This window comes from Flavobacterium orientale, assembly GCF_014638005.1.
Taxonomy (GTDB): Bacteria; Bacteroidota; Bacteroidia; order Flavobacteriales; family Flavobacteriaceae; genus Flavobacterium; species Flavobacterium orientale.
Map to the genome: position 1 here is coordinate 56934 of NZ_BMFG01000009.1, position 57671 is coordinate 114604.

General features: G+C 32.5%; 51 protein-coding genes and 1 tRNA gene (2 of these 52 cut by a window edge). 34 read left to right on the forward strand and 18 right to left on the reverse strand.

The features are described from left to right. Positions 1-5509 carry the 3' portion of an alpha-2-macroglobulin family protein gene (locus IEV15_RS11625; RefSeq protein WP_188362698.1) on the forward strand. It extends 1031 nt beyond the left edge of the window, so the window shows 5509 of its 6540 coding nt (coding positions 1032-6540); its start codon lies beyond the left edge, outside the window; the stop codon is at positions 5507-5509. 74 nt (positions 5510-5583) lie between these two features. Here IEV15_RS11625 and IEV15_RS11630 read toward each other — a convergent pair whose 3' ends face one another. The 4 genes from IEV15_RS11630 to hpt all read right to left on the reverse strand — a co-directional run bounded on the left by IEV15_RS11630 (position 5584) and on the right by hpt (position 10225). Then, on the reverse strand, positions 5584-7731 hold the full coding sequence (locus tag IEV15_RS11630) for a S46 family peptidase (protein WP_188362699.1): 2148 nt from the start codon (positions 7729-7731) through the stop codon (positions 5584-5586). 167 nt (positions 7732-7898) lie between these two features. After that, positions 7899-8903 (reverse strand): GTPase ObgE, encoded by a 1005-nt coding sequence (gene obgE, locus IEV15_RS11635; RefSeq protein WP_188362700.1) that lies wholly within the window; start codon positions 8901-8903, stop codon positions 7899-7901. Between the two features lie 174 nt (positions 8904-9077). Beyond that, complete coding sequence (locus IEV15_RS11640) at positions 9078-9650, reverse strand: adenylate kinase (RefSeq protein WP_188362701.1); 573 nt, start codon at positions 9648-9650, stop codon at positions 9078-9080. A 44-nt stretch (positions 9651-9694) separates the two neighbouring features. Then, entirely contained in the window at positions 9695-10225 is a 531-nt protein-coding gene (hpt, locus tag IEV15_RS11645; RefSeq protein ID WP_188362702.1) for a hypoxanthine phosphoribosyltransferase, read from the reverse strand. Positions 10226-10318: 93 nt separating this feature from the next. Here hpt and IEV15_RS11650 point away from each other — a divergent pair, with 93 nt between their 5' ends. The 3 genes from IEV15_RS11650 (at position 10319) to purE (ending at position 12652) form a co-directional block, all read left to right on the forward strand. Continuing rightward, positions 10319-10864 carry a HEAT-like fold family protein gene (locus IEV15_RS11650; protein WP_188362703.1) on the forward strand — a complete coding sequence of 182 codons (546 nt, stop codon included), beginning with the start codon at positions 10319-10321 and terminating at the stop codon, positions 10862-10864. 48 nt (positions 10865-10912) lie between these two features. Further along, positions 10913-12076, forward strand: a complete 1164-nt coding sequence (locus IEV15_RS11655) for a 5-(carboxyamino)imidazole ribonucleotide synthase (RefSeq protein WP_188362704.1) — start codon at positions 10913-10915, stop codon at positions 12074-12076. Positions 12077-12166: 90 nt separating this feature from the next. Continuing rightward, on the forward strand, positions 12167-12652 hold the full coding sequence (gene purE, locus IEV15_RS11660) for a 5-(carboxyamino)imidazole ribonucleotide mutase (RefSeq protein WP_188362705.1): 486 nt from the start codon (positions 12167-12169) through the stop codon (positions 12650-12652). Positions 12653-12880: 228 nt separating this feature from the next. On the opposite strand, the gene IEV15_RS11665 is transcribed toward purE, so the two are convergent. Then, positions 12881-13558 (reverse strand): hypothetical protein, encoded by a 678-nt coding sequence (locus IEV15_RS11665; protein ID WP_188362706.1) that lies wholly within the window; start codon positions 13556-13558, stop codon positions 12881-12883. A gap of 132 nt (positions 13559-13690) precedes the next feature. On the opposite strand from IEV15_RS11665, the gene IEV15_RS11670 reads away from it, so the two are divergent. From IEV15_RS11670 to IEV15_RS11705, 8 genes are all read left to right on the forward strand, one after another. Further along, on the forward strand, positions 13691-15712 hold the full coding sequence (locus IEV15_RS11670) for a M3 family metallopeptidase (RefSeq protein WP_188362707.1): 2022 nt from the start codon (positions 13691-13693) through the stop codon (positions 15710-15712). Between the two features lie 80 nt (positions 15713-15792). Then, positions 15793-16857 carry a T9SS type A sorting domain-containing protein gene (locus IEV15_RS11675; RefSeq protein WP_188362708.1) on the forward strand — a complete coding sequence of 355 codons (1065 nt, stop codon included), beginning with the start codon at positions 15793-15795 and terminating at the stop codon, positions 16855-16857. 208 nt (positions 16858-17065) lie between these two features. Next, positions 17066-17569, forward strand: coding sequence for a GbsR/MarR family transcriptional regulator (locus IEV15_RS11680; protein WP_188362709.1), 504 nt, complete (start codon positions 17066-17068; stop codon positions 17567-17569). A gap of 54 nt (positions 17570-17623) precedes the next feature. Next, positions 17624-17902, forward strand: coding sequence for a hypothetical protein (locus tag IEV15_RS11685; RefSeq protein WP_188362710.1), 279 nt, complete (start codon positions 17624-17626; stop codon positions 17900-17902). A gap of 4 nt (positions 17903-17906) precedes the next feature. Further along, the gene (locus IEV15_RS11690; RefSeq protein ID WP_188362711.1) at positions 17907-18347 is read left to right on the forward strand and encodes a hypothetical protein; all 441 of its coding nucleotides are present in this window, start codon (positions 17907-17909) and stop codon (positions 18345-18347) included. 4 nt (positions 18348-18351) lie between these two features. Continuing rightward, positions 18352-18726 carry a hypothetical protein gene (locus IEV15_RS11695; RefSeq protein ID WP_188362712.1) on the forward strand — a complete coding sequence of 125 codons (375 nt, stop codon included), beginning with the start codon at positions 18352-18354 and terminating at the stop codon, positions 18724-18726. Positions 18727-18732: 6 nt separating this feature from the next. Continuing rightward, on the forward strand, positions 18733-19080 hold the full coding sequence (locus IEV15_RS11700; protein WP_188362713.1) for a hypothetical protein: 348 nt from the start codon (positions 18733-18735) through the stop codon (positions 19078-19080). 10 nt (positions 19081-19090) lie between these two features. Continuing rightward, positions 19091-19477 carry a hypothetical protein gene (locus tag IEV15_RS11705; protein ID WP_188362714.1) on the forward strand — a complete coding sequence of 129 codons (387 nt, stop codon included), beginning with the start codon at positions 19091-19093 and terminating at the stop codon, positions 19475-19477. Between the two features lie 30 nt (positions 19478-19507). On the opposite strand, the gene IEV15_RS11710 is transcribed toward IEV15_RS11705, so the two are convergent. Then, positions 19508-20278: a hypothetical protein gene (locus IEV15_RS11710; RefSeq protein ID WP_188362715.1), complete on the reverse strand. Its 771-nt coding sequence runs from the start codon at positions 20276-20278 to the stop codon at positions 19508-19510. 144 nt (positions 20279-20422) lie between these two features. Here IEV15_RS11710 and gcvP point away from each other — a divergent pair, with 144 nt between their 5' ends. From gcvP to IEV15_RS11745, 7 genes are all read left to right on the forward strand, one after another. Further along, positions 20423-23266: an aminomethyl-transferring glycine dehydrogenase gene (gcvP, locus tag IEV15_RS11715; protein ID WP_188362716.1), complete on the forward strand. Its 2844-nt coding sequence runs from the start codon at positions 20423-20425 to the stop codon at positions 23264-23266. A 117-nt stretch (positions 23267-23383) separates the two neighbouring features. Next, complete coding sequence (locus tag IEV15_RS11720) at positions 23384-23761, forward strand: group III truncated hemoglobin (RefSeq protein WP_188362717.1); 378 nt, start codon at positions 23384-23386, stop codon at positions 23759-23761. 128 nt (positions 23762-23889) lie between these two features. Then, on the forward strand, positions 23890-24948 hold the full coding sequence (locus tag IEV15_RS11725; RefSeq protein ID WP_188362718.1) for a 3-oxoacyl-ACP synthase III family protein: 1059 nt from the start codon (positions 23890-23892) through the stop codon (positions 24946-24948). A gap of 65 nt (positions 24949-25013) precedes the next feature. After that, on the forward strand, positions 25014-25535 hold the full coding sequence (locus IEV15_RS11730; protein ID WP_188362719.1) for a methyltransferase domain-containing protein: 522 nt from the start codon (positions 25014-25016) through the stop codon (positions 25533-25535). A gap of 47 nt (positions 25536-25582) precedes the next feature. After that, positions 25583-26431 (forward strand): glycosyltransferase family 2 protein, encoded by an 849-nt coding sequence (locus IEV15_RS11735; RefSeq protein WP_188362720.1) that lies wholly within the window; start codon positions 25583-25585, stop codon positions 26429-26431. Between the two features lie 85 nt (positions 26432-26516). Further along, complete coding sequence (locus tag IEV15_RS11740) at positions 26517-27260, forward strand: MlaE family ABC transporter permease (protein ID WP_188362721.1); 744 nt, start codon at positions 26517-26519, stop codon at positions 27258-27260. Beyond that, complete coding sequence (locus IEV15_RS11745) at positions 27257-28030, forward strand: ABC transporter ATP-binding protein (protein WP_188362722.1); 774 nt, start codon at positions 27257-27259, stop codon at positions 28028-28030. Before IEV15_RS11740 ends, IEV15_RS11745 begins: the two co-directional genes overlap by 4 nt. A gap of 1 nt (position 28031) precedes the next feature. Here the strand turns inward: IEV15_RS11745 and IEV15_RS11750 are convergent, their stop codons facing one another. The 10 genes from IEV15_RS11750 to IEV15_RS11795 all read right to left on the reverse strand — a co-directional run bounded on the left by IEV15_RS11750 (position 28032) and on the right by IEV15_RS11795 (position 41523). Next, positions 28032-31790 carry a T9SS type B sorting domain-containing protein gene (locus IEV15_RS11750; protein WP_188362723.1) on the reverse strand — a complete coding sequence of 1253 codons (3759 nt, stop codon included), beginning with the start codon at positions 31788-31790 and terminating at the stop codon, positions 28032-28034. 45 nt (positions 31791-31835) lie between these two features. Then, positions 31836-34205 carry a cation:proton antiporter gene (locus IEV15_RS11755; RefSeq protein WP_188362724.1) on the reverse strand — a complete coding sequence of 790 codons (2370 nt, stop codon included), beginning with the start codon at positions 34203-34205 and terminating at the stop codon, positions 31836-31838. Between the two features lie 5 nt (positions 34206-34210). After that, the gene (locus IEV15_RS11760; protein WP_188362725.1) at positions 34211-35605 is read right to left on the reverse strand and encodes a DUF389 domain-containing protein; all 1395 of its coding nucleotides are present in this window, start codon (positions 35603-35605) and stop codon (positions 34211-34213) included. A gap of 17 nt (positions 35606-35622) precedes the next feature. After that, on the reverse strand, positions 35623-36678 hold the full coding sequence (locus IEV15_RS11765; RefSeq protein WP_188362726.1) for a mannose-1-phosphate guanylyltransferase: 1056 nt from the start codon (positions 36676-36678) through the stop codon (positions 35623-35625). A gap of 75 nt (positions 36679-36753) precedes the next feature. Beyond that, the gene (locus IEV15_RS11770; protein WP_188362727.1) at positions 36754-37209 is read right to left on the reverse strand and encodes a hypothetical protein; all 456 of its coding nucleotides are present in this window, start codon (positions 37207-37209) and stop codon (positions 36754-36756) included. Positions 37210-37226: 17 nt separating this feature from the next. Beyond that, positions 37227-37829, reverse strand: a complete 603-nt coding sequence (locus IEV15_RS11775) for a SprT-like domain-containing protein (protein ID WP_188362728.1) — start codon at positions 37827-37829, stop codon at positions 37227-37229. A gap of 16 nt (positions 37830-37845) precedes the next feature. Continuing rightward, positions 37846-38523: an SDR family NAD(P)-dependent oxidoreductase gene (locus IEV15_RS11780; RefSeq protein ID WP_188362729.1), complete on the reverse strand. Its 678-nt coding sequence runs from the start codon at positions 38521-38523 to the stop codon at positions 37846-37848. A 5-nt stretch (positions 38524-38528) separates the two neighbouring features. Next, the gene (locus IEV15_RS11785) at positions 38529-39503 is read right to left on the reverse strand and encodes a M20/M25/M40 family metallo-hydrolase (RefSeq protein WP_188362730.1); all 975 of its coding nucleotides are present in this window, start codon (positions 39501-39503) and stop codon (positions 38529-38531) included. A gap of 164 nt (positions 39504-39667) precedes the next feature. Further along, entirely contained in the window at positions 39668-40354 is a 687-nt protein-coding gene (locus IEV15_RS11790; RefSeq protein ID WP_188362731.1) for a hypothetical protein, read from the reverse strand. A 32-nt stretch (positions 40355-40386) separates the two neighbouring features. Further along, on the reverse strand, positions 40387-41523 hold the full coding sequence (locus IEV15_RS11795; RefSeq protein ID WP_188362732.1) for an acyl-CoA dehydrogenase family protein: 1137 nt from the start codon (positions 41521-41523) through the stop codon (positions 40387-40389). Positions 41524-41616: 93 nt separating this feature from the next. On the opposite strand from IEV15_RS11795, the gene IEV15_RS11800 reads away from it, so the two are divergent. The 14 genes from IEV15_RS11800 to IEV15_RS11865 all read left to right on the forward strand — a co-directional run bounded on the left by IEV15_RS11800 (position 41617) and on the right by IEV15_RS11865 (position 53572). Continuing rightward, positions 41617-42681 carry an anhydro-N-acetylmuramic acid kinase gene (locus tag IEV15_RS11800; protein WP_188362733.1) on the forward strand — a complete coding sequence of 355 codons (1065 nt, stop codon included), beginning with the start codon at positions 41617-41619 and terminating at the stop codon, positions 42679-42681. 75 nt (positions 42682-42756) lie between these two features. Further along, entirely contained in the window at positions 42757-43452 is a 696-nt protein-coding gene (locus tag IEV15_RS11805; protein WP_188362734.1) for a response regulator transcription factor, read from the forward strand. 2 nt (positions 43453-43454) lie between these two features. After that, positions 43455-44828, forward strand: coding sequence for a sensor histidine kinase (locus tag IEV15_RS11810; RefSeq protein WP_188362735.1), 1374 nt, complete (start codon positions 43455-43457; stop codon positions 44826-44828). Positions 44829-44971: 143 nt separating this feature from the next. Beyond that, the gene (locus tag IEV15_RS11815; RefSeq protein ID WP_188362736.1) at positions 44972-45475 is read left to right on the forward strand and encodes a hypothetical protein; all 504 of its coding nucleotides are present in this window, start codon (positions 44972-44974) and stop codon (positions 45473-45475) included. 20 nt (positions 45476-45495) lie between these two features. After that, entirely contained in the window at positions 45496-45948 is a 453-nt protein-coding gene (locus IEV15_RS11820; RefSeq protein WP_188362737.1) for a hypothetical protein, read from the forward strand. A gap of 3 nt (positions 45949-45951) precedes the next feature. After that, positions 45952-46782 carry a YoaK family protein gene (locus IEV15_RS11825; RefSeq protein ID WP_188362738.1) on the forward strand — a complete coding sequence of 277 codons (831 nt, stop codon included), beginning with the start codon at positions 45952-45954 and terminating at the stop codon, positions 46780-46782. A 119-nt stretch (positions 46783-46901) separates the two neighbouring features. After that, complete coding sequence (locus tag IEV15_RS11830; protein ID WP_188362739.1) at positions 46902-48128, forward strand: Glu/Leu/Phe/Val dehydrogenase dimerization domain-containing protein; 1227 nt, start codon at positions 46902-46904, stop codon at positions 48126-48128. A 7-nt stretch (positions 48129-48135) separates the two neighbouring features. Next, positions 48136-49512 carry a sodium:proton antiporter NhaD gene (gene nhaD, locus IEV15_RS11835; protein WP_188362740.1) on the forward strand — a complete coding sequence of 459 codons (1377 nt, stop codon included), beginning with the start codon at positions 48136-48138 and terminating at the stop codon, positions 49510-49512. A gap of 54 nt (positions 49513-49566) precedes the next feature. Beyond that, positions 49567-50259 (forward strand): MotA/TolQ/ExbB proton channel family protein, encoded by a 693-nt coding sequence (locus tag IEV15_RS11840; RefSeq protein WP_188362741.1) that lies wholly within the window; start codon positions 49567-49569, stop codon positions 50257-50259. A 4-nt stretch (positions 50260-50263) separates the two neighbouring features. Then, positions 50264-50656, forward strand: coding sequence for an ExbD/TolR family protein (locus IEV15_RS11845; RefSeq protein WP_188362742.1), 393 nt, complete (start codon positions 50264-50266; stop codon positions 50654-50656). A 9-nt stretch (positions 50657-50665) separates the two neighbouring features. Continuing rightward, positions 50666-51469, forward strand: coding sequence for an energy transducer TonB (locus tag IEV15_RS11850; RefSeq protein ID WP_188362743.1), 804 nt, complete (start codon positions 50666-50668; stop codon positions 51467-51469). A 58-nt stretch (positions 51470-51527) separates the two neighbouring features. Next, entirely contained in the window at positions 51528-52748 is a 1221-nt protein-coding gene (locus IEV15_RS11855; protein WP_188362744.1) for a bifunctional folylpolyglutamate synthase/dihydrofolate synthase, read from the forward strand. 69 nt (positions 52749-52817) lie between these two features. After that, positions 52818-52895 (forward strand) — tRNA-Val (locus IEV15_RS11860). A gap of 89 nt (positions 52896-52984) precedes the next feature. After that, complete coding sequence (locus IEV15_RS11865; RefSeq protein ID WP_188362745.1) at positions 52985-53572, forward strand: LURP-one-related family protein; 588 nt, start codon at positions 52985-52987, stop codon at positions 53570-53572. Positions 53573-53632: 60 nt separating this feature from the next. On the opposite strand, the gene IEV15_RS11870 is transcribed toward IEV15_RS11865, so the two are convergent. After that, a complete protein-coding gene (locus IEV15_RS11870; RefSeq protein ID WP_188362746.1) occupies positions 53633-54922 on the reverse strand; it encodes a UDP-N-acetylmuramoyl-tripeptide--D-alanyl-D-alanine ligase in 1290 nt (429 codons plus the stop codon). 60 nt (positions 54923-54982) lie between these two features. Then, positions 54983-56662 (reverse strand): gliding motility lipoprotein GldJ, encoded by a 1680-nt coding sequence (gene gldJ, locus IEV15_RS11875; protein WP_188362747.1) that lies wholly within the window; start codon positions 56660-56662, stop codon positions 54983-54985. 204 nt (positions 56663-56866) lie between these two features. On the opposite strand from gldJ, the gene porU reads away from it, so the two are divergent. After that, positions 56867-57671, forward strand: the start of a protein-coding gene (porU, locus tag IEV15_RS11880; protein ID WP_188362748.1) for a type IX secretion system sortase PorU. Its footprint extends 3041 nt past the window's final position; only the first 805 of its 3846 coding nucleotides appear in the window; its start codon is at positions 56867-56869; the stop codon falls past the right edge of the window.

Here is a 57671-nt window from a genome sequence, read left to right on the forward strand (position 1 = left end):
GGAAGCAGAAGCATATCAAAATCAAATTCTTGGTAAATCATTATCTATAAATCTTCAGAAAACTATTTATCCTAATCAAAATAACCGTGCCTTTGCAAACTTTAAAAATGTTGATTCGGTTAAAATTAGTTATTACCGCTTTCCTGTAAAAAATAATTATTTATTAGATAATTCTCTTTTTTATGATCGTAAAAAAAATGATCTGGCAAAAAGAGATTCTTTGGTTTTAAATTTTAAATTTCAAAACAAACCAATAAAAAGCCATACGGTAAAATTACCTTCTAAAGGTGATTATTCTAATTATTCCACTGAAATTCTTTTAGAAAAAATGGATGTTGGAAATTATTTGGTTTTTATGGAAACACTAAATGATACAATTGAAAAGAAAATCGCTTTTGCTTATGAAAACTTACAAGTAACTAACTTTTCTATTATAGAAGACAATAATGAAAAACTCGATTTCATTACTGTTTTAGATCGAAAAACTGGTAAACCAATAGAAAATGTGAGTATTAAAAACGAAGATCATACAGTGAATACAAATAAAGAAGGGAAGGCACAATTTAAAAAGAAAAAATATATTTCACATAATTTTTACGACAGCGATATTCTAATAATTAAGAATAATGATACTTTACTCAAAAAACACAACCAAACCTTTATTTATGATGATGATGATGATGATGATGATGACTATGAAAATTTTTACGCTAAAGTCATGGTTTATTTTGACCGTGCCATTTATCGTCCAGGGCAAAAAGTCTTCTATAAAGGGGTTTTGATTCAAAACAAAGACAATATAAAAAGTGTCGTACCCTATGTGAGTGTTAACGTTAAAATTAGTGATGTAAATGATACAGTTTTAAAAGAATTTGATACTCAAACCAATGAATTTGGTTCATTTTCAGGAGAATTTGATATTCCAAGAAACACATTAACTGGTCGGTTTTACATTACTATAGATGAACCTAATCAGGCGGAAGTTGATACAAAATATTATGACAAAAAAGAAGAAGAACACAAATTTTGGGATAACGTAGATTATAATGAAGAAGATTTTTATTTTACAGTAGAAGAGTATAAGCGACCCACATTTGAAGTAAAATTTGATGAAATCAAAGAGAATTACACTATTGGTGATGTCATTAAAATTAGAGGAAACGCAAAAGCTTTAGCTGGAAACAATTTAACAAATGCAAAAGTTACTTATACAGTTTCTAAAAATACAACCTCTCATGAAAACTTTTATTCAAATGATGATGATTATATAATTGCAGAAACAATTACAGATAATAATGGAAATTTCAATATTCATTTTCCTGCTATTGAAGAGGGTATTTCTAATGATAGCATACAATTAATCAGATACACAATAAAAGCTGATATTACGGACATTCAGGGCGAAACCAGAACAGCAACTAAATATCTAAAAGTTGGTAAAGAAATGCTTGAATTAAAAATGCTACTAGATCGTAATTTGTTTAAAGAAGACAAAAATGAAGTATTCATAAAAACCACAACTTTAAACAATAATCCTATTGATGTAAAAGGAGAAATTAAAATTTATGAATTTCAAAAAAAGAGTTATTTAAAGAATCGTCTTTTCGGGTTTCCGGAAATTCAAACACTTAGTCGAAATGAGTTTGAGCAACTTTTTCCACACGAACCTTTTGAACAATCAGATAATGAAGTAACAGAAGTTTTTGTAAAATCATTTTTATTTGACACAAAAAACAATAAAGAAATTTCATTAGATTTTTTAAAAACTTTTAAAAACGGAAATTATAAAATAACAGGAGAAGCTTATGATCAAAAAAACAATCTCATTAAAACTGAAAATTATTTCCAATTAGATTCTAAAGTGAACCCTTACTCAAAAGACGAACTTTTTGTACTAAAAGATATCTCAAAAAAAAATGAACCTTTTTTTGAGATAGAGATTCATTCCGTTATACCGGATTTATGGATAACTTCTAGATTTTATGACGAAAACAAAGTGTTGGAAAATGAACAAGTGATTCAATTAAAAAATGGAAAAGCAACTTTTAAGTTCAACAAAAAAGCAAAATACGATGCGGACATACATTTTCATTTTTCAACGGTATGGGAAAACACCACAGATGTAAAAACACATTCAGTAAAAAAAGAAATAATTGAAACCAAATTAAATTTTGAAATTCTGAGTCTGAGGAATAAAATTGAACCCGGTAGTCTTGAAAATTGGTCTTTTAAAATTATTGATCAAAAATTAGAGTCTGAAGTTTTGGCAAGTATGTATGATAGTTCTTTGGATCAATTTGCAACACAAAACTGGTCAAACATTAGTTTTTATAAATATTTTGACCAACCAACTTATCCAAATTTGAATTTTGAAAATATTATTTACAAAACTTTTGAAAATTTTAAGAGAGACAATAAATTTCATTATTATTACATTCAGAGCCCTCAAATTAATTGGTTTGGTTTTAACTTCAATGACCCAAAAAACACTCATGTTCTTAAAAAGTACATGGATAAAATCAGACCTTTATCAGAAATTCCTAAAAATGCAACATATGTAGATGGGGTTGTTATAGATGATAAAGGACTACCGCTTCCAGGTGCATCTATTGTTATAAAAGGGACAAAACGTGGGACTTCCTCCGATTTTGATGGCAAATTTAGCATTGAGGCGGTTAAAGGCGAAGTTTTAGCAGTTTATTATGTAGGAATGAAGTCTGAAGTTGTTAAAGTCGAAAAGAACAATGGTTATGAAATTATTTTAGAAGAAGAAGATAATACTTTAGAAGAAGTGGTAGTGGCTGGATATCGAACAATGTCCAAAGCGACTCTTACATCTTCAATTTCTACTATCACTGCTGAATCAATTGAGAGTTTACCAAATTATCATGTTCTTTCAACTTTGCAAGGTCAAATAGCAGGAGTAAACATAGCAACTTTTTCAGGTCAACCAGGTTCAAACAACCTAATAGTAACAATTCGTGGTGTAGGTTCGATAGACAATTCATCTGCTCCGCTCTACGTTATTGATGGCGTGCCTTTAAACCAAGAATCCTTTAGAAATATAAATGCTAATGATATCGAATCAGTTTCTGTTTTAAAAGATGCCGCTGCCACTGCAATTTATGGCAATCGCGGAACAAATGGAGTTATTATTATTAACACTAAAAGTGCTTTAAAAGAACTTGTTCAAGTAAAAACCCGCACAAATTTTAATGAAACAGCCTTCTTTTATCCGCATCTAAAAACAGATAGCGATGGAAAATTTAGTTTCAATTTTACGAATCCTGAATCATTAACAAGTTGGAAATTGCGTTTGTATGGTCATAATAAAAAAGCAGAAGCAGGCTATTTTGAATCCACTATTATTTCGCAAAAAGATGTGATGGTTCAAACTAATATGCCACGATTTGTAAGAGAAAAAGATACAATTTCTATTTCGGCTAAAGTAGTGAATATGACTAATGAAACTAAATCCGGAATTGCTATGCTAATGCTATTCGATGCATCAAATATGAAAGCAGTAGATAGCATCACATTAAACACCTCTAACCTACGAAATTTCGATTGCAAACCAAAAGAAAGTGTTCCGGTTACTTGGAAAATTACAATTCCGGAAGGCTTGCAAGGTTTACAATATAAAATTGTAGCAAAATCAGGTAATTTTTCAGATGGTGAAGAAAATATTCTTCCTGTTTTAAGTAACAAAATTCTAATAACTGAAAGCATTCCAATTTGGGTAAAAGGAAATTCTAAAAAAGAATATGTTTTTGAAAACTTGAAAAACAATTCTTCTGAAACTCTAAAAAACCATCAATTTACGTTGGAATATACTTCTAATCCAACTTGGTTGGCGTTACAGTCGCTTCCCTATTTGATGGAATTTCAACATGAATGTGCTGAGCAGACTTTTTCAAGATATTATGGAAATTTTATAGCTACAGAAATCATCAACAGCAACCCAAAAATTGCTACTTTATTTGAATCTTGGAAAAACAATCCAACATCGGTTTCTAAAATAAATCAAAATGAAGAACTAAAATCCATTGTATTAAATGAAACTCCTTGGCTTTTGGATGCTGTAAGTGAGGAACTGAAAAACAAACGATTGGCTTTGCTTATGGATTTGAATACAATGAAAGAATTACAAGAAAGCACATTTAAAAAGTTGGAAGAAAAACAATTGTCTTCCGGAGCATTTTCTTGGTTTGATGGTGGTGAAGAAAATACTTTTATAACTCAACATATTGTTGCCGGGTTAGGACATTTAGGAAAGTTATTCCCTGAAAGTAATTCAAAATTTGAAAAGATAACTTCAAAAGCGATTCCACATCTTGATGCTAATTTCATTAAAAACAGCAGTTTAAAAAATGACCGCTTAAATTATTATACCTATTCTAATTTACATTATTTATATACTCGAAGTTTTTATCTTGAAAAAATGCCTGTTTCTAAGAAAATTGACTCCATTATTACTATCCAAAAAATTGAATTTAAAGCGAATTGGTTGCAGTATTCGCTATACAAAAAAGCTCTTTTGGCTTTAACGATGAATCGTTTTGGAGACAAAAAATTTGCTGAAAAAATCATCACTAACTTAAAAGAAACGGTCGCAAGAAATGATGATTTTGGAATGTATTGGGTTGAAAATAAAAACGGATATTATTGGTACCAATCTGCAATAGAAACACAAGCATTACTAATTGAAGCTTTTGCAGAAATTGAAAAAGACAAAAAATATGTTGATGAAATGAAAGTTTGGTTGCTCAAACAGAAACAATTGCAAAATTGGCCAACTACAAAAGCTACAACAGAAGCTGTTTATGCTTTATTGTTACAAGGAAGCGATTGGGCAAATAGCATAGACAACACAAAATTCAAAATTGGTGACGAAAAAATATTGACCAAAAAATTATCCGAAAAAGATAAAGAAGCTGAAACCGGTTACATCAAAATGAATTGGAATTCAGATGAGATTACAAAAGAAATGGGATCTGTTTCCGTTGAAAATAATTCGTCTGTAGCGGGTTTTGGAGGTTTATATTGGCAATATTTTGAGAGTTTGGAAAACATCAAATCAGACAGTACCGCAGTTTTATCCATTACTAAAAATTTATATAAAAAAATAAAATCTTCTGATGGAGATAAATTAGTTGAATTAAACAAAGAAACATTGAAACCAGGTGATTTAATTACGATTAGATTAATTTTAAAAACTGAAAACGATCTGGAATTTGTTCACTTAAAAGATTTGAGAGCGTCGAGTTTTGAACCTGTTGATGTTATTTCAAAATATGAAAGAAAAGATGGTTTACGTTTTTACAGAAGTACAAAAGATGTTGCAACACATTTTTTCTTTGACACAATTAAGAAAGGAACTTATGTTTTAGAATATGATGTTCGCATCAATCATTCCGGTAGTTTTGTTGATGGAATTTCAACGTTGCAAAGTATGTATGCTCCCGAATTTTCAGCTCATTCCATCAGTACAAAAGTAAAAATAGAATAATCTTAAAATTCAATATTAAAAAAAAATCTGCTCCATCGCTGAAGCAGATTTTTTAATTGAATTAATAATAAACCTTATTTAACGATAGTTAACTCGTCAATAATATGTTTGGCTCCCGCATATTTATCGATGATAAATAATACGAAACGAATATCTACATTGATTGTTCTTTGTAACTTGTCATCAAAAATAACGTCTCCGGCCATCGCTTCGATGTTTCCGTCAAACGCTAATCCAATCAATTCTCCTTTTCCATTCAACACTGGAGAACCTGAATTTCCACCGGTAATATCATTATCTGTCAAAAAGTTAACCGGCATATAACCCGCTTTATCTGCATATTGACCAAAATCTTTTTTGTTATACAAATCAATTAAAGGTTGTGACAAATCAAATTCAGGATCACCTGCTTTATGCTTTTTCACCATTCCGGCTAAAGTTGTATAATTATTGATTTTCGCATCGTTTCTTTTATCTGCAGGTAATGCACGAACTTTTCCATAGGTTAAACGCAACGTTGAATTGGCATCCGGATATAAAATCGGACTTAATTTTGACTCTTGTAAACCTGCTACTAATTTTCTGAAACCTGATTGATATTTATCTTCTGCAGCTTTTAACTCGTCTGATTTTTTATTAAAATGATCAATCAAATCTGAAGACAATTTGTATAATGGATCATTTGAAACTAACTCTGCATTAGGTAACTCTAAAAATGCCAAAAGTCTTTCTTTTGAAGTAAACAAACTCAAATCAATTACGTTTGATGCATAACTGTTAAAATCAGTTTTGCTATCCACCATAGCCTGAATACTTGGTGCTAAAGCATAACCTTTAGCTTTTTCTGCATACAAAGCTAATTGACCCGCTAATACATCTTTTTCAAGTGGTAAATAGATAGTTTCAAAAGTTCCTTCAATCATTTCAATAAAACGAGGTTTCATTTGAGCTTTTTGATTGGCATCTGCTTTAGAATAATTTACCAATTGATTTCCTAAACGAGCCGGCAACGTTCCAAATGAAGTTCCTCTTAATAAAGTATTCAAATAGTTATCATGTTTTGCCTTTTCATTTGTTAAAGCATAATAAGCGTTGATATCTTTAATAACTGTTCCGTATTGAGCTTTATTATTTTTGTTGTTTGCCCATTTGTCAAATTTCTTTTCAACTTTTCTTTTAGAATCTGCTGTTTTAAATTGAGAAAGAGCATCAATCATCCCCTGTCTGTTTTTCCAATAATTGGCAATAGAAGCATATTTTGAAGCATAATTCAAACGAACTGCATCATCTTTATCCATGTGCACTTTCATTTTGTCCATTGACATTTTTGAACCTTCAACCCAAGCAGGATAAGCAAACTTTACGTTTTGCTCTATTCCTTCAGCCGGCATCCAACGGTTTGTACGACCCGGATATCCTAAAATCATAGCAAAATCATTTTCTTGAACACCTTTCAAGCTAATTGGCAAATGGTGTTTTGGTTTTAACGGAACATTGTTTTCTGAATACTCAGCCGGATTTCCGTTAGCATCAGCATAAACTCTGAACAAAGCGAAATCTCCTGTGTGACGAGGCCATTCCCAGTTGTCAGTATCACCACCAAATTTTCCGATACTTTCAGTTGGAGTTCCAACTAAACGAACATCGGTGTAATCTTGATAAACAAAATAATAATATTCATTTCCTTGGAAAAACGGACGCACAGAAACAGTATATTTTCCGCCACCATCATTTTCCTTTTGAATTTTTGCTGTTTCCTGATTGATTGCCGCTTCACGTTCAGCTTCAGACATTTTATCATTTACAACACCTAAAATTCGTTTGGTTACATCATCCATACGAACGAAGAAACGCACAAATAAACTTTTAGGTTTTAATTCCGCTTTGCGGTTTTGAGCCCAAAAACCATCTCTTAAATAGTTGCTTTCCGGAGTTGAAAGTTCTGCAATTTTATCATATCCACAGTGATGATTGGTCAATACCAACCCATCTTTGGAAATCATTTCGGCAGTACAACCACCATTAAATTGCACAATGGCATCTTTTACACTGGAATTGTTAATGCTGTATATTTCTTCAGCCGTTAACTGCAATCCCATTTTTTGCATATCGCGTTGATTTAGTCGCTGAATATGCATTAAAAACCACATTCCTTCGTTAGCAAAAACGGTTGCCGGAGCAAACGCAATTAATGCTACAAGACTTAAAATAATTTTTTTCATTTTTTGATTAATTTTTACTGTTTGCGAATATACTTTTTTTTGCCTTTTGAAATTATTTTTTTAATTGAAAAACCTCTACACCTACATATTTTTAACTTAATTTTTAGAATTCCATAAAAAAAGCATCCGATTAGGGATGCTTTTGTAAGAAATATATAATTTAAAAATTATTCTTCATTCAACATTTTCCATAACATATCCTTCAATTCTTGCAAACCTTGTTGTGCAACTGAAGATATAAAATGGTATTTAACGCCTTTGAACTCTTTTTTCATTTGTTTTTCGAGTTCGCCTCTTAATTCATCATCCAACATATCACATTTGGAAATCACTAAAATTCGGTCTTTATCCAACATTTCAGGATTGTATCGGCGAAGTTCATCCAACAAAATTTCGTATTCTTTTTTGATGTCTGCCGCATCAGCAGGCACTAAAAACAGTAAAATTGAATTTCGTTCAATGTGGCGTAAAAAGTAATGTCCGAGTCCTTTTCCTTCGGCAGCCCCTTCGATAATTCCGGGAATATCAGCCATTACAAACGATTGAAAATCTCTGTACGACACAATTCCTAAATTAGGTTTCAAAGTCGTAAACGGATAATCGGCAATTTTAGGTTTAGCTGATGTCATCACCGAAAGTAAAGTTGATTTTCCGGCATTTGGAAAACCTACCAAACCAACATCGGCTAAAACTTTCAATTCTAAAGTCACATCCACTTCTTCCACCGGCATTCCGGGTTGAGCATAACGTGGTGTTTGATTGGTTGACGATCGGAAATGCCAGTTTCCAAGTCCGCCTTTTCCACCTTTTGCAATGATTTTTACTTCATCGTGTTCGGTGATTTCAAACAGAATTTCTCCTGTTTCCTGATCACGAACAACGGTTCCCAACGGAACTTCCACAAATTTATCTTCACCATCATGACCTGTACTTCTTGAACTTCCACCATCACCACCATGGCCGGCACGAATGTGTTTAACGAATTTCAAATGAAATAATGTCCAAAGACTTTTGTTTCCTTTTAAATAAACGTGACCACCTCGACCACCATCACCACCATCGGGACCACCTTTTTCAATAAATTTTTCACGGTGAAGATGCGAAGATCCCTTCCCTCCCTTTCCGGATGAAACATATATTTTTACGTAGTCTACAAAATTTCCTTCTGTCATTTTTTCTGTTTTCTGTTGTCTGTTTAGCCCGGATTGTAGCGGAAAGCCCGAAGCTAAAAAACTAATTTTTCTTGACAAAAAAGAGCAACCAATGGAAGCTCCTTTTTTGTTTTAATAATTATTTCTAACGATTCTGATAAAAATAGGAATCAAGCTAAAAGCCGGATTAGCTTCTTATAATGAATCAAATACGTGATTCAATCTCTCGTTTACTTCTGTAATTGTACCTATTCCATTTACAGCATGAAACTTCCCTTGAGCTTCATAGTATGCCATCAACGGTGCTGTTTTTTCATTGTATTCTTGATATCTATTTCTAATTTTTTCTTCGTCCTGATCATCAGCTCTTCCTGAAGTTACTCCCCTTTTTAATAAGCGTTGAACCAAGATTTCATCATCGGCTTCTAAAGCAACTGTTGCAGTAATATTTTGATTTTTAGAAGCTAAAAAAGCATCTAAAGCTTCTGCTTGAGCAATTGTTCTTGGGAAACCATCAAATAAAAATCCGGCAGAATCAGGGTTGTTATCCACTTCACTTTGCAACATTTGAATGGTCACTTCATCTGGAACCAAATCACCCTTATCCATAAAAGTTTTCGCTAATTTTCCTAACTCGGTGTCATTTTTTATATTGAATCGGAAAATATCGCCGGTTGATAAATGCGTTAAATTGTATTTTTCTTTTAAAAATTCAGCTTGTGTGCCTTTTCCTGCACCCGGTTTTCCGAAAAGAACGATGTTAATCATTTTAATATGGATTGTTGGATTGTTAGATTATTTAATTTTAGGATTTATTCTGCAAGTTGATAAACGTCTGGTAAATTTCGTCCCAAACCATCATAATCAAGACCGTAGCCTACGATAAATTTGTTTGGAATTCGAATTCCTACATAATCAATTTTGATGTCTTTTTTGTAGGCATCCGGTTTTAAAAACAAAGTGGCAATTTTGAGATGTTTTACATTTTTTTCTTTAAAAATTGCTTTCAATTCTTCGATGGTATTTCCGGTATCGATGATATCTTCAACTATAACAACGGTTCTCCCTTCTAAATTTTGGTTTAAACCGATTAATTGCTTTACTTCATTTGTGGTTTGAGTACCTTCATAGGAAGACAATTTCACAAAACTCACTTCACACATCCCACGATATTCTTTCATTAAATCGGACAAAACCATAAAAGCTCCGTTTAAAACACCCACAAAAACGGGCACTTCATCAAAAAAATCATCGTCCATTTGTTTAGCTAAATTTTTAATAGCAAAATTCAATTCTTCCGAAGAAATAAACGGTACAAATGTTTTGTCGTGAAGGTGTATCATGTTCTGATTTTTAATAAAGTGCAAATTTACGGAAGTCTTGACTATTACGAAGTAAGAATTCCGACTTTTTTGTAAAATTGGTATATTTACCGAATGAATTCAATGATATATCAAAAAATAGAAGGAAGCACAGCTCATGTGAAAAGCCGAGTTATGGTGAGTAATTTTGCCATGAAAAGTGAAGAAAATTTGAAAGAATTGATTTCGATTGCTTTTGATATTTCGCATGAATTACACGTCAAAGCCTTTTGGAGTTTGGATTTGGTAGGTGAAAAAAAGTTGAAATTGCTAGTTCCTTATATTGATGAATTTTGCGAAGTGTTACCTAAAATCAAAAATGATTCTTCGTTGCGACCTGCCACTCGAATTGCAATGTTTTTAACTAAAAGCAATCATCGAAAAAACGGAATTAATTTAACCAAAGAGCAAGAACATATTTTAATTGAAGCATTGATTGATCGATTAATTCAAGACGAAAAAGTAGCTTCAAAAGCATACGCAATGAAAGCATTATTTGTTTTAGGGAAAAAATACGATTGGATTTATGAGGAATTAAAACCAATTTTAAGTCAGGATTATTCGAATCATTCTGCAGGTTATAAAGCGGCAGCAAGAAATATTTTGAAACGACTGAAATAACTTTTCATTCAATAAATTGTTACTTATCTTTGCCCAAACAACAACACAATGAACTACTTTTCATCCGATTTTAAATTAGGTATTTTGGGAGGAGGTCAGTTAGGCAAAATGCTTTTGGCTGAAACCCGAAAATTTGACATACAAACTTTTGTTTTAGATCCAAGCCCGGAAGCTCCTGCACAATTTGGTTGCAACCAATTTTTTGAAGGAAGTTTGATGCATTTTGAAACCGTTTATCGTTTCGGAAAAATGGTTGATTTACTAACTATCGAAATCGAAAATGTAAATTTGGAAGCTCTTCTTAAATTGGAAGAAGAAGGCTTGCCGATTTATCCTTCTCCAAAAACATTACACCAAATTCAAAATAAAGGAAGACAAAAGGATTTTTATGCGGATAATGACATTCCAACTTCTAATTTCAAACGATTTGTGAGTTTAAAATCATTACAAGAAGCGATAAAAAATGATGAATTAGATTTTCCTTTTGTATGGAAATGTGCTCAATTTGGTTACGACGGAACTGGTGTTAAAATTTGTCGTTCTGCTTTAGATCTTGTCAAACTTCCTGATGTGGAATGCATTGCCGAAGATAGGATTCCGTTTAAAAATGAGTTAGCTGTCATTGTGGCTCGTTCTGTTTCCGGTGAAGTAAAAACCTATCCTGTGGTGGAGATGGAATTTCACCCGGAAGCCAATCAAGTAGAATATGTGATTTGCCCGGCTCGAATTGACGAGAAAGTGGCTCAAAAAGCTCAAGAAATTGCGTTGAAAGTTTCAGAATCATTCAATCATGTTGGTTTATTAGCGGTAGAAATGTTTCAAACCGAAAACGATGAAATTTTAGTCAATGAAGTAGCTCCACGACCCCATAATTCAGGTCATTACAGCATCGAGGCCAGTTATACTTCGCAATTTGAAAATCATCTGCGAGCTATTTTAGACTTACCTTTAGGCAATACAGCTAGCAAAGTTGCCGGAATTATGGTAAATTTGGTGGGTGAAGAAGGTTTTTCCGGTCAAGTTATTTATGAAAACATTGAAAAAATCATGGCGATTGATGGTGTAACTCCTCATATTTATGGTAAAAGAGAAACACGTCCTTTCCGCAAAATGGGTCATGTAACGATTGTGAATGAAGATATGATGGAAGCGAGAAGAATTGCGGAGGAAGTGAAGAATAGTATTAGAGTAATCAGTGGTCAGTCGCAGTAATCAGTCGCAGTTCGCAGCATAAAACTAATTAACTTGAAACATTAAACTTGAAACATTAAACTTGAAACATTAAACTTGAAACAAAAAATAATGAGCAAAGTAGCCATCATAATGGGTTCCATCTCCGACATGCCGGTCATGCAAGAAGCCATCGACATCTTAAAAGGATTTGATATAGAAACCGAAGTTGATATTGTTTCGGCACACCGAACACCGGAAAAATTGTTTGATTTTAGTAAAAATGCTCACACTCGTGGCATTTCGGTCATTATTGCAGGAGCTGGTGGTGCAGCCCATTTACCCGGAATGGTTGCTTCGATGTCGCCATTGCCAGTAATTGGTGTTCCGGTGAAATCAAGTAATTCCATTGACGGTTGGGATTCAGTTTTGTCGATTTTGCAAATGCCGGGCGGTGTTCCTGTAGCAACAGTAGCATTGAACGGAGCCAAAAATGCCGGAATTTTAGCGGCACAAATTATCGGAAGTCACGATAAATGTGTGTTGGATAAAATTGTTTTCTACAAAGAAGGTTTGAAAGAAGCGGTTTTGAAAGCTTCGGAAGGATTGAATAAATAAACCTCATAGCAATCCTTGATAATTCATAGTTATAGCGTAATTATAGCATATATATAGCGTATATATAGCGTAGTAAATATATGGATACTCCATAGATACTTCGTAGATACTCCATAGTTGTGGTACCCTTATCAAATAGAAATAATCTAATTTTTACTTAAAAATACAACGGACAAGTGAGTACTTGTCCGTTGCGAAATCAGTATTATTCCATTTTTTTGTTAAAGTTTATGCCTCGGTGATTCCTTCTTCAAAAACAATATCCGCTTGATATTCTCCTTGTACAAAATCAGATTTAGAAAGCCAATATTCCGAGGTGATTAATTTGTATTGGCTAGAACCTAATGATTCTAATTCCCATACAATATCATTGGCTTCAGGAAACGGCTTTATTCCTACAAGTTGTTCAGGAAACAAACGTTTCAACAACGCACTCTCGCCTAAACCTTGAGCAAGAATTTTCAGTATTTGTTCGTTTCCTAACTCGCTTTTATCTTCTACATCATCGGCAATTATCACACATTTCAAAATCGTAGCGGCTGCATTCGGAAACTTTCCGTTATAAGCAAGATACAATAATTGGTTGATGTGAAACAATGGAGCATGCAAATCAATTTCGGGATATTCTTCGCAAACTTTGTCCAAAAGCATATCGTTTGAAATTTGCTGAATCTGACCTTCGTTTAATTTCTCGCTTAATTTATAAGTCAATAAAATGGCTGCTGCTTTATTTGGTTCTTCATCAGTTATGGCCATTTTTAAATAGTCCAAAAGGGTTTCTTTTGCAATCGTTTCAGGGTCTGGAAAATTAAATAGTTCTAATAATTTTAAATAATCTTGTTCATTCCAGTATTCCGGAATCTCATTTACATTCAAAATGCTATTAATCGTGACGTTGTATTTCATGTTTTAAATTCAATTAATTCATAAGATAATGAATTTTAATGTGAAAAGCTAATTATTCTAAAATAAACCCTAATTCATCGATTGATAAAACGTATCGAAATCCGTACTTTTGAAAAATAAAAAATTGAATTTATGTTGACCGAAGTATTTCAAACCAAACACAACACCGCACCTTTTTCACAAATAAAATTAGAAAATTACAAACCGGCTTTTGAAGAAACGATTGCAAAAGCAAAGGCAGAAGTTGACGAAATCATCAACAATTCTGAAACGCCAACTTTTGAAAATACGATTGAAAGATTAGATTTTTCAGGTGAAGCGTTAGATCGATTATCGTCGATATTTTTTAATTTAAATTCGGCTGAAACGTGTGATGAAATGCAAAAAATTGCTCAAGACGTTTCGCCTTTATTAACCGCTTTTAGCAATGATATTTCGTTGAATGAAGATTTGTTCAAACGTGTAAAAGCTGTTTATGATCAAAAAGACAGATTGACTTTAACGACTGAACAAGCAACTTTGTTAGATAAAAAATTCAAAGGTTTTTCACGAAATGGAGCATTACTTTCGGAAGAAGATAAACTGAAATTACGTGAAATTGACACTGAATTAGCCAAATTAAAATTGACGTATGGCGAAAATGTTTTAGCCGAAACCAACAATTATCAATTGCACATTACCAACGAAGCTGATTTAAAAGGTTTGCCTGATGGTACAAAAGAAATGGCAGCCAGTTTAGCCAAATCAAAAGGATTGGAAGGTTGGATTTTCACATTGGATTTTCCGAGTTATTTGCCGTTTGTAACGTATGTTGAAAATCGTGAATTGCGAAAAGAAATCGCCATTGCTGCCGGAAAAAAAGCCTTTCAAAATAATGAATTTGATAACAAAGAAAATGTAAAACGAATTGTAGAATTGCGTCATAAAAGAGCTAATTTATTGGGATATGAATCGCATTCGCATTTTGTTTTGGAAGAACGAATGGCTCAAAATCCGGAAAAAGTGAAATCATTTTTGAATGATTTGTTGGAAAAAGCCAAACCTGCCGCTCAAAAAGAATTTGCCGAATTAACCGCTTTTGCGAAAGAGTTAGATGGAATCGATCAGTTAGAAAAATGGGATGGAGCGTATTATTCTGAAAAATTAAAACAGAAATTATTTAGTTTGGATGATGAATTGTTGAAACCCTATTTCAAATTGGAAAATGTATTGAACGGAGCTTTTACCATTGCCGATAAATTGTTCGGAATCAGATTTAAAGAAGTTTTTGACATTGATAAATACCACAACGATGTGCAAACTTTTGAAGTGTTAGACTTCGAAGGAGAACTGGTTGCCGTTTTCTACGCTGATTTTTTCCCAAGAAAAGGAAAACGAAATGGTGCTTGGATGACTTCTTTCAAACCACAATATATCAAAAACGGCGTGAACGAAAGACCGCACGTTTCGATTGTGTGTAATTTTACACCACCAACGGAAACTAAACCTTCCCTCCTAACCTTTAACGAAGTGACGACATTGTTTCACGAATTCGGTCACGCCTTGCACGGTATGTTGGCGAACACAACCTATCCGAGTTTGTCAGGAACATCAGTCTATTGGGATTTTGTGGAATTGCCAAGTCAAGTGATGGAAAACTGGTGTTATGAACCTGAAGCGTTGGCTTTGTTTGCAAAACATTACTTAACCGGCGAAGTGATTCCGCAACAGTATGTGGAAAAAATCAAGGAAAGTGCGAGTTTTTTGGAAGGAATGGCGACGATGCGTCAGTTGAGTTTTGGTTTGTTGGATATTGCTTATCACGCCAAAGTGCAAACTATTGAAGATGTAAAAGCATTTGAAAAAGCTGCTTTTGAAGGTACTTCATTATATCCTGATGTGGAAGAAAATTGTATGAGTACGTCGTTTTCGCATATTTTTCAGGGTGGTTATTCGTCGGGTTATTACAGTTATAAATGGGCGGAGGTTTTGGATGCCGATGCGTTTGCTTATTTTCAAGAAAAAGGAATTTTTAATCAAGAAGTAGCGACCAAATTTAAAGACAACGTTCTATCAAAAGGTGGAACAGAATTACCGATGGAATTGTATAAAAAATTTAGAGGTCAGGAACCGAAAGTGGAGGCGTTGTTGAAGAGGGCGGGGTTATTAGGATAAAAAAACAATACTGTTTTTTTCTTTATGAAGATTCCAAAAAATTCATTATTTTTATAGAAGTTATTTTAAATCAATGGATTATGAAAAAAATACTACTTTTATTTATCCTTTTTTTTGGTTTCGGAAGCTCGGCTCAGATTACAACTATCTTTGAAGCATGTAATAACACAAATGCTATAGTTATTCACAATCAAACGCTTTACATTGGTTGTAGTTTTACAGGAAACATCTATCGAATGCCAGTAAATCAACCTAATCCAACGTTGGAGATATTCAAAACCGGAATACCTGCTCTTCAAGATTTTTGTGTGGTGGGAGATTATTTATTTGTAGCTCAACGGGCCATTCCAATGGAGTTGAGAAGAGTTATAAAATTAAATCTTAATGTAACCGATCCTACGATAGAAATCGTTCATCTTTTTTCAAATCCATATGGCTTAACAAAAGACAGCAATTACTTGTATATAAATGACACGCAAGATATTTACAGATACAATTTCAATTTAGAAAATGCTATTCCAGAAGTAATTATAAGTAATACTGGCCATAATATTGGTGGAAATGGTATGGTGGTTGTAAACAATCATTTGTATGTCACGGCCACGAACCAATTGAAAAAATACAACTTAGACACCATGGCACAATCTATTGTATTTTCAAACTCTCTCAATTTAAAAGGAATATGCATCGGGGAAAGTGAACAAATTATTTACAATGTAAATTTTACTGATGATTATGTTTACAAGCATGATTTACTGAATAACACAAATACGCAATTCATCTACACGCAACTTTTTAGTCCGGGAGAAGTTATTTTTGATAACAACTATTTATATGTTTCCAATTTGGAAGGTGGCCAGGTAAATCGGATTACGATGCCTTCTCTAGAAGTATCTAACCCATTACTTGAAAATTCTATCATTTATCCAAACCCATCAAGCGGCAATTTCACTATACAAGTTCAAGATGTTTCGCTTCAAGGTGGTCAAATGGTAATTTTTAATGAATTAGGAGAAATTATCCATAAAGAAATAATTAACTCTAAGGAAATCGATTTACGTTTACAAGGAGTAGCATCCGGAATATACCTACTTCGTCTTACAAATAAAGATAAAGAGTTTGTGAAAAAAATTGTAATTCAATAATGAAAGTATAAATTTCTTTCAAAACTTCTCCATCCTTTAACTTCCTCACGTTAAGGATTGAAAGAAAACCCAAAAAAATTAAATAAATAAAACCTACAAGGTCAAAAAAGATCTTGCATGTTTCTTTAAAATCTTTAGTTATAAAAATTGTACAAACAAACTTTCATTTTTTTTTGAAAGTTTAAAAACTTTTATATATCTTTGTCTCATGGAATTCAAAGAAGCAAAAAATAAATTTGTACAAACCTGGGGAGCTTTAGGTTCGCAATGGGGAATTAACAAAACCATGGCACAGATTCATGCGTTGTTGATGGTTTCGCACGAACCGATTTCGATGGAAGACATTATGGAGGAATTGCAAATTTCTCGTGGAAATGCTTCTATGAATTTGCGAGCCTTGATGGATTGGGGCATTGTCTATAAAGAATACAAAGCCGGCGAACGCAAAGAGTTTTTTACAGCCGAAAAAGATTTGGATGAATTAGCCGTAAAAATTTCTAGAGAACGCAGCAAACGCGAAATTAAGCCTGCTTTGAAAGTCTTGAAAGAAGTTTCAGCCATCGAATCAGATGGAACCGCTGCTGAAAAACATTTTGTAGATCAAACTTCTAAATTGTATGATTTTGTCTTGAAAGCAGATAATGTTTTGGATAAAATCACTGAATACAAAGACAATTGGTTGGCTAAATTGGTTGTGAAAATAATGAAATAATTTTTTTTAATAATAACTTTCATTTTTTTCTGAAAGTTTAAAATAATAGATAAGATGAAAATAGCCTTTAAAATAGTAAAAATCATAAACATTATTGCACTATTATTTCTTTTACTCGGTGGATATGGACTTGCGGTTACCGGAGCTTTGCAAGTATTTGCAGCCACAATATACTTACTTATATTTCCAAAAAACAAACTGATTTATATCTATTTTGGATTAGTTGGATTGTTCTTTTTGCTTTGGGATGGAAATGATTTCGATTACCTTTTAGCGATACCAATATTTCTAATTTTCTTTTTGAGTTTTATTATTCATTTTCAAAAAAAATAAAATCATGACTATAAACATCCCAAACTGGCTAATTATTCTAAGCGGAATCGGTCAAATTTTCACAGCTCTAATTTATCCTTACATCCGTCATCAAGTTTTTGATTGGTATAATGATGTAAAACAACTTAAACCTTTGAATCAGGAAATTGCCAAAACGTATGGAAGATACATTCAAGGCTTGAACTTTTCATTTGGATTGATTGCTATTCTATTTACAAATGAATTAAAAGAGCAATCTGCTTTGGCAGTTGCTTTAACAGGATTAATTGCTGCCTATTGGGTAGGAAAAGTAGCAACACAAATTGCTTATTATCCGATGTATGAAATTCCGAAACGAAAATTATTCAAATTCGGAAGCTACGGAATGAATTTCTTGTTTGTGCTTTTTGCTATTGTGAATACGGCTTTGTTTGTTCATAATTTAATTGGTCATTATAAATTGTAATTATATGAACTGGAGTTATTTATTTAAACATTGGTTTTTCACACTATTACTTGGTCCAGTAGTGTCACAAATAGTAATGTATGTTATTGACGTCAGTCCAGGGAAAATTGTAGGTCTTTTGGAAGTATATCCACTATCATTGCTTTTTGGACTTTTCTTTTCAACACCTACATACATTTTATATGGTTTAGTATATTACTTTCTAGCCAGAAACAACATTAATTTAAACCTTTCAAAAGTAATTTTAATCTCATTAGCAGTTGTAGGTGTAATTACAACAACTTCAATAATTAAAGGAAGTATGATGTTGGATATAACCATATCATATTCAATAGCCTCAGTTATTACAGGATTATTTTTTAAATTAAAATTTAATTAAATAACCATGAACCTCAACATCCTCTCCTACTCCATTTACCTAACCATAACCGCAATCATCATTTTTGTGGTAGGTCAAATTTTATATAGAAATGGAAATGTATTTGTTTCACAATTGGTTCCCAATCACGAAGACTTATGCAAAAAAGTGAATAAAAATTTATTGTTAGGTTATTATTTACTGAATCTCGGTTATTGTGCGATTACGATTTTGAGTTGGGAGAAAATCGAAACAGTAAATCAATTGATTGGAATTATCGCTTATAAAACATCAATCATCCTTTTTATCATTGGAATTCTCCATTACCTCAACATTTTTGTGATTACAAACTACATTAAAAAATTAATCAATTAATATTTAAATTATGGAAACTACAAAAACACTTCTCGCCTACGGAATCTATCTTCCTGTGACGATTGCCTTAACTATTTATGTCTCAAAAACGTTGTTTAAAAACAGTTTAATTTATATGACCGACATATTTAAAGGTCGCGAAGAAATCGCCAAAGCCACAAACAAACTATTTGAAACTGGTTTTTATTTACTCAACATCGGATTTGCTTTGAAAATTATGGAAATGAGTTTATACAACAACTCCTATCAAGTTATGATTGAAGAATTGAGCAGCAAAATTGGTGGTTTTTCAATTTATTTGGGAATTATGCTTTTCATCAATTTGTATTTATTTTTTAGAGGAAAAAGAAAAGCAAGTCAGCCACAAGTTGAAGAACGAATTGTTTTTAGAGGATAGACTAGTAAACCTGACAGGTTTTGAAACCTGTCAGGTATAAATCAATACAAAACACCACAAAATTGGAACACTTTCCACCCAAAAAGAGGTGTAATAATTATCTCTTTTCAAAGTAGTAAATCCGATGAAAACTGCAGTTACTAAGGCAATTATAAAACTTGATATTTCAATTTTTTCTTTAAATAACTCCAATAAAACAAACGGAAATAAAAGAACAATTCCGAACACTTTAGTTTTAAAAATTCCAAAACGTTGAGGTAGCGTTTTCATTAAATTATCATCCGTTTGACTGTCTAAAATTTCAAACGGAATCATCAAACTGATGACAATCAAAAAACGTTGCATGATAACAATTTTAATGTCATCAGAAATTGAAACATGAGAAATTATAGGAACATAAGCTGTAATTGCAGTAACACAAAAACTTACTAAAAACAATTTCCAAAAACCAAATTTTCGTAAAAATGGATAAATTGCTACTATTAATCCTATTTTTATGAAGTAAATCTGAGTAGCATTATTCAATTGTAAAAAATAGAAAATAGAAGCAATTAAAGAAAGAAAAGTCAACCCAACTAAATAGCGATTTTTATTTATATCAAAATTCCCTTGTTGAAACGATTCAAAGTATTTAAGAAAATTATAGCCTACGATAGTCCCGAAAAAAACAACATTTGCAATAGGAAATTCTGGTGTCAATTGCAATGATAATTCAGTGATACGAACCAATGAATAGATTGCTAAAGCTACATGAAGTGAAGCCTGAATGTAAAAATCAACAATTGCTTTTAAAATTCTCACGCAACAAAAATACCACTTCTGTTAATAAAACCCCTTTTTGGTTAAAAAATTCTAAAAATATTAGTCCTTGTTTAACGAAAAATTACAATACTAATAATTACTTTTGTGCCTTAAAACAACACACCTTTTACCTTAAGAAAATACATGAAAACAGATGCATTTGCTTTACGCCATTTAGGTCCACGTGAGAGCGACTTAAATCATATGTTCAAAACCGTTGGCGTTGAAAATTTTGAACAACTTATCTACGAAACTATTCCGGACGACATTCGCTTAAAAAAAGACTTGGATTTAGAACCGGCTATGACTGAATATGAATATCTAAATCACATTCAGGAATTAGGTAAAAAAAATAAAGTATTCAAAACCTACATTGGTTTAGGCTATCATCCTACCATTATTCCTGCGGTTATTCAACGAAATATTTTTGAAAACCCGGGATGGTATACAGCCTATACGCCTTATCAAGCAGAAATTGCTCAAGGTCGTTTAGAAGCTATTCTGAATTTTCAAACCACAGTTATCGAATTGTCAGGAATGGAAATTGCAAATGCTTCATTGTTAGATGAAGGAACTGCAGCTGCAGAAGCGATGGCTCTTTTGTTTGACGTTCGTTCACGTGATCAAAAGAAAAACAACGTGAACAAATTCTTCGTTTCTGAAGAAATTTTACCACAAACCTTATCGGTACTTCAAACTCGTTCTACGCCAATTGGCGTTGAATTAGTAATTGGAAATCATGAAAATTTTGATTTTTCATCAGATTTTTTTGGAGCTATTCTACAATATCCGGGAAAATTTGGTCAAGTTCATGATTATGCAGGATTTATTGCAAAAGCAAAAGCATCAGAAATAAAAGTAGCCGTTGCTGCCGATATTTTATCGTTAGTAAAATTAACTTCCCCGGGAGAAATGGGTGCCGATGTAGTAGTTGGAACCACACAACGTTTCGGAATCCCGATGGGTTACGGCGGTCCTCACGCTGCATTTTTTGCCACTAAAGAAGAATACAAACGTTCCATGCCGGGAAGAATTATCGGGGTGACTATTGACACCAACGGAAATCGTGCTTTACGTATGGCGTTGCAAACTCGTGAACAACATATCAAACGTGAAAAAGCGACTTCAAACATTTGTACGGCTCAAGTTTTATTAGCTGTTATGGCAGGAATGTATGCTGTTTATCACGGACCAAAAGGACTACAATATATCGCCGATAAAGTACACGCTTCTGCTGTCACTTTAGCGGAAGCTTTGAATAAATTAGGTGTTTATCAAACTAACACTGCTTTCTTTGATACGATTTCTGTTAAAGCAGATGCTACTAAAGTGAAAGCGGTTGCTGAAAAACACGAAGTGAATTTCTTTTATGTAGACGCCGAAACGATTTCTATCTCTTTAAACGAAACTACTTCGATTAAAGACATCAATCAAATTATTTCGATTTTTGCGGAAGCAGTTGGAAAGGATAATGTTGCTATTAATCAATTAGCCAATGAGTCGATGGTTCCGGAAAACTTACAAAGAAAATCAACTTTCTTACAACACGAAGTTTTCAACAACCATCATTCGGAATCACAGTTGATGCGTTATATCAAAAAATTAGAACGCAAAGATTTATCGTTAAATCACTCAATGATTTCGTTAGGTTCATGTACGATGAAATTAAATGCTGCTGCTGAAATGTTGCCATTATCCATGGCAAATTGGAACAGCATTCACCCTTTTGCTCCAATTGAACAAGCAGAAGGTTATCAAATCATGTTGAAAAAATTAGAGCATCAGTTGAATGTGGTTACCGGATTTCAAGGAACTACGTTACAACCAAATTCAGGTGCACAAGGCGAATATGCCGGTTTAATGACCATTCGTGCTTACCACATTTCAAGAGGCGACGACCACAGAAATGTGTGTTTAATTCCAGCTTCGGCTCACGGAACCAATCCGGCTTCGGCAGCAATGGCAGGCATGGAAATTATCGTAACCAAAACCATGGAAAACGGTAATATCGATGTGGAAGATTTAAGAGCAAAAGCCATTCAACATGCTGCTAATTTATCTTGTTTGATGGTAACTTATCCATCAACCCATGGTGTTTTTGAAAGTGCCATTTGCGAAATCACAAAAATTATTCATGACAATGGTGGTTTAGTTTATATGGATGGTGCTAACATGAATGCACAAGTAGGGTTAACCAATCCTGCAACTATTGGTGCAGATGTTTGCCACTTGAATTTACATAAAACGTTTGCCATCCCTCACGGTGGTGGCGGACCGGGTGTTGGCCCAATTTGTGTCAACGAAAAATTAGTTCCGTTTTTACCAACTAATCCAATTATTCCAACAGGGGGAAATCAGGCGATTACTGCTATTTCAGCGGCTCCTTATGGTTCGGCTTTGGTGTGTTTAATTTCTTATGGCTACATCACCATGTTGGGTGCTGAAGGTTTGAAAAATGCAACACAATATGCCATTTTGAACGCCAACTATATGAAAGCTCATTTAGAACAACATTATCCAATTTTATATTCAGGAGAAATGGGAAGAGCAGCTCATGAAATGATTTTAGATTGTAGAGGATTTGAAGAAAAAGGCATTAAAGTTACCGATATTGCAAAACGTTTAATGGATTATGGATTTCATGCACCAACGGTTTCTTTCCCTGTTGCAGGAACGTTGATGGTTGAACCAACCGAATCGGAAGATTTAGCGGAATTAGATCGTTTTTGTAAAGCAATGATAGCCATTCGTAAAGAAATTGAATTGGCTTCAAAAGAAGATGCAAACAATGTGTTGAAAAATGCTCCACATACATTGGCGATGGTTACAAGTGACAATTGGATTTTCCCTTATACTAGAGAACAAGCTGCTTTTCCATTGGATTATATTGCAGAAAATAAATTCTGGCCCACTGTTCGTCGTGTAGATGAAGCATACGGCGATAGAAATTTAGTATGTAGTTGTGCTCCAATTGAAGCATACATGTAAACGTTTAAAATAGTTTAAATGTAAAAGTTGAGAAAAAGTTTAAAGTTGTTTCATTACTTCTTTAAACTTTTTTACTTTTACCAAAGACCAATTACCTATTACCTATTACCAAAAAAAATGCCCGACATCCAAACCCAAGAAGATTTATATTTGTTAGTAGATGAATTTTACAAAAAACTACTCGCTGATGATTCTATTAGTTACATTTTTACAGATGTTGTAAAAATAAAACTAGAGGAACATTTACCAATATTAGTCACATTTTGGTCACAAGGGGTTTTAGGAACCGGTGGTTATTCCAAAAACCTGACTCAAATACATTTGGATGTGAATGAAAAAGAATATTTGTCGCCAGAATTATTTAAAATTTGGTTGAATCATTTTAACAATGCTGTTGATGAAAACTTTAAAGGACAAAAAGCAGAACAAATTAAAACCCAAGCTTTAAGTATTGCAACCGTTATGCAGATAAAAATTGCTCAAAAAAAAGGCTAAAAAATACGAGTTTATTACTATTTAAACCTTAAATTTAAATATTTCACAATTCTATTTTATTTATTGCTTATAATTAAATTTACATAGATAATAATTGATAATTTCGTTAAGAATTTGATTTAAAATTTATGAATATCAAAATAACAGGATCTGGAAGTTATATTCCTTCCGAAGTTGTAACCAACTCAGACTTTGCAAAACATGTTTTTCTTAATGATGACGGAACTCCTTTTCCGCAACCGAATGATATTATTGCCGAAAAATTCAGAGACATCACCGGAATTGAAGAAAGACGTTATGTTACTGACGATTTAAACACGTCTGACATTGCTACTATTGCAGCACAAAAAGCGATTGAAGATGCTAAGATTGACCCTGAAACATTGGATTATATCATTTTTGCTCATAATTTTGGTGATGTAAAAAAAGGAGCTCTCCAAGCCGATTTGTTGCCAAGTTTAGCTACTCGAGTTAAATTCAATTTACGCATCAAAAATCCAAAATGTGTAGCCTACGATATGTTGTTTGGTTGCCCGGGTTGGGTTGAAGGTGTTATACAAGCACAAGCTTTCATTAAAGCCGGAATGGCAAAAAAATGTTTGGTTATTGGAGCCGAAACCTTATCTCGCGTTGTAGATATGCACGACAGAGATTCTATGATTTATTCTGATGGTGCCGGTGCAACAATCATAGAAGCTACTGATGAAGCAGGCGGAATTCTAGCCCATGAAACGGCCACTTATGCTTATGATGAAGCCTATTATTTATTTTTTGGAAAATCGTTCAACGACCAGCACCATCCGGATGTTCGTTATATTAAAATGCACGGTCGAAAAATTTACGAATTTGCCTTGAGTCAAGTGCCTTTAGCAATGAAAGAATGCTTAGAAAACAGTGGAATTCCTATTTCACAAGTCAAAAAAATATTAATTCATCAAGCCAATGAAAAAATGGATGAAGCCATAATTCAAAGGTTTTACCGCCATTTTAAACTTACACCTCCTGAGGGAATTATGCCTATGAGCATTCATAAACTAGGAAATTCAAGTGTGGCGACGGTTCCTACTTTATATGATTCAATAATGAAAGGTCAAATTGAAAATCAAAAACTCAACAAAGGCGATGTAATTATTTTTGCCTCAGTTGGAGCCGGAATGAATATTAATGCGATTGTATATCAAGTTTAAAAAAGTGGAAGATGGAAGTTAGAAGTTGAAAGAAAGAAGTAAATTTGTGAATCAATTACTTTTTCATGTACGAAAAAACATTTCCTAACAAACGATTCAAAATTACACTTGAATTTCTTGAAAAACACCTTTCAAAATCAGAAACCATTCTTGATTTAGGAGTAGAAAATCCATTTTCTAAAATTATGATTAAAAATGGTTATTCGGTCAAAAATACTGGTGGAGAAGATTTAGACAATGACCAATCAACACTCCAAAAAGAACACTATACTGTTGTAACCGCTTTCGAAATTTTCGAACATTTGCTCAATCCTTATACCGTTTTACAAAACGTAAAAAGCGACAAATTATTCATTTCTATCCCGCTACGACTTTGGTTTTCTTCTGCATATCGAAGCAAAACAGACAAATGGGACAGACATTACCATGAATTTGAAGATTGGCAACTGGATTGGCTTTTAGAAAAAACCGGATTTAAAATTGTGGATAGTGTAAAATTTACACATCCTACTAACAAAATTGGTTTCCGTCCTATATTAAGGTATTTTACAGATAGGTATTATTTGGTTTATGCAGTTCGACAATAACAATATCAATTTAAAAATTCAATTTCAAAAATTGTAGTTTTCAGAAAATGAAGTATTATATAATCATCCCAACCTACAACGAAGAAAAATTTATTTCCCTCACTTTACAGTCGCTAGTGGAACAAAGTTTTTTGCCTTCCAAAGTGGTGGTGGTTAATGATGGTTCGACAGATAAAACGGAAGAAATTACACAATCATTTACAGAAAAATATTCGTTTATTTCTTTAGTCAATGCAACTTCTGAGGCTATTCATCTTCCCGGAAGTAAAGTCATTCAAGCATTTCAAAAAGGATTAGAAACAGTTGATGACAATTACGATTTTATTGTTAAAGCTGATGCTGATTTAATTTTTCCTCCGAATTATTTTGAAACAATCAGCAAACATTTTCAATCGGATGAACAAATTGGGATGGTAGGCGGTTTTGCTTACATCCAAAAAAATAACGAATGGATTTTGGAAAATCTCACTGATAAAGACCATATTAGAGGAGCTTTTAAAGCCTACCGAAAAGCCTGTTTTGAACAAATTGGCGGTTTAAAACCGGCCATGGGTTGGGATACTGTTGATGAATTGTTATGTAAATTTTATAATTGGAAAGTGGTAACGGATGAAACATTAAAAGTAAAACACCTCAAACCAACCGGAGCCAATTACAACCAAGCCTCAAGATTTAAGCAAGGCGAAGCTTTTTATTCGTTAGGTTATGGATTTTGGATTACTACTATTGCTTCGTTGAAATTAGCTCTACTTAAGAAAAAACCGTTCTTGTTTTTTGATTATCTTCAAGGCTTTTGGAAAGCTAAAATTGCTAAAAAACCACTTTTAGTAACACCAAAACAAGCCAAATTTATTCGGAAATATCGTTGGAAGAAAATGAAATCTAAAGTTTTCTAATCACACCATTTCTATTTAGTTAACTAGTTTCATAAAACAAAAAAAACTAAAACTCAAAACCGAATCTTTTTCCTATTTTTGCTTTATGCTAAAAATGCTTACTCACATAGGAAAATATTTCCTGATGCTAAAAGAAGTCTTCAACAAACCACTCAAATGGAGTGCGATGAAGAACTTAATATTTAAAGAAGTTGACGATTTAATCATTGGTTCTTTGGGTATTGTAGCTTTTATTTCCTTTTTTGTGGGTGGTGTTGTTTCCATTCAAACTGCATTAAACTTAACCAATCCACTTATCCCCAGAAACCTTATTGGTTTTGCAACGAGACAATCGGTTATTTTAGAATTTGCTCCAACATTTATATCCATTATTATGGCCGGAAAAGTTGGTTCATTTATCACATCTAGCATTGGAACCATGCGAGTTACAGAACAAATTGACGCATTGGAAGTAATGGGTGTGAACTCATTAAATTATCTAGTTTTCCCAAAAATAATTGCCCTTTTATTATATCCTTTTGTTATCGGAATTAGCATGTTTTTAGGAATTTTAGGAGGTTGGATGGCTGGCGTTTATGGCGGATTTACCAGTAGTGACGAGTTTATTCAAGGATTACAAATGGATTTTATACCCTTTCATATTGCTTATGCCTTTATAAAAACTATGATTTTTGCTTTACTCTTAGCCACAATCCCTTCTTATCACGGCTATTTCATGAAAGGTGGTGCTCTTGAGGTTGGTAAAGCAAGTACCGTTTCTTTTGTTTGGACATCCGTTTCAATCATTTTAGCCAATTATATTTTAACCCAATTATTGTTAAGCAAATGATAGAAATTAAAAACATAGAGAAATCATTTGGCGATACAAAAGTTTTAAAAGGTATTTCTACCGTTTTTGAAACCGGAAAAACCAATTTAATAATTGGACAGAGTGGTTCGGGAAAAACGGTATTGCTAAAAACTTTATTGGGAATACATTATCCGGATACCGGAACAATTTCTTTTGATGGCAGAATTTATTCTGATTTAACGGCTGATGAAAAAAGAGAATTACGCACAGAAATTGGAATGGTTTTTCAAGGAAGTGCGTTATTTGACAGCATGACTGTGGAAGAAAATGTAGGTTTCCCACTGAAAATGTTTACCAAACAAACTCCAAAAGAAATTCAGGAACGTGTTGATTTTGTTTTGAAAAGAGTGAATTTAGTAGATGCTCATAAAAAGAAACCTTCTGAAATTTCAGGGGGAATGCAAAAAAGAGTGGCCATTGCAAGAGCGATTGTAAACAAACCAAAATATTTGTTTTGTGATGAACCCAATTCGGGATTAGATCCAAAAACAGCTATTGTTATTGATAATTTGATTAAAGAAATTACAGAAGAATATGATATCACCACTGTAATTAATTCTCACGACATGAATTCTGTTATGGAAATTGGTGAAAAAATCATCTTTCTCAAAGAAGGAATTCTTGCTTGGGAAGGAACAAAAAAAGACATCTTTAAAACGGATAATGAAGCTATTGTTGACTTTGTCTATTCTTCTAATTTATTCAAAAAAATCAGAAAAGCACAAAACAAAGAACACGGTAATGACTAATTTAATTTTCTCGAATTAAATAAACCCAGCCGGTTTTGTGACTGCCGTCTACAAAATGAATTAAATAATAATAGGTTGCTGTTGGCAATAAATTCCCATTATAATCCTGACCGTGCCACTGATTCACATAGTTATTCATTTCATACATCAACATTCCATATCTATTAAAGATTTTTACTTTTAAGACATCAAAATCGGAAAGATCAAAGGTATCATTCGCACCATCACCATTTGGAGAAACACCTTTTGGGATTTTGCAATTGGTAGAATCAATTTCAAAACTTGAATTAGAGCTACATCCTAGATTATCAGTAACTGTTATTTCATAATTTCCAGGACTCAATCCGGTAATATCTAAAATAGCTTCTTGTGAGGTAAATCCATCAGGACCTGTCCAACTTATTGTATAATCCGTTAAATCAGCTGCGTTGAGTAGTGTAATTGTTTTGCGATTATTAATACAAACTATTTCAACATTAATGGGAATATCAATAATTCGTTCTTCTACTGTAAACGTTTCCGAAACTACACAATCACCTAAGTTTGCTTCTACTGAGTAGATTCCCGGTTCAAAAATTTCTAAAGTTCCGGTTGATTCTGAAGAAATAAAGACACCATTTAAATACCAATTATAATCGGATTCTTCAATCGTAAAATTTATTGGATTAATGGTTAATAGTGAACTCTGATTGTTACATAATAAATTGTCTCCAGAAATATCGAAAACAGGCGTAGGATTTATTTCTATAACTATTGAAGCTATTTCAGAATCACAGCCATTTACAGAAACATATAAAAAATAATTCCCTTCATCTAATAAAGTTGAATTAGTAATTATTGGATTTTGTAGGTTAGATTCATATCCATTTGGACCAAACCAATGATAAGTTGCGTTGTTGATGGTTGGAGTTGTTAATTGGATTTGATCTCCTTCACATATTGGTGTCGTTGATGTAATAACAGGTAAAGAAGGAATCGCATTAATTTGAATTGTAATTATAGATTGACTTGATTGATTACAAAAACCAAAAACCGTATATTGAAATTGATAAATTCCAGGTGTTAGTAGAGATGTGTCCACATTTGAACCGCTTAAAGCTCCTGAATCTGACAAATCTGTCCATACACCATTTGAATCATAATTGGAAGAAAACAATGAAAACAGATTGATGTTTTGATTGCTTTGACAAAAAGAAACATTTGCATTCTGTCCTGCATTTGGTGCCCCGGAATTTGGATCTAAAGTAATCGTCAATAATTGATTACTACATGAATTTTGATTTTGTGACGAAATACTGACCACATAGTCTCCGGAATGTATGGCTGAATCAAAAGGCGTAAAAAATAATTGATTGGAAGAACTCAAAATTTGTGTTGGAGTCGACGTTTTATACCACTGATATGTAAAGAAAGGATAATTTGGAACAGACATTAATCCATTCTGACCATCACATAATTCAGTTACTGAAATTACAAGAGGAGACAAAGGGGTTATTTCATATAAGCTATTTACAATATTTCCGCAATTGTCTTGAACTTGAAAATTATAAATTGCAGGCTCTAAATTTAAAAACAAATTTGAAGTGTTGTTATTAATTACAAATGGTACACCGTTTTTTTCAGTTATCCTGTATGTTAAAGGTGGCACACCTTCTGCAATGACAAAAGTGTCTAGGTTTCCATTTGAACATAAAAAACTCTTTACATCTATAATCCTTGGACCATCAATAAACTCAAATTCATGCAAAACAGCAATACATTCTTGTGTGGCCCCACTTAAATTAAAAGTTTGAAAGCGTTTCAAGATTCTAAAATTCCCAGTAGCTGCTATATTGAGATTTAACGAATTTACATTTAAAAAGATAGAATTTGATGAAGTTGGCACTGTATTTTGTGGATAAGCAACCCCAGTTATTGGATGTCCCCATTGACCGGTTGTTGTATTTTGTTTTTGCAACCAAAAAGCTTGAAGTAAATTTCCATTACTAACATGTTGAAATTGCAAATCAAAAGAGCCACAATTTTCAAATAGTGACATTTCATTTGTAGTTATTTGATAGCCTTCAATTGTAATTATTTCGGTGCTAAATAAATGAACATCATTACACAAATACTCAAATACAAAAGTATAATCTCCTGCCGGAACTGTACCAAAATTAAAAATATTTGCTGCATTTACATTTGATGACAAGTTTAAGGGGAGCGTCCCTTGAAATGTAGCCGGTGCATTAGCTAAAATGACTCCAATAACTTCATTTTCAGCTAACAAACGAATTCCTCCAAATCCAATTTCGCAACCGGGTCTTTGAGCAAATTCATATTCAAAAACGTTTTCAAGTTGCACATCACTCGATAAAAAATGTGTAACGCCACAACTGTCTAACACTTCAAAAACATATAACCCTAGAAATACATTTTCATCTAATTTAAAAATACCATCAACAATATAAGCAGATAAATTTTCCGGAACCGTGTTTGGATAAGAGGAAGGTGCTACAAGCAAAGTGACATCTACAATAGTTGTAGGAGGAATTGCTGCTATTTGAATGAAACTTTGATCTGTTATTTCACATTCAACATTAGTAATTATATTTGGCGGTAAAGATTCTGAAAAAACTTCAACAATAACAGTTTTTGTAGTACCACAAAAATCAGTAATTAAAACTTCATAAAGACCGTAAGGAATTGGATTAGAGCCACTACCATAATATACAAAATCATCGCTAAAAGGACCAGGGTGTGACAAATTTGCCTGAGTTGGATTAAACCCACTGGGAGCTTGAATAAATGAGACTGTATATGGAGATAAATAATTGTTGGGTGACAATCTTAAAACCATACCCAAACAACCAACTTCAGTGGTGTTTACAATTATTTCCATTGCTTTGTTTACAGTATTATTTCTTGTAAAGACATTACCGCAACTATCCGTAAATTTAATTATATAGGTATAGGTTTGGCCATTAAAAAATGGAATATTGTTAGTTATAGTTCCAGTAAATAGCCCATTAGGAATTACATCATTTATAACTATTGGAGTGCCACCTCCCGGAGGAAAAATTGTATATTCAACTTGCACTGGATATGAAATTATACTATTGGTTACCGCACCATAAAAATTACTTACTGTTATTGTGTTACAAGAAGGCAAAACAGTATTTGGAAAGCCTACCGGGTCTATGATGATTGCTAAATTATTGGCTTGTAATGTAAACGTTTGTACAATTGCATCACCACAAGCATCAAAAACTCTAATTTGATAAAGTCCGGCGGTTAAATTGGTGAAAACATTTGAAGCTTGAGGAGCAATAATTATAGGTCCTGCAAATATTTCGTATAAAACAGCATTCCCATTTATTACATTTACAGTAATTTTACCATCAAATCCACAATTTTCCTTTACTGATTGTAATGTGTAAGTTAGCGATTGAATCAAGTTTTGAATTGTAATATCAACTTGTTGAGAACCAGACTCTGAACCTAACGATTGTGTAGCAATAACTCTATAATTTCCTGCATTTAATCCCGTTAAAGATGGAGTTTGCAAAATAGCTATTGGTGTAGTTAAATTGGGCAGCAAAAATACGGCATAACTCATAGTTGCTCCCGGAGTAGTTTCGGAAACACTAAAACTTAACGTCCCATTTCCTAAGCATGTTTCATTTGTTGCGTTAACCTGAAATGTAAAATTACCAATCTGTGCAAAACTATTGTTTGACAAAAAAATAAAAAGAACAATAAAGAAATGTTGAAATTTCATTAAAAATAGATAATCTCAAAAATAACAAAATTATCAGATAATTCACTATTTCTTTTTAAACAATTTTCCAATTAATTTTCTAACATCGTCCAAACGCTCTAAATTTTCTGTAAAAGTATCCAATGCTCCGGGGTTTTTTAAATCAATACGAGTTGAACCTTCAATTCCTGTTTGAAGGGGATAAATAAGAATTACATTGTTCTTGTTAAAATATTTATTCATGTAACCCGGAATATTTTGCATTGTCGCGTTGTATGATAAATTTGGTTTGCGACTCATGATTACCACAAAAGCATCGTCTTTATTTAAATTTCTAGACAAAATCAAAAAGTCTTCCCAGTCAGTAAAAATATTGAAATCAGCATCAACAGGATGCTTTGAGTGGACATCTTTGATTAGATTTATAGTTGTCTCACTTGCATAAAATATAATTTTTGAGCCTGTATTTTTTCCTAAATTCCAAATTTTTAACAACCAAAACGGAAATCCGATTTCACGCTCTGCTCGTTCAGGAATAATAACCAAATGACGTTTTATTGTAGCTATGGGTTGTACTGATTTATATATGAAAGTTGTAGCGTTACATTTATTCAAAACACCATCTGTTAATGGACCATACAAGCTATCGGTAGAACCTAAGCTTTCTGTTTGACCAAGAATGATGTCTGATATTTTTTGTTCTCTAACCACACTTGTAATTCCGTTTAAAATATTCAAATCATATCGCATCAACATGTTTAATCTATTGTCTGTAGCAGAAGCAACCACTGCAGCCTTGTCTACAATTTTTTTTGCTTTTGATTCTTTGGATAATGAAGATGAGTTATTATTTATGACATTTAATGCAAACAAACCTGTTTTGTTTTTCTTAGATTTCATAGTAACTGCCAATTGAATCAATTCTTCAACGGTGTCAATATTTTTCATCGGAATAAGAATACGTTCATCACCATCTGTAGGTTTTCCTTCTTCTTGTTCGTCAGAATCATCATCCATTAATGCAATGTTGTAAGCCCCTTTTTGAGCTACAAATGATGCAATGGTACACGTAATCAAAATCATTAAAATGGTACCATTCAAAACATTTTCATTCAAGAGTCGGTTAGGCATTTTAATATCTACTAATTTCCCTTCGACAAAAACCATTTCTGTTTTATCTGTTAACTTATAAGTTCCGTCAGCCGGTAAATTTTGCATTAAAGCATCAGAACCAATTTTTGGGATTTCTCCTTTTTCTAAATTTTGAAATAATAATTGTGAATTGTCTTCTGTTGATAATTTATTACTTTTTAAATGAACTTCATTATACTCCGGAACACTATCATAACCAATTATAATATTAAAACCAACCAAAACAGCAGCAAGTGTAGCCGCTGCTTGAGCATTACTTAAACCGAAAATCAGTCGTCTTTCATCGCGAGTATACCCAAATATCTTTTGGGTTATCCAAGCCGGTAAATATTTACCGATAATTGCACATGCTGTCATGATTCCGGCAACCTGCAACGTGTTCCAATCTTTAATAAAAGCTTTATAATCAATCAACATTCCAACTCCAATAAGAAAGAAAGGAATAAACAAAGCATTCCCCACAAATTCAATTCGATTCATTAAAGGCGAAGTATGTGGAATTAATCTATTCAATGCTAATCCGGCTAAGAAAGCTCCAATAATTGCTTCAATTCCGGCTAATTCCGCTAGTGTGCATCCTAAAAAAACCATTGCTAACACAAAGATGTATTGCGAAATATTATCATCAAATCGCTTAAAAAACCATCGACCAATAATTGGAAAAATTAGCATCACAACTAAACCAAAAACGATTACGGAAACCCCTAAACGAATCCAAAACTCTTGATTAATTTCACCTACTTGCATTCCGGCAATAACGGCTAACACCAAAAGGGCAAGCGTATCGGTAATCATCGTTCCTCCTACAGTTACATTTACTGCTCGGTTTTTGGCAACACCCAATTTACTAACAATCGGATAGGCAATCAAAGTGTGAGAGGCAAACATACTGGCTAGTAAAACCGAGGTTGCAATTGAAAATCCTAAGACATAATAACCGGCTAATGTTCCAATTGTCATAGGAATAGAAAAGGTAAGCAACCCGAAAACCAAACTTTTACCACTATTTTTTTTAAATTCTGCTAAATCGATTTCCAATCCCGCTAGAAACATAATGTACTGTAAACCAACGGTTCCAAATAAAATGATACTCATGTCGCGAGCAATCAAATTGAAACCATTTGGTCCAATGATAGCTCCGGCAATAATTAATCCGATAAGGTGCGGAATTCTTAATTTGTTTAATAAAATTGGAGCAAATAAAATAATGAATAGTATTAATGAAAACAATAATACTGGGTTCTTTAGGGGTAAAGTAAAATCTATACCAATTAAAAAAATCATTTTCGCTAATTTAGTCTTTCAATTTCTAATTTATCTGTTTGTAGTTTTAATCGCAACCATTTTTGAATCTTAGCTTCGTCATTTGTCTTATTTCTTTCACTAGTTGACTTGCTCCATTTTAAATAAATGATTGGTAACGTATCCATTTTTTTAAAATTCGTCTTAATCAATTTAGAAAAAGCAATCTCTTCAACGTTTGTGTAATTTATTTTAATTTCATTCGCAATTTGATCGAATGGAACTTTACTTTTTTCACTTAAATATAATTGCTTTTGTAAAAGTAAAAGTTCTTTTTCTTGTCGAACAATTATTTCCTCTTTATTATTCAAATTTTGTTGTGAAGTATAATAGGTAGATTCCAATTTTTCCAACATCGTTTGTGTTTCTAAATTTTCAACACTTTGAGCTATTTCAAATTCAACTCCACCATACCCTTGTTTTTCTAATTTTTCCTTCCATTTATTTACTAATGAAATAGTTACAGATTTTCCAACTGTGGCAAAAGCAACTGTTTTATCGTTATAACTGATTTGTTGATTTAAGAGAATCACATCATTATTTTCTCTAAATTCACTTAAAATCAGATTCACTTTTCGTTCAAAATCTGATTTTTTATATAATCCGTAAAACATATAAATACTTGGTGCTAAAATCAAAAATGCGATAAAATAAAGGACTTGCGAAATTCGTTTTCGTTTAGAAGAATTCAAATATTCCTTCATCGGAAACTTCAACGATTTTACAATGATAAAAGTCGCTAATGCTATAAAAATTGTATTAATCGCAAATAAGAATAATGCTCCTCCAAAAAACATCCACTTACCTGTTGCTAAACCATAACCTGCTGTACAAAGCGGTGGCATCAAAGCAGTTGCAATGGCAACACCTGCTATAGTATTAATTTGTTTGTTTCTTCTACTTAATGCTACAATTAAAGCCAAACCTCCGGCAAAAGCAATGATAACATCACGAACGTCAGGATAAGTTCTGGCTATTAATTCCGGTGTTTCATCTTGGAAAATTGGTATACTAAAAAACAAAAAAGAAGTAAATAAAGCCAAAACAACCATTATTCCGAAGTTCTTAATGGCTTTTCGCATTAAATCAACATCGTTGATTCCTAAAGACAATCCAATTCCAACAATTGGCCCCATCAAAGGAGAAATTAACATCGCTCCAATTACTACGGCTGCTGAACTTGTGTTTAAACCTGCCGATGCAATTAAAATGGAGAAAATTAATACCCATGCACCTTGACCTTTGATGGAAATTCCTGCTTTTACTTCTTCAATCGTAGATTCGTGATTGGTATCCTCACGGATGTCTAAAGTTGACTTTAATAAAATTTTAAAATTTAACCACAACGTTTTTATAGGTGTATTTGGCGTATCATCTTTCATGAAATTTATGTTTTTAATTATGGAAGTGAACTAACGATTCTCTTGATATCTTGTTCTTTATTTTTAGGGTAGATTAACAAAACATCGCCTTGATCCACCACAATATAGTCATTTAAACCATCTATGATTACTAATTTTTTATTTTCGGTACGAATAATATTATTTGAAGTATTTTCTGAAATTAGAGTTGCATTTAAAACCGCATTATTTTTACCGTCTTTCTCTAATTTTTCATGTAATGAACCCCACGTTCCTAAATCATTCCAATCGAAAGTGGCGGGTAAAACATACACATTTTTAGCCTTTTCTAAAATGGCATAATCAATTGAAATATCTTCCGCTAAAGCATACTTTTGATTGATAAACTCTTTTTCATTTGATGTATTGTATGTTTCAAAACCTTCCAAAAACAATTGATTCATTTGAGGCTGAAAAGTGGAAAAAGCTTCTGTAATTGATTTAACAGACCAGATGAAAATTCCGCCATTCCAAAGGAAATTACCACTTTCTAAAAAAGATTTTGCTGTTTCGTAATTTGGTTTTTCACGGAATTGATTTACTTTTTTAATGGAATTTGAGTCTGCTTTATCAAATTCTATGTAACCAAAACCAGTATTTGGAAAAGTAGGTTGAATTCCTAATGTCATCAACGCATTTTCGTGTTGACAATAATCAAAACATTGTTGCAAATTTGCGATAAATGCTGTTTCATCTTCAACCCAGTGATCACTTGGAGCTACAACCATCACAGCATCGGGATTCATTTTTTGAATTTTTAGCGAAGCATATAAAATACAAGGAGCTGTGTTTCGCATCGCCGGTTCCAATAAAACTTGCTCTTGTTTTACCATTGGCAATTGAGTAAGAACCAAATCATTGTATTTTTCATTGGTTAAAATCAATATATTTTCGGTTGGAATTAATTTTGATAAACGACTGAATGTTTTTTGAATCAACGTCTCACCCGATCCTAACATATCGTGAAATTGTTTAGGAAAATCTGTTGTAGAAACCGGCCAAAAACGTGAGCCAACTCCACCGGCCATTAATATTGCATAGTAATTTTTGTTCATTTTATGAGTTGCTGAGTTGCTGAGACTCTGAGTTACTGAGTTTTTAGTTGTTACAAATATAGTAAAGTTGCGGAGTTACTGAGTAGCTAAGTTGCTGAGTTTTTTAATGATTGAAATAAAAAGATTGAAAACAAATAACAATTGCAAGCCTGCAAAAAATAATAATGAAACTATAATTCTAAAATTATAATCAATTGAATCAAAAAGCGGAAAATCTTCTACCGAATTAACCAAATGCAAATAGTAAAAAAATAATCCTATGAAAATCAATGAACCATAAACATGAACTAAGGAAAGAATAGAAACGAATTTAATTTTAAAAAAATCAAACACAAAATAAAATAATCCTGTTGTTGAAAAAATAAGACATAATAAAATAAAACTATGTTGACGAGAAATGATATAATAAGTGTCATGAACATTTATATCTAATATTTCATTTTTATCACCTATATAAGACAATACCAAAAACAAAATTGAAGCTAAAAGCAAAAAGAAATAAGATTTGTTTTTGAGTAATTTTAAAATCATAAATCGTTATTAATTAATTATCCCGGAATAATCTCCACTTCAGCATTCGCATTAAACAAATATAACTTTCCGGTTTGTACTTCGAGACATTCATAGCGTTTGACCCGAAGTCCTTTTTTTTGAAAAACTTTCCCGTTCTTAATTCTGAAATAACTTCCGGAAGGCACTTCGTGAATAAAATGAATATCGGGTTTTCGTTCATCAAATTGTTTCAACGCAAAAGCCAATCGTGCATCAGTATCGCTACTGGCGGTTGGATTTCTAAAATGATTGGCTATTAATGGCAAAACCGAATTCGGAAAAATCTCCGGTCGAATAAACGGAATCATCAACCGTTGAAAGGTAATTTTCCACTCATTTCCGTGTGGTTTGATGTTTCTGCCATATTTTTCAAAAGCAGCTAAATGAGCAATTTCATGAACCAACGTAATCAAAAAACGGTATTTATTCAAATTAGCATTCACCGTGATTTGATGTTTTCCTGATGGATGTCTTCTATAATCTCCATGACGTGTCACCCGTTCGTTTACAATTTTTAAATGAACTGAATTGGTTTTGATTAACTCAAAAACCGATTCTACCGCATGCTCGGGAAGATATTTTAAGAGGACTTCGCTCATTTAGTTGTTGAAATAATTACGGCGTGGATGAACTTACCTGCAACACTTTCCCATTATAATATTTATTTCCGTTTAACGAAAAATCATAAATATAATCGGCCATTTCTTTGGCAGAAAGTGGTGCTTGATATCCCGGAAAAGCTTCGTGCAACATTTCGGTTTGAACGGCTCCTAAAGCCAACGCATTAAACGAAATTCCTTCTTCTTTATATTCTTCTGCCAACAATTCCGACAAAGTGATAACTGCTCCTTTACTGGAAGAATAAGCGGCTAAACCGGCAAACTTTGAACTTCCTTGAACACCGCCCATCGAACTAATCGATACCACATGGCTTCCCTTTTTCAAAAACGGCAAACAAATTCGAGTTAAATTGGCAACACCAAAAACATTTACTTTGTAAACCATTTCAAAATCGGCTTGTGTTAATTGTAAAAATGGTTTTAGCACCAAACAACCGGCATTGTGAATGAGTACATCTACATTTTTCCAAGTCTGCGAAATGAATTCTGTTATTAAATTCAATCCGCTCTCTTCTGATAAATCAACTACTAAACAAGTTATATTTGGATGTTCGATTAGTTCTTTTACTGTTTTTCGTGAAATGGCCAACACTTGATGACCTTCATTGGCAAATTGTAATGCTAATTCAAATCCAATTCCGCGAGAAGTTCCGGTGATGATGATATTTTTCAATTTCTTTATTTTTTTAAAACAATTTCTTTTTCTGAAGCATTGACCATTTTAGTCACAATCGGCAACATTTCCTGAATATAATCGGTCATAAATTCAGTATTCATTTGGCTAAAATCATCTGAAACATGATGATAATATTCATAATTTTCAAAGTCAAAAGTACTAACCGTTTGAGCCGGAACATTAAACTCTAAGAAAAACGGAAAATTATCGGAAGCCATAAATAATCTGTAATGTAATTCCGCTTGTAAAAATCCAACTGTCTTTTTTCCGGCATATTCATTCAATTTTTCTGCCATATTTGATTTATTATAACCAGTGATGTAGGTTAAAAAATCACGTTTCATTGGCACTCCAATCATTTCAAAATTCAGCATACTATACAAATTAAAATTTTCACTTTTTAACTTTGCTGCCAAATGTCTTGAACCTAACAACCCTTTTTCTTCACCCGAAAAAAAGACAAATAGAATACTTCGTTTATTGTTTTTTTGGGATGAAAAATAGCGAGCAATTTCTGCCACTGCTAAACATCCTGTAGCATTATCATTAGCTCCGTTTGCAATGGAATCCTTTTCAACTTTTTTATCAATTATACCGATATGATCATAATGAGCACTAAAAATGATGAATTCGTCTTTTAATTTTGGATCTGTTCCTTCCAAAAACCCAACAATGTTGTAAGCTGATTTTTCAAAATTAGAAAGTTTGTCACGATACGATTCAAAATAGGGTGAAATCGACAAACTCTTAAAATAATTTTCTAAATGAACAGCCGCTAATTCTCCTCCTTTGGTTCCGGTATATCTTCCTTCCAACAAATCGGAGGTAAGGTATTCTAATCGTGTTGAAACAGAATCTTTACTCACACTATAAACCATTTTTTCTGAAACCGCCACAGAAGCAGATTGCGAAAAAATGGGTAAAACAAAAAGCATTGAAAATAATCCTGAAATTGAAATGTATTTAATAGAATTCATAGAATTGGTTTTGCGATAAAAATACAAAAAACCCTTTAAGAAAGCACTTAAAGGGTTTTAAATATATTGATTTGTGATTTATGTGAATTGTATAGTAAAAAGTTCATCTCTTTTCTTTCATTTTACAAAGAATTTTGATTCATTTACCTCTCATAAGATATGAACTAACTTTGCCTTTTGTTAGAAATTCTATTGCCTATAGTTTTTTTCGCTCGTACAATCATTTTAATATCTGAATATAAATAAATTGCACAAATTACAATTCCAAAAAAACCACGAATCATCCCTTCTATACCATCATTAAAAAAACTCCAAACACTAATTGCTATTACAAAAAATGAAAAAGGATAAGTTAATATTCTTATGAAGATGTTTTTAAGAGACCATTCTTTTTCAGCGTCTTCATCTTCAACCTCAATATCTAAAATTTCAAATATTTCTTTCAGTTGATTATTTTTTTCATACTTGTAAACCACTCTAGATAACCAAATTATAAGAAATATAATTGTTATGAGTATCGTTAGCGATCTCAAATTAAAGTTAAAATCAGATAGATTTTCTGGAATAATTATATAAAAAATTGCGAGAAATAAAATTGCGATGAATGTTTTAGCAATCGGATTTAATTCATCTTTTATTTTTGTCAGATGATTTTTATCATTAAATGTAAAAGTGAAAATTGGGTAGAAAGTTACATTCCACATATTTTGTTTCCAAACTTTTATTTCATTTATCTTGATTTCGCCTTTTGAACTCATATCACGCGAAAAAACATTCCATAAATGGTTAAGGAAAGTGTTTTGCTTCCGTACTTCAATTAGATTTTCAACATCTTTTTTAGTTACTTCCAATGTTTGTTCAAAATTACTAACAACTAATTTTTTTAAACCAATCCTCTCGAAATCACAATACGTTGAATCTCTGAAGTTCCTTCATAAATTTGAGTAATTTTAGAATCCCTCATCATTCTTTCTACGTGATATTCGGCTACATAACCGTTTCCACCGTGAATTTGAACGGCTTCATTGGCTACTTCCAAAGCAATTTCGGAAGCGTATAATTTTGCCATTGCACCAGAATGAGCGATGTCTTTTCCTTCATCTTTTTCGCAAGCTGCTTTCATTACTAATAATTTTGCTGCTGTTACTTTCACATACATATCAGCCAATTTAAAAGCTATGGCTTGGTGTTTAAAGATTTCTTTTCCAAATGCTTTTCTTTCGTGTGAATATTTCAAAGCCAATTCATAAGCTCCGGTTGCAATTCCTAATGCTTGCGATGCAATTCCGATTCTTCCTCCGTTTAATACATTCATTGCAAACGAAAATCCGAAACCATCGGCACCAATTCTATTTTCTTTTGGCACTTTCACGTCATTAAACATTAACGAATGTGTGTCGCTTCCGCGGATACCCATTTTCTTTTCTTTTGGACCAATTTCAAATCCGGCCCACCCCTTTTCAACTATAAAAGCATTGATACCTTTGTGACCTTTTTCAACATCGGTTTGAGCGATAACTAAATAAGTTGAAGCAGTTGCTCCATTGGTTATCCAATTTTTTGTTCCATTCAAAAGATAATAATCACCTTTATCAATAGCCGTTGTTTTTTGAGAAGTGGCGTCACTTCCGGCTTCAGGTTCTGATAAACAAAAAGCACCGATTACTTCACCTTTGGCCAACGGAACCAAATATTTCATCTTTTGTTCTTCGCTACAATATTTCTCCATTCCGGCACAAACTAAGGAGTTGTTTACCGACATAATTACCGCCGCCGAAGCATCAACTTTTGCAATTTCTGTCATCGCCAAAACATAGGAAACGCTGTCTAAACCTGCTCCGCCGTATTTTGGATCAACCATCATTCCCATGAAGCCTAATTCAGCCATCATTTTCACTTGCTCGGTTGGAAATTTTGAATGTTCATCTCTTTCAATAACTCCAGGTAATAATTCTTGTTGAGCAAAATCACGAGCCGCTTGCTGAATCATTAAATGCTCTTCGGTTAGATTAAAATCCATAATTAAAAAAATAGTGTTTGATTGTTTCTTAAATTTGAACGCAAAAATAGAATAATTAAGTTTAATTCTCAAACGATTTCGTAATTTTAGCCCATGTTTAAAGATTCCTATCAGGTTGTTGGTGTGATGAGTGGCACTTCGCTCGACGGAATTGATTTAGCTCACCTTTATTTTACTGTAGAAAATAGAAAATGGAATTACGAAATTGCGACTTGCCAAACGATTCCTTACAGCCTGGAATGGTTGAACAAATTGAAAAATGCGGTTAATTTTTCTGAAAAAGAGTTAGAAAAAGTCAATCAAGATTACACTAGTTATTTAGGTAAAACTATTAAACAGTTTATTGAAAGCAATGGTTTAAATGAAATTGATGTGGTTTGTAGTCATGGTCACACTATTTTGCATCAACCTCAAAATGGCATTACTTTACAAATTGGAAACTTACCTAAAATTGCAGAAATTATACATAAAAAAGTTGTCTGCGATTTTAGAGTTCAAGATGTAGAATTAGGCGGACAAGGTGCTCCGCTAGTTCCGATTGGCGATCGATTATTATTTTCTGAATATGATTTTTGTTTGAATTTAGGCGGATTTTCGAATATTTCATTTGAAGAAAACGGAAAGCGAATTGCGTTTGACATTTCTCCTGTAAATACTGTTTTGAATTTTTATGCCAATCAAATCCAATTAGATTATGATGATAAAGGCGAAATTGCTCGTTCCGGAAAAGTAAATTCTGCTTTATTAACTGAATTAAATAACCTCGATTTTTATCAAAAAAAATATCCAAAATCACTCGGAATTGAGTTTGTAAATGCTACAATTCTACCTTTAATTGAAAATTATTCCATTTCAATTGAAGATAAATTGCACACTTTTGTGGAACATATCGCCATGCAAATTGCTTCAGCTTTACCAAAAAAAGAAGGCAAAATTTTAATTACCGGCGGTGGAGCTTATCACATTTTTTTATTGGAAAGAATGCAAAATCATTTATCAAAAATGCATCTTATTATTCCGAATACCAAAACATTAGAATTCAAAGAAGCCTTAATTTTCGGATTACTTGGCGTGTTGAAATTACGCAATGAAGTCAATGTGCTTTGTAGTGTAACCGGAGCAAAGAGAGATCATTCTTCAGGAAAAATTTTCAGTTAAAAAATCCTTATTTTTTCTACTACTTATTTTTTTTGTAAATTGAACCCTCGAATTTTTCAGTTCAAAAAAGCATAAATGAAAAAGATTTTATTAGTTGAAGACGAAGCCCATGTTGTATCATTTATTAAAAAAGGATTGACCGAAGAAGGTTATGAAGTTTCTGTTGCTTTAGATGGAAAAACCGGACTTTTACTTCAACAAAACAATCAATTTGACATAATCATTTTGGACATAATGTTGCCTGAGATGAACGGTTTGGATGTTTGTAGAGAAATCCGAAAGACAGATATACAAATTCCAATTCTTTTTTTGACCGCTTTGGGAACTGCTGAAAATATTGTTTTGGGTTTAGAATCTGGAGCCGATGATTATTTGGTAAAACCTTTCAAGTTTATTGAACTTTTGGCACGGATAAAAACATTGCTTCGCAGAACAGAAAGCTATAACCCTTCACCGGAAATCCAAGAGGATTATATCTATAAAATCGACGATTTAATTTTAAACGATTATAGTAAAACAGTTACTCGTGGTGGCGAAGTAATTTCGTTAACTACAACGGAATTCAAACTACTACTCAACTTTTTACAAAACAGAAACAAAGTACTTTCTCGCGGAGAAATTTTAGACACCGTTTGGGGAGTCAACTTTGACATGGGAACCAATGTTGTAGATGTTTATGTAAATTATCTTCGAAAGAAAATTGATTCAACCACCGAAAACAAATTGATTCACACAGTTATTGGAATGGGTTATGTTATGAAAGAAAGCTGATTATGAGAACACAAACCAAAACTACTTTACTTTTTCTTTTGCCATTCTTAATTGTTTTATCCTTGTTTGGCGGATTTGTCTATTTTTCATTTTTGAATTATTCTCACAATGATTTTTTTAGATTATTGGAAATTAGAGCCATTACAGCCGGAAAAATTGAATTGGACAACAACCCTACTGCTAACATTAAAGAAATTAAAGAATTACGAGACCAATTTTTTGAAAAACTACCACAAGAAAAAGATTATTTTTTTCCGTTAGAAGAAGTAGAAAAGTTTCATGATGAAAGTGAAACTTTAGGTTTACCAATTTCTTTTTTTGAAAATGTAATTAAAAATGGCAAATCAGATTTCAAAAAAAACAATGTTTTCTACAAAGGCATAATATATAATAGTACAAAAGGCAAATACATTATTGTTGCTTCTGCAGAAAATTATTATGAATTACATCATTCAGCCTATTTAAAACGAACTTTATTCATTTCAATCATTGCCGCTTTTATTATATCGGCTCTTATTTCTTTGTACTTTTCAAAATACATATTTAAACCGCTTCGAAAAATAACAGAACGAGTAAATCAAATTAGCTCTGAAAATCTGCACTTGCGATTAGATGCGGGAAGTAAAAATGATGAGCTGAACGATTTGGCTGTTACTTTCAACACAATGCTCGATAGAATTGAAACATCTTTTGAGACACAAAACAACTTCATAAGTAATGCTTCTCACGAGTTACGAACGCCGTTAACAGCAATAATTGGTGAAGCTGATGTGATTTTATCAAAAAGCAGATCACAAGAAGAATATGAAGAAGCTATTAAAATAATGTTAGTGGAAGCTGAAAAATTAGAAAGCAAAACCCGAGCTTTATTGTTTTTAGCACAAACCGGTTTTAATGGAAAAATTCAAAAATTTGATAAAATCCGATTAGATCAATTATTGATGGATGTTAAAGAAACTTTAGAAAAAATCAATCAAAAAAACAAAATCTGTCTTGATATGAGTTTATTGCCTGAAAACCCAAACATGATTAAGGTAAACGGAAATGAACAATTATTGCATTTAGCATTTAGTAACATCATCAATAATGGTTGTAAATATTCAGACAACCAACCCGTGAGTGTTGCTTTGGGTGCCTCAAATAATAGTGTTTTTGTTGTTATTAAAGATACCGGAATTGGTATACCGGAATCGGAACTTAAATTTATTTATGATCCGTTTTTTAGAGCATCTAACACAAAAAGCTATGAAGGTTTCGGAATTGGTCTTCCTCTTACACGAAATATTATCAGAATGCACCTTGGCGAAATTGAAGTCAAATCAATACAAAACCAAGGAACCACAGTTCAAATTAACATTCCCATGTATAAATTTTAACAATTTTAAAAGTTCTTTAAGATTCTCTAATCTCTTTTTAATTTCGCAATAGTTTTTTAATTGAATTCTAATTTTTGATTAATTCAATTCTAATTTCCCACCCATAATTTTGGCACTGTAAAACTTTAAAAAATAAAAGTGCCATGAAAAAAACAATTCTATTACAAACTGATTTTACCATTGAATCATTAAATGTTTTAAAAACTGCTTTAGCACAATCTAACCATGATGATAATTTTGATATCATATTATTGCATGGTGTTCACTTATCAGATTCAATTAGAGATTTATTATTTTTTTCAAAACAAAAAATTATAAATCAATTGGTTTCTGAAGAGTTTGAACAAGCTTGTTTTGTCATTAAAAACAAATATGCTTCAAAAATAAATTCTATTAGAAAAGATATTTTTACCGGATTTACACAATCTGCTTTTAACAGCTACACTGATGCTAACCAAATTGATGCAATTTATCTTCCGGCTAACTTTCAGTGGAATTTTAACAAACAAAAAAGCTTTGATTTGATTCCTTTTATGAATAAAAGCAAACTTCCTATTCAACAAATTGGTTGGCAAACAGCTACCAATATTCCTGAAAAAGGAAAAGTGGCAGAATTATTCTTTAACGGAGTTCCGTCGCACTCTTAAACAATGTAAAACCAAAAGCTATGAAAATTGCTACCACATATACACTTGTATTTGTTGTTATTGTAGCAACAATTATTACAACTATATCACTCTCCCAAAGTCCTGAAAAAAAGATAGTAGGACAATGGAATGAACTATCATGGGAATATGAACGAGTAGATATGGTTAATGATACAAACAACAAAGAAATTACAGACGATGTAAAAAAAATAATTGGTCAACACTTACTTATTCATGAAGCTGAAACTTGGAAGTTTTTATCCAATGGAAAATTAGTGTTGAAGGCAGGAGAAAACGAACGATTGGTTGATTGGAAAATTAAAGGTCGTGGTCACATTCTTCAACTAAAATATGATAACGATGTTGTTGAAAATTATAATTTAACAGAATTGAACAACAATGTAATGGTCTTGAATTTTGATTCTGAAATTCAAGCTCGAGGAATTGCAAAACTAACATTTGAAAAATCATAATCTATGCTGAGAAAATTTAGTAATAGTAGAACTTTAGAAGATAATATAAAACTTGGAGTACTAACCGCATTTTCCGGCGGGATGGTAAATGTTGCCTCGTTACTGATTTTCTTTTCGTTTTCGTCAAATGTTACAGGTCATTATGCCATTCTGGCTTCTGAAATAGTAAAAGGAAATCTTTACCAAACCGGAGTTGTTTTTGCTTGGATTTTCTTGTTCTTTTTTGGAAGTTTTTTATCCAACTTAATTGTAATTCATTTAAGTAAACTAAATACTTATTTGGCTCATTCGATTCCACTTATATTAGAAATTATCTGTTTAATGACTGTTGGAATTTATGGTCAGTTCTTCTACTTAGAAACCTTACTTGAAACAGAAATTATGTTGGGGATAATGCTTTTTGCCATGGGTTTACAAAACGGATTAACTGCAAGTATTTCAAATTTTGCAGTTAAAACAACCCATTTAACGGGAACAACGACCGATTTAGGGATATTATTTTCAATGTTTACTAAAAAAGAATACAGAGAAAATGAAGAACTAAGAGGAAAAGCAAAATTGTTGAGTTCTATTGCAATTTCCTATTTATTCGGAGCTATTATTTCAGGTTTATTATATTTCAATACTGGGTTTCAAGTATTCTATATTGTAAGCATATTTTTAACTATTGTAATTTCCTATGATTTATACAAAATTAGATTTACACGATATATTATGCTAAAGAAAAGAAGCAATAGTATTCCAATAAATAATAAAAGGCCTGTAATTCATCCTTCTTTAAATATTAAATCATTTGCAGAAAGAAGAAAACAAATGAAAGAAGAAACAGTTTAAACTAATCCTCCTGAAAAGGGGGATTTTTTATGGCAAAAAACTAAATTATTTTCAATATTCAAAATGCAAATGTTTTATAAAGATTATATTTGCACTTGAAAACAAACAGACTAACTATAATGAAAGATTTACTCAAAAAATTTGAAAATAAAGAGCCGGAAATAATTTTTAATTGGAAAGATGCCGAAACAGAAGCAGAAGGATGGACAGTAATAAATTCTCTTAGAGGTGGCGCAGCAGGTGGCGGAACTAGAATGAGAAAAGGTTTAGACATGAACGAAGTACTTTCGTTAGCCAAAACAATGGAGGTGAAATTTTCAGTTTCAGGTCCTGCAATTGGTGGAGCCAAATCAGGTATTAATTTTGACCCAAACGACCCGAGAAAAAAAGGTGTTTTGCAACGTTGGTACAAAGCTGTTTCTCCATTATTGAAAAGTTATTATGGAACTGGTGGCGATTTGAATGTTGACGAAATTCACGAAGTGATTCCAATAACAGAAGAATGTGGCGTTTGGCATCCGCAAGAAGGTGTTTTTAATGGCCATTTTAAACCAACCGAAGCAGACAAAATTAACAGAATCGGTCAATTACGACAAGGAGTAATCAAAGTAATTGAAAATCCGAAATTTTCTCCGGATGTAAACAGAAAATATACCGTTGCTGATATGATTACCGGATATGGTGTTGCAGAAGCGGTTAGACATTATTATGACATTTATGGTGGAAGCGTTGTAGGTAAAAAAGCAATTGTTCAAGGTTTTGGAAATGTTGGTTCTGCTGCGGCATTCTATTTAGCGGATATGGGTGCAAAGGTTGTTGGAATTATTGACCGTGAAGGTGGAATCATAAATGAAAATGGTTTTTCTTTTGAGGAAATAAAAAGACATTTTTTAAATAAAGACGGTAATAAACTTGTAGCTTCAGAAATGATTCCTTTTGAAGAAATCAATCAAAAAATATGGACGCTAGGTGCCGAAATTTTTGCACCATGTGCTGCTTCCAGATTAGTTACAAAACAACAAGTTGACCAAATGATTGCTTCCGGATTAGAAGTAATTTCGAGTGGTGCCAATGTTCCTTTTGCTGATAAAGAAATCTTCTTTGGTTCTATCATGGAAGAAACAGACGCTAAAGTGAGCTTGATTCCAGATTTTATTGCAAACTGTGGGATGGCTCGTGTTTTTGCCTATTTTATGGAGAAAAAAGTTCAAATGACAGATGAAGCAATATTTTTTGATACTTCAGAAACCATAAAAAAAGCATTACACAAAACTCATACTATAAATACCTCTAAAACAAATATTAGTGCAACAGCTTTTGAAATTGCACTACAACAATTAATCTAAGTTTACAATGTTAAATCTTATCATTTTTCTTTTTATAATTGGATATCTATCAATTACTCTAGAACATCCTTTTAAGTTAGACAAAACGGTTCCTTCATTATTAATGGCAGGTGTCATTTGGGCACTTTTAGCCTTTGGTTTTAACCAAGGTTGGCTTTCTGTTATTGATGAATACAGCAATGTTTACAACATCAATAATGGAGATGAAAAAGCACAGTTGTATGGGTTTTCAAAAAATTTAATGCATCACTTCGGCAAAACTGCTGAAATTCTTATTTTCTTGATTGGAGCAATGACTATTGTTGAAATTATTGATTTACATCGTGGTTTTGACGTTATTAAAAGTAGAATAACAACAACCAATAAAGTTCGATTATTATGGACATTAGGACTTGTTGCGTTTATTTTATCTGCTGTAATTGATAACCTTACTGCTACAATCGTATTAATAACATTATTACGAAAATTAGTTCCTGTAAAAGAATACAGAATTTGGTTTGCATCCATGATAGTTATTGCAGCAAATGCCGGTGGTGCATGGTCGCCAATTGGAGATGTAACCACTACAATGCTTTGGATCGCAAATAAAGTAACCGCTGTTGGTCTTTCAGAATATGTTATAGTTCCTTCAATTTTATGTTTTGTAGTACCTTTTTTCTTTGCCTCTCGTTTGAAAGCATTCCAAGGAGAAACACCAAGAAAACATTATGCCGTAGATACAGAATCCGAACGATTATTGAGCAGTAAAACTATGCTTTATATTGGGCTTGGTGCTATAATTTTTGTACCGATATTCAAAATGATAACAGGATTACCGCCTTATCTGGGCATGATGTTCAGTTTAGGATTCGTTTGGTTATTCTCCGAATACATAAAACCTTATGAAGGATTTAATAAAAAAGACAAACAACACTACTCAGGTCATAAAGCACTTTCAAAAATTGAATTTTCAAGTATTCTTTTCTTTTTTGGAATTTTAATGGCTGTTGCTGCTCTTGAAAGCATGGTGTTTGGTAAAATTAATGGAGAAGAAATCGGAACATTAGGCTATGCTGCAGAAAGTTTATCGAGAGCAATTCCAAATTTAGATGTGGTAGTTATCCTTTTAGGAATTTTATCGTCAATTATCGACAACGTACCATTAGTTGCTGCTTCAATGGGAATGTATGATTATGAAGTTGACCACGTAATTTGGCATTTTATTGCTTATTGTGCCGGTACCGGAGGTAGTTTACTTATCATAGGTTCTGCCGCTGGTGTTGCAGCCATGGGAATGGAACGTATTGATTTTATTTGGTATTTAAAAAGAATCACTTGGCTAGCTTTTATCGGGTTCATGTCAGGAGCAATATGTTTCTTATTTATTGAACATTTTATTCGTTAAACAATTTATAATCCTATCTTAGCGTTATCAAACTAACTTTAAATTAAACATTCTATGCAACCAGACAGTTTAGCTGTAGCACAACAGAATTTATTAGACCAAGAACCCGTTCAAAAAACGCTTTCAATTTGGGAATTAATCAATAGTGGTGGCATTGGTGGTCAAATTATTATTGCCACTTTAGCCATTTTATTATTTGCGGCTTTATATCTTTATTTTGAAAGAATTATGGCTATAAATAAAGCTTCAAAAATTGATTCCAGTTTCATGAATAACATTAAGATGAATATCATGGGAGGCAAATTAGATGCTGCTAAAATGCTTTGTGCCCAAACCAATTCTCCCGTTGCTAGATTAATTGAAAAAGGAATTTCAAGAATTGGAAAACCTCTTGAAGATATCAATACGGCTATTGAAAATGCGGGTAAATTAGAAATATATAAATTAGAAAAAAACGTCAGCGTTCTTGCAACAATTGCCGGAGCCGCACCAATGATTGGATTTCTAGGAACTGTAATTGGAATGATTCTTGCTTTCCATGAAATGGCAAACGGTGGCGGTCAAATTGAAGTGAAAGCTTTGGCTGGCGGTATTCAAACTGCAATGACCACAACTGTAGCCGGATTGGTAGTTGGTATTATTGCTTATATGGGATACAACCACGTAGTTGTAAAAACAGACAAAGTGGTACATCAAATGGAAGCCAATGCAACCGATTTTCTAGATTTATTAAACGAACCATCGTAAAGCTATGAACTTTAGAGGAAGAAATAAAGTTACACCTGAATTTAGCATGTCATCCATGACGGATATTGTATTTCTATTGCTGATATTTTTCATGCTAACTTCAACCATGGTTACAACAAATGCTCTTGATTTAGTTTTACCTAAAGCAAAAGGAATTACAGCAAAAAATCAAAATATTTCAGTTAGTATATCTAAAGATTTGAATTATTTTATAGATAAAACACAAATACAGGAAACCGATTTAGAACAACAAATTTTATCATATTTTGCTACAAAAGACGATAAATCTCTAATATTACGTGTTGAAGAAGGTGTGCCAATTGAAAAAGCGGTAAACATCTTGGATATCGCCAACAGAAATCAAATCAAAGTGGTTTTAGCCGTTAGACCTAAATAATTTACACTTATGAAATATTTAGAAACAGAAGAAGAAAAAAAATCATTTGCAATTACGGCAACGATTATGGCTATGCTTTTAATTCTATTTCTGTATTTAGGTTTGCCTTTTATGGATCCGCCACCTGATAATGGTATTGCCATAAATTTTGGAAATACTGATTTTGGTTCAGGAAATGTGAACACCACAGAAACAGTTAATGCATCTCCACAACCAACGCAAAGCACCGCTCAACCTACCCCAACTAAAGAAGACGTACTTACACAAGACGATATTGATGCGGCAGTCATAAAAGAAACAAAAGTGGTTAAACCAGTTAAAGAAGTTAAAGAAGAGGCTCCTAAAAAAGTGGAAACGCCCAAACAACCTTCAAAAACAACCACAGATGCATTGTCCAATTTATTAAACGGACCAAAACAAGATGGTAAAACTAATGAAGGTGACGGCACTTCAACTCAAGCAGGAAATCAAGGAAAGTTAGACGGAAGTATTTACTCAAATAGTTATTACGGAAGCGGAAAAGGAACCGGAACAGGAAGCGGTGCTTGGGGATTAAATGGCAGACGTCTAGCTAGTCCCGGTGCTGTAAAAGCAGAATGTAATGACGAAGGAACTGTTGTAGTAGAGGTAAAAGTGAACAAAAATGGAGGTGTGACCAATGCTAAATTTACTCCAAGTGGATCAAACACTACCAGTAAATGTTTACAAGATGCCGCCATTAAATCGGCATATAAATACAAATGGAACGATGATTCTAATGCTCCGGATAACCAAATTGGGTTTATCGTATTTAATTTTAGAAACGGAGAATAAAAAACAAAATTTATATAGTTAAACCTCACTTTTGTGGGGTTTATTTTTTTAAAATAAAATGACATATAAAGAAACTACAACTTGGATGTTTGCTCAACTGCCGATGTATCAAAATCAAGGAGCATCAGCATATAAACCTAATTTAGACAACACAATTGCATTAGCCAACTATTTAAATAATCCTGAAAAAAGCATAAAATGTATTCATGTAGCAGGAACCAACGGCAAAGGCTCTACATCATCAATGTTGGCTTCAATACTACAAGAATCAGGATATAAAGTAGGACTATATACTTCACCCCATTTAAAAGATTTTAGAGAGCGAATAAAAATAAACGGAGTAGAAATTACAGAAGAATATGTTGTTGATTTTATAACCAAAAACAAATCATTTTTTGAAAAACAACAACTTAGCTTTTTTGAAATGACTGTTGGACTAGCATTTTCATACTTCAAAGAAAATAAAATTGATATCGCAATCATTGAAGTTGGCATGGGTGGCAGACTTGATTCCACAAATATTATAACACCTTTAGTTTCAGTAATCACATCAATCGGACTTGACCATACACAGTTTTTAGGCAATACCTTGACATCAATTGCTACTGAAAAAGCAGGCATAATAAAAGAAAAGATTCCTGTTGTTATTGGTTCCTTTTCAAACGAAACAAAGATTGTATTTGATAAAATTGCTGAAGAAAAAAATGCACCAATATATTATGCCACTGATGTAATTACTAAAACATATCTATCCGACTTAAAAGGATATTATCAAGAGAGCAATCAAAAAACAGTTTTGCAAACTTTAAAAATTCTTACCACAGTTAGCGAATTTAAAATCTCTGAAAACAATATAAAAAAAGGGCTTTTAAATGTTGTGAAAAACACTGGTCTGAAAGGAAGATGGCAACAAATTGAATCAAATCCAAAAACAATTTGTGATACGGCTCATAACAAACAAGGGTTGGAAATAGTCATGAAACAAATTCAAGATGAAAAATTTGACAAATTACATTTTGTTTTAGGCTTTGTAAACGATAAAAATCTTGATGAAATTTTACCATTATTCCCTAAAAAAGCTAAATATTACTTTTCAAAACCAAATAATTTAAGAGCTCTTGAAATTTCAAAACTTCAAGAAAAAGCTAATGATTTTGGACTTAACAGTAAAGTATTCAATTCTATTACAGAAGCTTATGAAAATGCTAGACAAAATGCTGAAAAATCAGACTTCATCTATGTTGGAGGAAGCACTTTTGTTGTTGCAGAAATTTTGTAACTTTTTTACTTTTTTATTTGCAGATACCAAAAACTGTGCTATATTTGCACTCGCAATCAAGCACTAATCGGGCGATTAGCTCAGCTGGTTCAGAGCACCTCGTTTACACCGAGGGGGTCGGGGGTTCGAACCCCTCATCGCCCACCAAAAACTCCTTAAGCAATTAGGGAGTTTTTTTTTATTTAAAAATCAGCTATAATCATAGACAACAAAAAACGCTAAAAAATCATACTCCAATGAATACAATATTAAATCGAAATATCTACCTGATTAAAGAACATGTAGGAATGTTCAAAGCATCAAACAATTTTGACATATTTAATCCAGAGAATGGCTCACAATTAATGACTTGCAGAGAGCCGAATCTGGGCTTTTTTACAAAACTATTTCGATTTACTGAGTACAAAAGAATGACCCCTTTTCAAGTTATAATTTCAGATAATCAAGGAAAGAAAATAATATCTGTTAAAAGAGGTTTTACCGTATTTCGATCTGATGTTGAAATTTTTGATGAAAATGACAAACTAATTGGTGTATTCAAACAAAAGTTTTTTTCTTTTGGAGGTAAATTTGAAATTCATGACGCAAATGATCGTCATCTTTGTACGCTTCAAGGAAAATGGACCGGCTGGGATTTTAAATTTAGCAAAGCAAATAAAGAACTTGCTCATGTTTCAAAAAAATGGGCCGGAATAGGAAAAGAATTCTTCACAAGTGCAGATAATTATGTATTAGAAATATTCAGTCATGTTCCGCAAGATGACGCTATTCGTCCACTAATTTTAGCTTCTGTAATGTGTATTGATATGGTTTTTAAAGAGTAAATAGTAAAAGATAATCTTGCGTAAGATCTATATCTCTCGACGAAATATTATAATTTTTCATTAAAGATAATTCAATACTCTTTCTAAAGCCATCCCTCTTGAACCTTTAATAAGCAACAAACTATTTGAAATTTCTTTTGTTTCAAAATCAATTTTAAATTCTTCAAATGACTTATAAAAACTAAAGTTAACATCAACGACTTTATTGGCATAAAATTCATTACCCACAAAATAACAATGCAAATTAGCTTTGCTTGATTTTATATAACTCACAATCATTTTATGTTCATGTAAGCTTTCTCCTCCCAGTTCAAACATATCACCTAAAATCATTATTTTATTTGCTTTATCTAATTGAATAAAGTTCTTTATTGCTACTTCCATACTACTTGGATTGGCATTATAGGCATCTAAAATAATTTGATTTGTATTTTTAAAAAGAATCTGCGAACGATTATTCTCGGGAAAATAACTAGAAATTGCATCCCGAGAAATTTCTATTGAAACACCAAAATACTTTCCAATTGTTATTGCTGCAATGATATTTGATGCATTATAAATACCAATCAAATTAGATTTTATCAAAATAGAATCAATTGTTATAGTAGCAAACGGATTTGCAACTATATCTGAAGCAAAAACAAATGCATCAGTAATATTAGAACTAAACGATATGCTATTTTTAAAAGCTATTGTTTTTTCATTTTGAATTGGATCATCTAGATTTACAACTACTTTTTTATCATGTTGAAACAAATAATCATACATTTCTGATTTGCCTTTGATGACACCTTCTACTCCGCCAAATCCTTCTAAGTGAGCTTTGCCAAAATTTGTAATATAGCCATAATCAGGTTTTGCTAATTCACATAAAAATGCAATTTCCTTTTGATGATTAGCTCCCATTTCAACAATTCCAATTTCGGTCTCTTTATCAAAAGACAATAATGTCAACGGAACCCCTATATGATTATTTAAATTACCAACAGTAGCTTTTGTTTTGAATTTTTTAGACAAAACAGCAAAAATCAATTCTTTTGTAGTTGTTTTACCATTACTTCCGGTCAGAGCAATTATTGGAAGCTTTAGATAATCTCTATGAAAAGTGGCCAAGTTTTGTAACGTCTCCAAACAATTGTCAACTAAAATTGTTCTTTCATCAATGTAAAAGTCTTTTTCGTCAATTACAACATACTTTGCTCCTTTTTCTAAAGCTTCTTTCGCAAAAGTATTTGCATTGAAATTCTCTCCTTTTAAAGCTACAAAAAATGAATTTTTTTCAATTTTTCTGGTATCGATAGAAACAGAGCTCGTTGATAAAAACAGGGTGTGAATTTGTTCTATTTTCATAAAATTGTAAAAAACAAAAAGCCCTTAAAATAGGGCTTTTTGTAATAATATATTAATTTTTTACTTACTATTAGGTTTCCCTCTTGAAGTTTTCTTTGTTGTTTTTGGACCAACTTTTGACATTGCACATCTGAATCCAATATCATCTGTTGCCATATCTTGTGGAAAGAATCTTCTTTGTGATGGATCTAACCAATAGGCTCTATCTCTCCAAGATCCACCTTTATAAACTCTAACGTTGTCATCAATTAAAGTAGTTCTTTTTGAAGAGCGGTCATATTTTCTTGTCATAACCCCTAAACTATCAACTGAAACATTATGTTGAGGAGAATCATACATTTTTTTCTCGTTCTTTCCTCCTTCTTCATCATCTTCTGAGTTTCCAAAATCGAAATAACGAGTTGATTGTTTATCCCCATCTCTATAATTTCTGTTGTCACTCTTATCAAAGTTTTGTCTTAAATAAGTTTCTTGCTCATCAACAGGTACTTGTGCAATTTGACCAGGGAAATTTCTAGCAATGATTTTTCCATTTGCCAAAGTATCATAAGTAATGTTATCACCCGTAACAACTTCAACTTTACCGTCTTCACCAATTTTATTTTTAGTGTAAACGTTACCTCTGAAATAGTTAAAATCATTTGCTTCATCATCAACAATAGGACGATACACATCGGCAACCCATTCGTTAACATTTCCTGCCATGTCATATAAACCAAAATCATTTGGAGGATATGATTTTACAATTTGTGTAATATCTGCACCATCGTCAGACCAACCGGCAATTCCGCCGTAGTCACCTTTTCCTTGTTTAAAGTTAGCCAATTGATCACCTCTAACTTGACGTTTCCCTGATCTTGTGTAACTTCCTGACCACGGATATTTTTTCTGACCTTGGTACAAATTATATTCTCTGTTTCCAACATTTGCAACAGCAGCATATTCCCACTCTGCTTCGGTTGGAAGTCTGTATTCAGCATACATTAATCCTGAACTTCTTTGAGCATATAAATTGATACTGTCTTTTGATTTTCCTCTTCTACCTTTTAATACTATCTCTTCGTCTCCTCCAAAAGCTTTTGTTGGAGCATTGATGTAAGTTTCTGTACTAAATGTTTTCTCTCCTGAAACATCTGTTAATTTGGCATCTCTTTTAAGGTAGCCTTCTTTTTCAAGAACAACTTCATTAACACGATCAGTTCTCCATTTACAAAACTCTACAGCTTGAATCCAATTAACTCCAACTACTGGATATTCTGCATAAGCAGGATGTCTAAGGTAGTTGTTAGTCATAGTCTCGTTATATCCTAATCTGTTTCTCCAAACTAGGGTATCCGGACAAGCTCCTACGTAGATGTTTTTGTAATTTTCTTCTGTTGGTGGAAAAACTCGTTTTAACCAATCTAAGTATTCTAGATACATAACATTAGTTACCTCCGATTCATCCATGTAAAACGATTGCACGTGTTGTTGATTTGGGGTGTTGTTCCAATCGTGCATTACATCATCCTGAACTCTACCCATGGTAAATGTTCCTCCTTCAATAGCAATCAAACCGGGACCGGCAGGTTGTTGTTTGTAGTTAGAAGCATACTGAAAACCCCCTTTTTTATCGTTGATTTTCCAACCGGTAGCAGTTGATGTGTTCTTAGAACTTGACTTTTTGCTACAACTAGCAAAACCAAACATTATTATCAATGATAATATAAGTTTAATAGTCATTAATTTGTTTACTTTCATACTTTAAGTAGGTAATAAATTTAGTGCCGCAATATAGTAATTAACCTTTAAACTACAAGTCAAAATCAAATAATTTGACAGAATTGTTAATTTTTGTTAATTAACTGAATATCCATAACGATACATTATATTGTTTATTGTATAAATTAAAACTATTTTATAGGTTTGATACTATTTATTTTTAACTTGCGTTATCAATCACGTATGAAAAAGATTCTTTTAGTATTCACTGCATTCTTGTTTTATTCAAGTTTTGCTCAGGTAACTAATACCATTGATATTCAATGGGAGACAGATAATTTTATAAACTTTGACTCTTATAAAATTAAAGTTCCACATTTTCAATTGAATAATTTCTATTTTGATGAAGGGTCAAATGAAATCTTTTTTAATCAAAAAATTACAGTTGAAAACACTTTTGATGAAAACAATATTAGAGTTATCAATGTAACTTATGAGCCAATATCCGAAGCTGATTTAGGAGTATTGAACCAATCTAAAATACCTTCTTCAATAAATTTTGAAGTTAAAAATAGTAGAGGAAGAGATGTAAATTATGCTTTTATTCAATTTTCACCAATTGTAAAAAACAATAATTCTTATAGAAAAGTTACTTCGATAACTTATAGTTTCAACTTCTCCAATTCGCAAAGAAATCAAACAGAAGCGGTTTCTGACTATCTTGGAATAAGAAATTCAGTTTTAAGCACAGGCGAATGGTATCGCTTTTATGTAGAAAAATCTGGTGTTTATAGAATTTCAAGAAGTTTTTTAGCACAATTGGGAATGAATACCAATACAGATCCAAGAAAAATTAAAATTTATGGTAATGGAGGAAGAATGCTTCCGTTATTAAATAGTGAAGAATATCCAATAGACTTAGAAGAAAATGCTATACAATTTATAGGTGAAGAAGATGGCGTTTTTGATACAAATGATTACATCCTTTTTTATGCCGAAGGCGTTGAAAACTGGAATCAAGAAAGTTTAACAAATTTAAATCTTTATG

What these genes read in the sequence shown, in the direction of transcription:
- IEV15_RS11630 (WP_188362699.1), bottom strand. Translation starts at nt 7,731, where the DNA reads ATGAAAAAAATTATTTTAAGTCTTGTAGCATTAATTGCGTTTGCTCCG.
- obgE (WP_188362700.1), bottom strand. Translation starts at nt 8,903, where the DNA reads ATGACAGAAGGAAATTTTGTAGACTACGTAAAAATATATGTTTCATCC.
- IEV15_RS11640 (WP_188362701.1), bottom strand. Translation starts at nt 9,650, where the DNA reads ATGATTAACATCGTTCTTTTCGGAAAACCGGGTGCAGGAAAAGGCACA.
- hpt (WP_188362702.1), bottom strand. Translation starts at nt 10,225, where the DNA reads ATGATACACCTTCACGACAAAACATTTGTACCGTTTATTTCTTCGGAA.
- IEV15_RS11650 (WP_188362703.1), top strand. Translation starts at nt 10,319, where the DNA reads ATGAATTCAATGATATATCAAAAAATAGAAGGAAGCACAGCTCATGTG.
- IEV15_RS11655 (WP_188362704.1), top strand. Translation starts at nt 10,913, where the DNA reads ATGAACTACTTTTCATCCGATTTTAAATTAGGTATTTTGGGAGGAGGT.
- purE (WP_188362705.1), top strand. Translation starts at nt 12,167, where the DNA reads ATGAGCAAAGTAGCCATCATAATGGGTTCCATCTCCGACATGCCGGTC.
- IEV15_RS11665 (WP_188362706.1), bottom strand. Translation starts at nt 13,558, where the DNA reads ATGAAATACAACGTCACGATTAATAGCATTTTGAATGTAAATGAGATT.
- IEV15_RS11670 (WP_188362707.1), top strand. Translation starts at nt 13,691, where the DNA reads ATGTTGACCGAAGTATTTCAAACCAAACACAACACCGCACCTTTTTCA.
- IEV15_RS11675 (WP_188362708.1), top strand. Translation starts at nt 15,793, where the DNA reads ATGAAAAAAATACTACTTTTATTTATCCTTTTTTTTGGTTTCGGAAGC.
- IEV15_RS11680 (WP_188362709.1), top strand. Translation starts at nt 17,066, where the DNA reads ATGGAATTCAAAGAAGCAAAAAATAAATTTGTACAAACCTGGGGAGCT.
- IEV15_RS11685 (WP_188362710.1), top strand. Translation starts at nt 17,624, where the DNA reads ATGAAAATAGCCTTTAAAATAGTAAAAATCATAAACATTATTGCACTA.
- IEV15_RS11690 (WP_188362711.1), top strand. Translation starts at nt 17,907, where the DNA reads ATGACTATAAACATCCCAAACTGGCTAATTATTCTAAGCGGAATCGGT.
- IEV15_RS11695 (WP_188362712.1), top strand. Translation starts at nt 18,352, where the DNA reads ATGAACTGGAGTTATTTATTTAAACATTGGTTTTTCACACTATTACTT.
- IEV15_RS11700 (WP_188362713.1), top strand. Translation starts at nt 18,733, where the DNA reads ATGAACCTCAACATCCTCTCCTACTCCATTTACCTAACCATAACCGCA.
- IEV15_RS11705 (WP_188362714.1), top strand. Translation starts at nt 19,091, where the DNA reads ATGGAAACTACAAAAACACTTCTCGCCTACGGAATCTATCTTCCTGTG.
- gcvP (WP_188362716.1), top strand. Translation starts at nt 20,423, where the DNA reads ATGAAAACAGATGCATTTGCTTTACGCCATTTAGGTCCACGTGAGAGC.
- IEV15_RS11720 (WP_188362717.1), top strand. Translation starts at nt 23,384, where the DNA reads ATGCCCGACATCCAAACCCAAGAAGATTTATATTTGTTAGTAGATGAA.
- IEV15_RS11725 (WP_188362718.1), top strand. Translation starts at nt 23,890, where the DNA reads ATGAATATCAAAATAACAGGATCTGGAAGTTATATTCCTTCCGAAGTT.
- IEV15_RS11730 (WP_188362719.1), top strand. Translation starts at nt 25,014, where the DNA reads ATGTACGAAAAAACATTTCCTAACAAACGATTCAAAATTACACTTGAA.
- IEV15_RS11735 (WP_188362720.1), top strand. Translation starts at nt 25,583, where the DNA reads ATGAAGTATTATATAATCATCCCAACCTACAACGAAGAAAAATTTATT.
- IEV15_RS11740 (WP_188362721.1), top strand. Translation starts at nt 26,517, where the DNA reads ATGCTAAAAATGCTTACTCACATAGGAAAATATTTCCTGATGCTAAAA.
- IEV15_RS11745 (WP_188362722.1), top strand. Translation starts at nt 27,257, where the DNA reads ATGATAGAAATTAAAAACATAGAGAAATCATTTGGCGATACAAAAGTT.
- IEV15_RS11750 (WP_188362723.1), bottom strand. Translation starts at nt 31,790, where the DNA reads ATGAAATTTCAACATTTCTTTATTGTTCTTTTTATTTTTTTGTCAAAC.
- IEV15_RS11755 (WP_188362724.1), bottom strand. Translation starts at nt 34,205, where the DNA reads ATGATTTTTTTAATTGGTATAGATTTTACTTTACCCCTAAAGAACCCA.
- IEV15_RS11760 (WP_188362725.1), bottom strand. Translation starts at nt 35,605, where the DNA reads ATGAAAGATGATACGCCAAATACACCTATAAAAACGTTGTGGTTAAAT.
- IEV15_RS11765 (WP_188362726.1), bottom strand. Translation starts at nt 36,678, where the DNA reads ATGAACAAAAATTACTATGCAATATTAATGGCCGGTGGAGTTGGCTCA.
- IEV15_RS11770 (WP_188362727.1), bottom strand. Translation starts at nt 37,209, where the DNA reads ATGATTTTAAAATTACTCAAAAACAAATCTTATTTCTTTTTGCTTTTA.
- IEV15_RS11775 (WP_188362728.1), bottom strand. Translation starts at nt 37,829, where the DNA reads ATGAGCGAAGTCCTCTTAAAATATCTTCCCGAGCATGCGGTAGAATCG.
- IEV15_RS11785 (WP_188362730.1), bottom strand. Translation starts at nt 39,503, where the DNA reads ATGAATTCTATTAAATACATTTCAATTTCAGGATTATTTTCAATGCTT.
- IEV15_RS11795 (WP_188362732.1), bottom strand. Translation starts at nt 41,523, where the DNA reads ATGGATTTTAATCTAACCGAAGAGCATTTAATGATTCAGCAAGCGGCT.
- IEV15_RS11800 (WP_188362733.1), top strand. Translation starts at nt 41,617, where the DNA reads ATGTTTAAAGATTCCTATCAGGTTGTTGGTGTGATGAGTGGCACTTCG.
- IEV15_RS11805 (WP_188362734.1), top strand. Translation starts at nt 42,757, where the DNA reads ATGAAAAAGATTTTATTAGTTGAAGACGAAGCCCATGTTGTATCATTT.
- IEV15_RS11810 (WP_188362735.1), top strand. Translation starts at nt 43,455, where the DNA reads ATGAGAACACAAACCAAAACTACTTTACTTTTTCTTTTGCCATTCTTA.
- IEV15_RS11815 (WP_188362736.1), top strand. Translation starts at nt 44,972, where the DNA reads ATGAAAAAAACAATTCTATTACAAACTGATTTTACCATTGAATCATTA.
- IEV15_RS11820 (WP_188362737.1), top strand. Translation starts at nt 45,496, where the DNA reads ATGAAAATTGCTACCACATATACACTTGTATTTGTTGTTATTGTAGCA.
- IEV15_RS11825 (WP_188362738.1), top strand. Translation starts at nt 45,952, where the DNA reads ATGCTGAGAAAATTTAGTAATAGTAGAACTTTAGAAGATAATATAAAA.
- IEV15_RS11830 (WP_188362739.1), top strand. Translation starts at nt 46,902, where the DNA reads ATGAAAGATTTACTCAAAAAATTTGAAAATAAAGAGCCGGAAATAATT.
- nhaD (WP_188362740.1), top strand. Translation starts at nt 48,136, where the DNA reads ATGTTAAATCTTATCATTTTTCTTTTTATAATTGGATATCTATCAATT.
- IEV15_RS11840 (WP_188362741.1), top strand. Translation starts at nt 49,567, where the DNA reads ATGCAACCAGACAGTTTAGCTGTAGCACAACAGAATTTATTAGACCAA.
- IEV15_RS11845 (WP_188362742.1), top strand. Translation starts at nt 50,264, where the DNA reads ATGAACTTTAGAGGAAGAAATAAAGTTACACCTGAATTTAGCATGTCA.
- IEV15_RS11850 (WP_188362743.1), top strand. Translation starts at nt 50,666, where the DNA reads ATGAAATATTTAGAAACAGAAGAAGAAAAAAAATCATTTGCAATTACG.
- IEV15_RS11855 (WP_188362744.1), top strand. Translation starts at nt 51,528, where the DNA reads ATGACATATAAAGAAACTACAACTTGGATGTTTGCTCAACTGCCGATG.
- IEV15_RS11865 (WP_188362745.1), top strand. Translation starts at nt 52,985, where the DNA reads ATGAATACAATATTAAATCGAAATATCTACCTGATTAAAGAACATGTA.
- IEV15_RS11870 (WP_188362746.1), bottom strand. Translation starts at nt 54,922, where the DNA reads ATGAAAATAGAACAAATTCACACCCTGTTTTTATCAACGAGCTCTGTT.
- gldJ (WP_188362747.1), bottom strand. Translation starts at nt 56,662, where the DNA reads ATGAAAGTAAACAAATTAATGACTATTAAACTTATATTATCATTGATA.